Origin of the sequence: Polynucleobacter sp. UK-Kesae-W10 (assembly GCF_018881575.1) — a bacterium.
In the GTDB taxonomy this organism is placed as follows: Bacteria; Pseudomonadota; Gammaproteobacteria; order Burkholderiales; family Burkholderiaceae; genus Polynucleobacter.
The window spans coordinates 275565-331680 of the sequence record NZ_JACVQB010000001.1; the positions used below are offsets into that span (position 1 = coordinate 275565).

Sequence of the window (56116 nt, forward strand, 5' to 3'; positions counted from 1 at the left end):
CAGCTGGAATCCTACGCTAAATTTTTACAGGCTGATAAGCCGGCAATGTCTCGTCTTACTGAGGGACTTCAAGCCGCCTTTACATCAGCATTCCCAATTGTGTCTAACAACGGCTATGCACGTATGGAATACGTGTCTTACCAGTTATCACAGCCACCATTTGACGTTAAAGAATGTCAACAGCGTGGTTACACCTACCACTCTGCCTTACGCGCAAAAGTTCGCTTGATTATTTATGATCGCGAAGCGCCTACTAAGGTTAAAGAGGTAAAAGAGAGCGAAGTCTACATGGGTGAAATTCCACTCATGACAGAAAATGGCTCTTTTGTGATCAATGGTACTGAGCGCGTGATCGTTTCTCAGTTGCACCGTTCCCCAGGCGTGTTCTTTGAGCACGATAAGGGCAAGACACACAGCTCAGGTAAGTTGCTGTTCTCAGCACGCATCATTCCTTACCGTGGTTCATGGCTCGATTTCGAGTTTGATCCAAAAGATATTCTCTATTTCCGCGTTGACCGTCGTCGTAAGATGCCTGTCACCATTTTGCTCAAAGCAATTGGTTTAAACAACGAACAGATTCTTGCTAATTTCTTTAACTTTGACCATTTCTCATTGACTGCCAATGGCGGTTCAATGGAATTTGTGCCAGAGCGTTTGCGTGGCCAGTTGGCTAGCTTTGATGTGCTTGATAAGAATGGTGTTGTGGTCATTCAAAAAGACAAGCGTATCAATGCTAAGCACATTCGCGAACTCGAAGCTGCTAAGACAAAGACAATCGCTGTACCAGATGATTACTTGGTTGGTCGCGTAGTTGCACGCAATATTGTGGATCCAGATTCTGGTGAAATCTTGGCTTACGCTAATGATGAAATCACTGAAGAGTTGTTGGCGACATTGCGCGATGCAGGTATCAAGCAATTGGAAACCATCTACACCAATGATTTGGATTCTGGTGCGTATATTTCTCAGACATTGCGTACTGACGAAACTGCTGATCAAACAGCAGCGCGTATCGCTATCTACCGCATGATGCGTCCTGGTGAGCCTCCAACAGAAGATGCTGTTGAAGCTTTGTTCCAGCGCTTGTTCTACAGCGAAGATACTTACGATTTATCCCGTGTTGGCCGTATGAAGGTCAATAGCCGTTTGAACCGTCCAGAAATGGAAGGTCCAATGGTTCTATCGAACGAAGATATCCTCGATACCATTAAGTCCCTCGTAGATTTGCGTAATGGCAAAGGCGAAGTAGACGATATCGATCACTTAGGTAATCGTCGTGTACGTTGCGTTGGTGAATTGGCTGAAAACCAATTCCGTGCTGGTTTGTCGCGTGTTGAGCGTGCAGTGAAAGAACGTCTCGGCCAAGCCGAAACTGAAAACCTCATGCCGCATGACTTGATTAACAGCAAGCCAATCTCTTCTGCTATTCGTGAGTTCTTCGGTTCTTCACAGTTGTCCCAGTTTATGGATCAGACCAACCCACTTTCAGAGATCACGCACAAGCGTCGTATTTCTGCATTGGGACCTGGTGGTTTGACACGTGAGCGCGCAGGCTTCGAAGTGCGCGACGTGCATCCAACCCACTACGGACGTGTTTGCCCAATCGAAACTCCAGAAGGACCAAACATTGGTTTGATCAACTCACTCGCGTTATTTGCGCGCTTGAATGAGCATGGCTTCCTCGAGACTCCATACCGTAAAGTTTCTAATAGCAAGGTAAGTGATGAAGTTGTTTACCTCTCTGCGATTGAAGAAGCCAAGTATGTGATTGCTCAGGCAAATGCGACGATCGACAAGAGCGGTAAGTTGGCCGACGAATTGGTTTCTGCTCGTCAAGCCGGTGAGACCATGATGGTTAGCCCAGAGCGTATCGATTTCATCGACGTTGCTCCTAGCCAGATCGTTTCTGCTGCTGCTTCACTCGTTCCATTCTTAGAGCACGATGATGCAAACCGTGCTTTGATGGGTGCGAACATGCAGCGTCAAGCAGTTCCTTGCTTGCGTCCAGATAAGCCATTGGTTGGTACGGGTCTAGAGCGTATTGTTGCGGTTGACTCCGGCACTGTTGTATTGGCAAGCCGCGGCGGTATCGTGGATTACGTTGATGCAAACCGTGTGGTGATTCGTGTAAACGATGATGAAACTGCAGCTGGTGAAGTTGGTGTGGATATTTATAACCTCATCAAGTACACCCGCTCAAACCAAAACACCAATATCAACCAACGTCCAATCGTTAAGGTTGGCGATCGTGTAGCCCGCGGCGACGTTGTTGCTGACGGTGCATCTACCGATTTGGGTGAATTGGCTTTAGGTCAAAACATGACTGTGGCATTTATGCCATGGAACGGTTACAACTTCGAAGACTCCATTTTGATCTCTGAGAAAGTTGTTGCTGACGACCGCTACACCTCTATTCATATTGAAGAGTTGTCAGTGGTTGCACGTGACACTAAGCTTGGTTCAGAAGAAATTACTCGCGATATCTCCAATTTGGCAGAGTCACAACTCTCCCGCTTGGATGAGAGCGGTATTGTGTACATCGGTGCTGAAGTTGAAGCAGGCGACGTATTGGTAGGCAAGGTAACTCCAAAGGGCGAGACTACTCTCACTCCTGAAGAGAAGCTCTTGCGTGCGATCTTCGGCGAAAAAGCATCTGATGTTAAAGATACTTCTTTGCGCGTTCCTTCAGGCATGGTTGGTACCGTTATTGATGTTCAAGTCTTCACCCGTGAAGGTATTGAGCGCGATGCCCGTGCACAGTCCATTATTCAAGAAGAATTACAACGCTATCGTTTGGACTTAAACGACCAGTTGCGTATTGTTGAGGGCGATGCCTTCATGCGTTTAGAAAAACTGTTAGTTGGCAAAGTTGCCAACGGCGGCCCCAAGAAATTGGCTAAAGGCACCAAGATTGACAAGGATTACCTTGCTGATTTGGATAAATACCATTGGTTTGATATTCGTCCAGCTGATGATGATGTTGCTTCACAAGTTGAAGCGATCAAATCTTCAATCGAAGCCAAACGTAAACAGTTTGATGAGGCGTTTGAAGAGAAGCGCACCAAGCTTACCCAGGGCGATGATTTGCAGCCTGGTGTAACGAAAATGGTTAAGGTTTACCTAGCGGTTAAGCGTCGCTTACAGCCTGGTGACAAGATGGCTGGTCGTCACGGTAATAAGGGTGTGGTTTCTAAAATTGCCCCTGCGGAAGATATGCCATTTATGGCTGACGGACGCCCTGTAGACATCGTCTTGAATCCATTAGGTGTTCCTTCCCGTATGAACGTTGGTCAGATCTTGGAAACTCACTTAGGTTGGGCGGCTCAAGGTATTGGTAAGCGTATCGATGAAATGGTTCGTCAACAAGCTAAGCAAGCCGAACTGCGTAAGTTCTTCAAGCAGCTTTACAACGAAACAGGCCGTCAAGAAGACATCGACAATTTCACTGATGAGCAGATCACGGTATTGGCAGAGAATTTGCGCCAAGGCTTGCCATTTGCAACACCAGTGTTTGACGGTGCTACTGAGGCTGAAATCGGTCGCATGCTCGAGTTGGCATACCCGCAAGATGTTGCTGCGTCATTGCAGATGACCCCTTCACGTCAACAAATGGTTTTATTTGACGGCCGTACTGGTGATCAGTTCGAGCGTCCAGTAACTGTTGGCGTAATGCACGTCTTGAAACTCCACCACTTGGTTGATGACAAGATGCATGCTCGTTCGACTGGACCTTACTCTTTAGTAACGCAACAGCCATTGGGCGGTAAAGCTCAGTTCGGTGGTCAGCGCTTTGGTGAGATGGAAGTCTGGGCCCTCGAAGCATACGGTGCTTCATATGTCTTGCAGGAAATGCTGACAGTGAAGTCCGATGACGTCGCAGGCCGTACCAAGGTTTACGAAAACATCGTCAAGGGCGAGCACACGATTGATGCTGGTATGCCCGAATCCTTCAACGTATTGGTAAAAGAAATCCGTTCGTTGGGTATTGACATTGACATGGAGCGCAACTGATATGAAAGCATTGCTCGATTTATTTAAGCAAACGCAGGGTGATGAGCAGTTTGATGTCATCAAGATTGGCCTCGCATCTCCTGAGAAAATTCGCTCATGGTCTTTTGGTGAAGTACGCAAACCAGAAACCATCAACTACCGGACTTTTAAGCCCGAGCGTGATGGTTTGTTCTGCGCCAAGATTTTTGGACCAACCAAAGACTACGAGTGCTTATGCGGCAAGTACAAGCGCTTAAAGTTCCGTGGCGTAATTTGTGAGAAGTGCGGTGTTGAAGTTACTCTCGCTAAAGTACGTCGTGAGCGCATGGGCCATATTGAGTTGGCAGCCCCTGTAGCGCATATCTGGTTCTTGAAGTCCCTCCCATCCCGTTTGGGTATGGTTCTCGATATGACATTGCGTGATATCGAGCGCGTTCTTTACTTTGAAGCATATGTAGTCGTTGATCCCGGCATGACTCCTGAAGGCGCAATGAAGCGCGGTCAGATCATGTCTGAAGATGAATACATCGCTAAGACTGAAGAGTACGGTGACGGTGCATTTACTGCCATCATGGGCGCGGAAGGTATTCGTGATCTCTTGCGTTCAATTGATATTGATCGTGAAGTAGAGACGATTCGCGCTGAATTGAAGGCCACTGGTAGCGATGCCAAGATCAAGAAATACGCTAAGCGCTTAAAAGTGCTTGAGGCTTTCCAGACTTCGGGTATTAAGCCTGACTGGATGATCATGGAAGTATTGCCAGTATTGCCACCAGAGTTGCGCCCATTGGTGCCATTGGATGGCGGTCGCTTTGCAACCTCCGATTTGAACGACCTCTATCGTCGTGTAATCAACCGTAACAACCGCTTGAAGCGTTTGTTAGAGTTGCGCGCACCAGAGATCATCGTTCGTAACGAAAAACGCATGCTGCAAGAAGCGGTTGACTCATTACTCGACAACGGTCGTCGCGGTAAGGCTATGACAGGCGCTAACAAGCGTCCTCTCAAGTCCTTGGCTGAGATGATTAAAGGTAAGAGCGGTCGTTTCCGTCAAAACTTGTTGGGTAAACGCGTTGACTACTCTGGTCGTTCAGTCATCGTGGTTGGTCCTACATTGAAATTGCATCAGTGCGGCTTACCAAAATTGATGGCTTTGGAGTTGTTCAAGCCATTCATTTTCAACAAGCTTGAGACTTTAGGAATCGCAACCACGATTAAGGCTGCGAAGAAAGAAGTTGAAAGCCAGACTCCAATCGTTTGGGACATTCTCGAAGAAGTGATTCGTGAACATCCAATCATGTTGAACCGTGCGCCTACATTGCACCGTCTCGGTATTCAGGCTTTCGAGCCAATGCTGATTGAAGGCAAGGCAATCCAATTGCACCCATTAGTTTGCGCGGCATTTAACGCGGACTTTGACGGTGACCAAATGGCGGTTCACGTTCCTTTGTCGCTCGAAGCGCAAATGGAAGCACGTACCTTGATGTTAGCTTCGAACAACGTATTGTTCCCAGCTAACGGCGAGCCATCCATCGTTCCTTCACAGGACGTGGTGTTGGGTCTGTACTACGCTACCCGTGACAAGATCAACGGCAAAGGCGAGGGCATGGTCTTCGCTAACATTACTGAAGTATTGCGTGCATTCGAAGCAGGTCAAGTTGAATTGGCTTCTCGCGTTGCTGTACGTATTACTGAGTATGAGATCGTGGATAAGAAAGCAGAAGGCGATGCGCGTTTTGCTGAGAAGACCAAGATCTATCAAACATCCGTTGGCCGTGCAATCTTGTCTGAGATTTTGCCAAAAGGCATGTCTTTCGAGGAAATCAACAAGCCTTTGAAGAAAAAAGAAATCTCACGCTTGATTAACACTTCATTCCGTAAGTGCGGTTTGCGTGAAACAGTGATTTTTGCTGACCGTCTCTTGCAGTCTGGTTTCCGTTTGGCGACTAACGCTGGTATCTCTGTTGCGATCGACGATATGTTGATCCCAACCTCTAAAGAGCGCATCATCACTGAAGCCTCTTCTAAGGTGAAAGAGTATGACAAGCAGTTCATGTCAGGCCTTGTAACTAATCAAGAACGTTATAACAACGTGGTTGATATTTGGGGTGCCGCAGGCGACCAAGTTGGCAAGGCGATGATGGATGAGTTGTCACACGTTGACGTACTCGACCGTAACGGTAAGACTGTGCGTCAGGAATCCTTTAACTCCATCTACATGATGGCGGATTCTGGTGCCCGTGGATCTGCAGCGCAGATTCGTCAGTTGGCTGGTATGCGTGGTTTGATGGCTAAGCCTGATGGCTCCATCATTGAAACCCCAATTACTGCGAACTTCCGTGAAGGTTTGAACGTATTGCAGTACTTCATTTCAACCCACGGTGCTCGTAAAGGTCTGGCTGATACAGCGTTAAAGACAGCTAACTCTGGTTATTTGACACGTCGTTTATGTGACGTTACTCAAGACCTCGTGGTGATCGAAGAGGATTGCGGCGCAACTTCTGGCGTAACAATGAAGGCCTTGGTTGAGGGCGGCGAAATTATCGAAGCATTGCGCGATCGTATTTTGGGTCGTGTATGTATTGGTGACATTGTTCATCCTGATACACAAGAAGTCATCGTTCCTAACGACACATTGCTCGACGAAGATCATGTTGATCAAATCGTTGCATTGGGTATCGACGAAGTTAAAGTTCGCACAGTATTGTCTTGCTTAACTCGCTTTGGCTTGTGCGCTAAGTGCTACGGACGTGACCTTGGTCGCGGTGGTTTGGTAAACGTTGGTGAAGCGGTGGGTGTTATCGCTGCTCAGTCCATCGGTGAGCCAGGCACACAGTTGACCATGCGTACCTTCCACATTGGTGGTGCAGCGTCACGTGCTTTGGTTGCAAGCAATATTGAAGCTAAATCAAATGGTGCTTTGAAGTTCTCCGGCACGATGCGTGTTGTGAAGAACGCGAAGGGTGAGCAGATCGTGATTTCACGTTCTGGCGAAGCCTTGATCGTTGACGAGAATGGTCGTGAGCGCGAGCGTCATAAAGTGCCTTACGGTGCAACTCTCTTGTTGAAAGAAGATGCAGCGGTTAAAGCTGGTGCAAGCTTGGCAACATGGGATCCATTAACACGCCCGATTATTTCTGAGTACGCTGGTATCGCTCGCTTTGACAACGTTGAAGAAGGTGTAACCGTTGCTAAGCAGGTTGACGAGGTAACTGGTCTTTCCACTCTGGTGGTTATTGACGGTAAGCGCCGTTCTGCAGCAAGCAAAGGCGTTCGCCCTGTCATCAATTTGATTGATGACAAAGGCAATGACGTCATGATCGCTGGTACTGATCACCCAGTAAACATTGGCCTCCAAGTGGGCGCTTTGATTACTGTTAAAGATGGTCAGAAAGTCGAAGTTGGTGAAGTATTGGCACGTATTCCAATCGAATCACAGAAGACTCGCGACATTACTGGTGGTTTGCCACGCGTTGCAGAATTGTTCGAAGCCCGTTCACCAAAAGATGCAGCTGTTTTGGCGAAAGTTACTGGAACAGTTTCCTTCGGTAAAGAAACCAAAGGTAAACAACGTTTGGTGATTACCGATATGGACGGTGAAGCCAATGAATTCTTGATTCCTAAAGAGAAGCAAGTTCTCGTTCATGACGGTCAAGTTGTGAACAAGGGCGAGATGATTGTGGAAGGCCCTGCTGATCCACACGACATCTTGACTCTCAAAGGTATCGAAGAGTTGGCAATCTACATCGTTGACGAAGTTCAAGACGTTTATCGTCTCCAGGGTGTGAAGATCAATGACAAGCACATTGAAGTAATCGTGCGTCAGATGTTGCGTCGCGTTCAGGTAACTGATCCAGGCGATACATCCTTCATCACCGGTGAACAAGTTGAGCGTTCTAAGTTGTATGACGCAAACGATGCCGTGATCGCCCAAGGTAAGCACCCAGCTCAGTTCGATAACGTGTTGCTCGGTATTACAAAGGCATCCTTGTCGACCGACAGCTTCATCTCAGCGGCTTCTTTCCAAGAAACCACGCGTGTATTGACCGAAGCCGCAATTATGGGCAAGACCGATACACTCCGTGGCCTCAAGGAAAACGTCATTATTGGTCGTTTGATCCCTGCTGGTACCGGCTTGTCATATCGCCGTGCACGCAAGGTCAGAGAGCAATTCGAGCGTGATCGCGCTCAAATGATTGCCGCCGAAGAGGAAGCATTGGCTAACGCCCCCGTAGAAATCGAGGCTGAAGTCGTTGCTCCTGCTGGGGAGGCTGATCCGAGCTAATTTGGTAATTCTGGCCAGAAATGGCCAGTTTTTCCCTTCGAGGTTGACGGGAAGGGCTGGCCAAGCTAGAATGCTGAGTTCTACTGATTCAGAAGAGGGTCTTTTTGACCTAGAAATTCTCTAAGTCATTGATTTTCTTGAAGAAAGCAACAAAGAAGTACTAACCGAGCTATTTTATGCCAACAATTAATCAATTATTACGCAAGCCAAGAACAAGGCTTACCGTTAAAAGCAAGAGCCCTGCGCTGCAAAACAGCCCGCAGCGCCGTGGTGTTTGTACACGTGTGTACACCACTACTCCTAAAAAGCCTAACTCTGCGCTTCGTAAAGTAGCCAAAGTTCGCTTAACCAATGGCTTTGAAGTTATTTCATACATTGGCGGTGAAGGCCATAACCTCCAGGAACACTCAGTTGTGTTGATCCGTGGCGGTCGTGTAAAGGACTTGCCAGGTGTGCGTTATCACATCGTTCGCGGTTCTTTGGACTTGCAAGGTGTTAAAGATCGTAAGCAAGCCCGTTCTAAATACGGTGCTAAGCGCGCTAAGAAAGCTGCTTAATTATTTAATTAAGCAGCAGTAGTTTCGCAGTAAGCAATTTGCAGTAAGTCATTGTTTGTCAGACTTAAAAGACAAGTAAGTGGCTGTTCCGTTTAGAAAATTTATTTCTAAATAGTAGGACAGCCGGAGCGGGTGATTCATGTGAATCGCCCCTAACTGAACTGAAGGAGTAGTTATGCCACGTCGTCGTGAAGTTCCCAAACGGGAAATTTTGCCGGATCCAAAATTCGGTAATGTAGAAGTCGCTAAATTCATGAACGTCCTCATGTTGGACGGCAAGAAATCGGTTGCAGAGCGTATCGTTTACGGTGCCTTTGATCACATCGAGAAAAAAGCAAATAAAGAACCACTTGAGATTTTTTCAACAGCCATGGGCAACGTTAAGCCAATGGTTGAGGTAAAGAGCCGTCGTGTTGGTGGTGCTAACTATCAAGTTCCTGTTGAAGTTCGTCCATCACGCCGTTCCGCTTTAGCAATGCGCTGGTTGCGTGAAGCCGCTAAGAAGCGTGGCGAAAAATCTATGGCCCAACGTTTGGCCAACGAATTATTAGAAGCTGCTGAAGGTCGTGGCGGCGCAATGAAGAAGCGTGAAGAAGTTCACCGTATGGCAGAAGCTAACAAAGCTTTCTCACATTTCCGCTTCTAATCAAATAGTAAAGAAAAGGCACCAACAGTGGCACGTAAAACCCCTATCGACAAATACCGCAATATCGGTATTTCTGCGCACATTGACGCAGGTAAAACAACAACTACAGAACGCGTTTTGTTCTATACCGGTGTTAATCATAAGATCGGTGAAGTACATGATGGCGCTGCAACCATGGACTGGATGGAGCAAGAGCAAGAGCGTGGTATCACGATTACTTCTGCTGCTACCACGACTTTCTGGAAGGGCATGGCTGGTAATTTCCCAGAACACCGTATCAATATTATTGATACCCCAGGACACGTAGACTTCACTATTGAAGTTGAGCGTTCAATGCGTGTTTTGGACGGTGCTTGCATGGTTTACTGTGCGGTAGGTGGTGTGCAGCCACAATCTGAAACTGTTTGGCGTCAGGCTAACAAGTACCAAGTTCCACGTTTAGCATTCGTTAACAAAATGGACCGTACGGGCGCGAATTTCTTCAAGGTCTATGACCAAATGAAGACTCGTCTTAAAGCCAACCCAATCTTGATCCAGATTCCAATCGGCGCTGAAGAAAACTTCAAAGGCGTTGTGGACTTGGTAAAAATGAAAGCTATCTACTGGGATGAGGCTTCACAAGGTACTAAATTTACCTACGAAGATATCCCTGCTGAGTTACAAGCTTCTGCAGAAGAGTGGCGCGAGAAGATGCTCGAAGCTGCTGCAGAGAGCTCAGAAGAGTTGATGGAAAAATATCTCGGCGGCGAAGGCTTGACCGAAGAAGAAATCAAAGCAGCATTGCGTCAACGTACTATTGCCAATGAAATCGTTCCTATGTTGTGCGGAACTGCCTTCAAAAACAAAGGCGTTCAGGCGATGTTGGATGCAGTAGTTGAGTTGTTGCCTTCCCCATTGGACGTTCCACCAGTTCCATGCGAAGAAGAAGACGGCACACCTACAACACGTAAAGCTGCTGATGATGAGAAATTCTCAGCATTGGCATTTAAGATCATGACTGACCCGTTTGTTGGCCAGCTTATCTTCTTCCGTGTTTACTCAGGCGTAATGAAATCAGGCGACACAATCTACAACCCAATCAAGGGCAAGAAAGAACGTGTTGGTCGTTTGTTGCAGATGCACGCAAACGAACGTGAAGAAATCAAAGAAGTATTTGCTGGCGATATCGCAGCTGCGGTTGGTCTAAAAGATGCAACTACAGGCGAAACATTGTGTGATCCAGATAGCATCGTTATTTTGGAGCGCATGGTATTCCCAGAGCCAGTGATCTCTCAAGCTGTTGAGCCAAAGACAAAAGCTGACCAAGAAAAAATGGGTCTTGCTTTGAATCGTTTGGCACAAGAAGATCCTTCTTTCCGTGTAAAAACTGATGAAGAATCAGGCCAAACAATTATTTCCGGTATGGGCGAGCTCCACTTGGAAATTTTGGTCGACCGTATGAAGCGTGAATTCGGTGTTGAAGCAACTGTTGGTAAGCCACAAGTTGCCTACCGTGAAACCATTCGTAAGGTTTGTGAAGAGATCGAAGGTAAATTCGTTAAGCAGTCTGGCGGTCGTGGTCAATACGGACACGTGGTGTTGAAGTTAGAGCCACAAGCCCCAGGTAAAGGTTTTGAATTCGTTGACGCTATTAAGGGCGGTGTGGTTCCACGTGAATACATCCCTGCAGTTGAAAAAGGCATCATCGAAACATTGAACTCCGGTATTTTGGCTGGCTATCCAGTTGTAGATATCAAAGCAACCCTGTTCTTCGGTTCATACCATGACGTTGACTCCAACGAAAACGCATTTAAGATGGCGGGCTCGATGGCGTTCAAAGATGGTATGCGCAAAGCATCTCCAGTGTTGCTAGAACCAATGATGGCTGTTGAAGTAGAAACACCAGAAGATTTCATGGGTAACGTAATGGGTGACCTCTCATCACGTCGCGGTATTTTGCAAGGTATGGATGACATTCCAGGCGGCGGTAAGATCGTTCGCGCTGAAGTGCCATTGGCAGAGATGTTTGGTTACTCAACCGGCTTGCGCTCGTTGACCCAAGGTCGCGCTACCTACACCATGGAATTTAAGCATTATTCCGAAGCACCTAAGAACGTTGCTGAAGCAGTTATGGCTGCTAAAGCGAAGTAATTTATCCACATTAATTTTGAATATTGACTAGCTAAAGAAGGCAGACAAAAATGGCAAAAGAAAAGTTCGAGCGGACAAAACCGCACGTAAACGTAGGCACCATCGGTCACGTTGACCACGGTAAAACCACATTGACAGCAGCAATTGCAACCGTGCTCTCAAAGGCATTCGGTGGCGAAGCGAAAGCATACGATCAGATCGATGCTGCTCCAGAAGAAAAAGCACGTGGTATTACGATTAATACAGCACACGTTGAGTACGAGACAGCAAACCGTCACTACGCTCACGTTGACTGCCCAGGACATGCTGACTACGTTAAAAACATGATTACTGGTGCTGCTCAGATGGACGGCGCAATTTTAGTTTGCTCTGCTGCTGACGGCCCAATGCCACAAACTCGTGAGCACATCCTCTTGGCACGCCAAGTTGGTGTTCCTTACATCGTGGTTTTCTTGAACAAGTGCGACATGGTTGATGACGCTGAATTGCTCGAGTTAGTTGAAATGGAAGTTCGTGAACTTCTGTCTAAATATGACTTCCCAGGCGATGACACACCAATCGTTCAAGGTTCTGCTAAGTTAGCCCTTGAAGGCGACGAAGGCCCATTGGGTAAAGAAGCCATCATGAAATTGGCTGAAGCACTCGATACTTACATCCCAACTCCAGAGCGTGCTGTTGACGGCGCGTTCTTGATGCCAGTAGAAGACGTGTTCTCTATCTCCGGTCGCGGTACTGTTGTGACTGGTCGTATCGAGCGCGGTATCGTTAAAGTCGGTGAAGAGATTGAAATCGTTGGTATCAAACCAACTCTCAAAACCACTTGTACTGGTGTTGAAATGTTCCGCAAATTGCTCGACCAAGGTCAAGCAGGCGATAACGTTGGTATCTTGTTACGCGGTACAAAACGTGAAGAAGTTGAGCGCGGCCAAGTATTGGCTAAGCCAGGTTCAATCACCCCACATACTCACTTTACAGCCGAGGTTTACATCTTGGGTAAAGACGAAGGTGGCCGTCATACTCCATTCTTTAACAACTATCGTCCACAGTTCTACTTCCGTACAACGGACGTGACTGGTTCAATCGAGTTGCCAAAAGACAAAGAAATGGTAATGCCTGGTGATAACGTGACGATTACCGTAAAACTCATCGCTCCAATCGCGATGGAAGAAGGTTTACGTTTTGCGATCCGTGAAGGTGGCCGTACTGTTGGCGCCGGCGTGGTTGCAAAGATTTTGGCTTAAGTAGTAGAAGTAAAAATATTTAGCGGTTTGCTAACCGGTGACATCAGTGCTGCTGATGTCACCGTGCTCTTTAGATATATAACGTGGCAGCACCACAACGCTCTTTGGAATTAATATGCAAAACCAAAAAATTCGTATTCGCCTTAAAGCATTTGACTATCGCTTGATTGACCAGTCTGCAGCTGAAATCGTTGATACAGCTAAGCGCACTGGTGCAGTTGTGAAGGGTCCAGTACCTTTGCCAACTCGTATTGAGCGTTTTGATATCTTGCGTTCACCACACGTGAACAAGACTTCCCGTGACCAGCTAGAGATCCGTACCCACCTCCGTTTGATGGATATCGTTGATCCTACAGAGAAAACTGTGGATGCTTTGATGAAATTAGACCTCCCAGCAGGTGTGGACGTCGAAATTAAGTTGCAGTAATTTGTTGTTTCCAGTCTTTTTGCTTGTCAAGACTGGGTTTTCGGGATAGAATCTAAGGCTTCGCTCAATTATTTGGGCGGATTTTTAGGCTTTATCAGCATTAAAAACGTTGTAAGTTATTGATTTAGAAGTACTTTTACTTGTAAATCACTTAAATTAATTTTGCCGACCAATCGAAGTCGGCGTGGAGCATGAATATGAGCTTAGGCTTAATCGGCCGCAAGGTCGGCATGACCCGTCTATTTACGGACGAAGGGGAAGCGATTCCTGTCACCGTAATCGACGTGAGCGATAACAGAGTCGCTCAAATCAAGACCCAGGCAACTGATGGCTATGACGCTATCCAGTTGGCACATGGCACACGTAGAGCAACTCGCGTTACCAAATCAATGGCTGGTCACTTTGCTAAGGCAGGTGTCATGGCTGGTAATGCACTCAACGAATTCCAACTAGACGCAGCAAAAATTGCAGAAATGACACCAGGACAAGTAATTCCTGCTGAAGCTGCATTTACTGCTGGTCAAAAAGTGGATGTGCAAGGCGTAACAATCGGTAAGGGTTACGCAGGTACCATCAAGCGTTATCACTTCGCTTCTGGTCGCGCATCACACGGTAACTCACGTTCACATAACGTACCAGGTTCTATCGGTATGGCGCAAGATCCAGGTCGTGTTTTCCCTGGTAAGCGTATGACCGGTCACTTGGGCGACGTTACACGTACCGTACAAAATTTAGTCATCGCACGCATTGATGCAGAACGCAATCTCATCATGGTTAAAGGCGCTATTCCAGGTGCCCCAGGCGGTAAAGTTATTGTTACTCCAGCGGTGAAGACACCGTTGAAGAAGAAATAAGGAGAGCGAATATGGAACTTAAGCTTCTCCAGGACAACGGTACTTTAGGTGCGGGCGTACAAGCTTCACCAGAAGTATTCGAACGTGAATATAACGAAGCATTGGTACACCAAGTTGTAGTGGCTTACCAAGCAAATGCACGTAGCGGTAACCGTGCACAAAAAGACCGTGAGCAAGTTAAGCACACAACCAAGAAACCTTGGCGTCAAAAAGGTACTGGTCGTGCACGTGCTGGTATGAGCTCTTCCCCGCTGTGGCGCGGAGGTGGTCGTATATTCCCAAATTCTCCAGAAGAGAATTTCAGCCAAAAAGTAAACAAGAAAATGTACCGCGCTGGTATGAGATCTATTTTGTCTCAGTTAGCTCGCGAAGGTCGTTTGAATGTTGTTGATCAATTCAATCTTGATGCTCCAAAGACTAAAGTTTTAGCTGACAAAGTTAAAGCCATGGGCTTGGATTCAGTCTTGATCATTGTTGATCAGGTTAGCGAGAATTTGTTCTTGGCATCACGTAACTTACATAAAGTTGCTGTATGTGAGCCACAGCACGCTGATCCATTAGCTTTGGTTCAATACAAAAAAGTATTGGTAAGCAAAGCAGCGATCGCAAAAATTGAGGAGTTGCTGAAATGAGCCAAGTCCGTAAAAACGATCACAACCTGATGAAGGTTCTGCTTGGTCCTGTTATCTCTGAAAAAGCCACTATGGTTGCAGAGAAAAACGAACAAGTTGTTTTCCAAGTAGCTCGCGATGCTAATAAGCTCGATGTAAAACAAGCAGTTGAATTGCTCTTCAAGGTGCAAGTTGACTCAGTTCAAATCGTGAATCAAAAGGGTAAGCCTAAGCGCTATGGCCGTTTTGAGGGTCGTCGCGACCACACTAAGAAGGCCTACGTGAATTTGAAACCAGGTCAAGAAATTAACTTTGAAGCGGAGGCGAATTAATCATGCCTTTGATGAAGACAAAACCGACCTCACCAGGTCGTCGCTCAATGGTCAAGGTGGTCAATCCTGACCTCCATAAAGGCAAGCCTTTTGCGCCATTGTTAGAGCCACAGTTTCAAAAAGCGGGCCGTAACAACAACGGCCACATCACTACCCGTCATAAAGGTGGTGGTCATAAGCATCACTATCGTGTTGTTGACTTTAAGCGCAACGACAAAGATGGTATTCCAGCAAAAGTTGAGCGCTTGGAATACGATCCAAACCGCAGTGCAAATATTGCATTGATCGTGTTTGCTGATGGTGAGCGTCGCTATATTCCTGCTGCTAAAGGCATGACCGTTGGTCAAGCCATCATGAACGGCTCTGAAGCGCCGATCAAGTCTGGTAATAACTTGCCTATTCGCAATATTCCAGTTGGTAGCACGATTCACTGTGTTGAAATTCTGCCAGGTAAGGGCGCTCAAGTAGCCCGTTCTGCTGGTGGTTCAGCAGTATTGCTAGCTCGTGAAGGCGTATACGCTCAAGTGCGTTTGCGCTCCGGTGAAGTTCGCCGTGTTCTGATTGAGTGCCGCGCCACTATTGGTGAAGTTGGTAACGAAGAGCACAGCTTGCGTCAAATTGGTAAAGCAGGTGCAAATCGCTGGCGTGGTATTCGCCCAACCGTTCGCGGTGTGGCAATGAACCCAGTAGATCACCCACACGGTGGTGGTGAAGGTAGAACTGGCGAAGGCCGTGTACCCGTATCTCCATGGGGCACTCCAACCAAAGGTTATCGCACACGTCGCAATAAGCGTACAACTTCGATGATCGTTCAACGTCGTCAAAAACGTTAAGCGATAAGGATAAATAGATATGACACGTTCAGCTAAAAAAGGCCCATTCTGCGACGCCAGCTTAGTAAAAAAAGTTGAAGTTGCACAAGCCAACAAAGACAAAAAGCCGATCAAAACTTGGTCACGCCGTTCAACAATCCTCCCAGACTTTATTGGTCTGACGATTGCTGTACATAACGGTCGTCAACACGTTCCGGTTTATGTATCAGAAAACATGGTGGGTCATAAGTTAGGCGAATTTGCCTTGACCCGTACTTTCAAAGGTCACGCTGCTGACAAGAAAGTAACGAAGAAGTAAGGGGATGATGATGGAAGTTAAAGCTATTCACAAGGGTGCCCGCATTTCTGCGCAAAAGACACGTTTGGTCGCTGACCAAATCCGTGGTTTGCCAATTGCTCGCGCATTAAACATTTTGAACTTCAGCCCCAAAAAAGCTGCCTTCATTGTGAAAAAAGTAGTTGAATCAGCGATTGCAAATGCTGAACACAATAAAGGTGCTGACATTGATGAGCTCAAGGTATCAGCGGTAATCGTTGATAAAGGTACTTCCTTAAAGCGCTTCACTGCACGCGCTAAGGGTCGTGGCAATCAAATCGAAAAACAAACTTGTCACATTAGCGTGACCTTGAGTAACTAAGGAAAGATATGGGCCAAAAGATTAACCCCACCGGATTCCGACTCGCGGTAACGAAGAATTGGACATCACGTTGGTACGCAAACAATACTGACTTCGCAAAGATGCTGAAAGAGGACGTAGATGTCCGCAGCTACTTGAAGAAGAAGTTGAAGAATGCATCCGTTAGCAAAGTTGTGATCGAGCGTCCTGCTAAGAACGCACGCATCACGATCTATAGCTCACGTCCAGGTGTTGTAATCGGTAAAAAAGGCGAAGATATTGAAGTGCTCCGCCGCGAATTGCAAAAGCGTATGGGCGTTCCAGTTCATGTGAACATCGAAGAAATTCGTAAGCCTGAAGTTGACGCGCAATTAATCGCTGACTCTATTACTCAACAGTTGGAGAAGCGCATCATGTTCCGTCGTGCAATGAAGCGTGCAATGCAAAGCGCAATGCGTCTTGGCGCACAAGGCATCAAGATCATGTCTTCTGGTCGTTTGAATGGCGCTGAAATTGCTCGTCGCGAATGGTATCGCGAAGGTCGCGTTCCACTTCATACATTGAAGGCTGATATCGATTACGCAACTTCAGAAGCAGAAACAACATACGGCATCATCGGTGTAAAAGTTTGGGTTTACAAAGGTGACACATTGGGTCGCGGTGCTGAAGCTCAAGTAGCTGCTCCATCTGCCGAACCAGCTGCCGAAGAAAAGAAAACTCGTCGCGCCCCAAGTAAAACAGCTGCTCGTAAGCCAGCTGCCGGTGCTGACAAGCCATTAGTTGCTGCTAAGCCAGCAGTAAAGCGTGTGCGTAAGGTTGAAACACCAGCCGCAGATACGCAGAAGTCAGGAGAGTAAGCATGCTACAACCAAAGCGTCGCAAGTATCGTAAGGAACAAAAAGGCCGTAACACTGGCGTGGCAACACGCGGTAGTTCAGTTGCCTTTGGTGACTTTGGATTGAAGGCCGTTGGTCGTGGTCGTTTGACTGCTCGTCAAATCGAGTCAGCACGTCGCGCAATGACCCGTCACATTAAACGTGGTGGCCGTATTTGGATTCGCATTTTCCCAGATAAGCCAATTTCACAAAAACCAGCTGAAGTACGTATGGGTAACGGTAAAGGTAACCCAGAGTACTACGTAGCTGAAATTCAACCAGGCAAAGTGCTCTACGAGATGGACGGTGTTGATGAGCAGTTGGCGCGCGAGGCATTCAAGCTTGCAGCAGCTAAATTGCCTTTACAGACCACTTTCGTGATTCGCCACTTAGGTTGATCGGGATAGAGATTATGAAAAATACAGAATTAGCTTCAAAAGATCTGGCTGCTTTGAATGCAGAGTTAACCGAGTTGCTCAAGACTGGTTTTAAGCTCCGCATGCAAAAAGGCACTCAGCAACTCACTAATACCAGCCAATTGGGTAAAAATAAGCGCGACATCGCTCGTGTGAAGACTTTTATTGCCCAAAAGACTGCACAGAAATAAGGAAAAAGGGATATGACAGAATTATCTAAACCCTTGCGCCGTACCCTCGTGGGACGCGTTGTTAGCGACAAAATGCAAAAAACTGTGACCGTGTTGGTTGAGCGTCAAGTTAAGCATCCAGTGATTGGTAAGTACGTTGGCCAGTCCAAAAAGTACCACGCTCATGACGAAGCTGGCACATACAAGATGGGTGATACCGTTGAAATTGCTGAATCTAAGCCAATTTCACGCACTAAATCTTGGGTTGTGACCCGTTTGGTTGAGGCTTCAAAGGGTATTTAAGGTATTTTTAGGGGATTTTGGTGAAGTTTCTTCCCAAATCCCTGTTTTACGTAGTAGAATAGAAGGCTTCTCTGGTTTTATTGGAGAAGCAGTGTTTTTCATTAATTCCGGGTTTTAGCTCTCGTTAAAGCCCATAGACGGAACCAAGACTGTTTGCCTTTGGCCAATAAGTTGGGGATTAGAAATGATACAAACCGAAAGTAGATTGCAGGTCGCCGATAACACAGGCGCCAGTGAAGTTTTGTGCATCAAGGTATTGGGCGGCTCTAAGCGTCGTTACGCCAGTATCGGTGATGTCATCAAAGTCAGCGTTAAGTCAGCTGCTCCACGTGGCCGTGTAAAAAAAGGTGATATTTATAACGCTGTTGTAGTCAGAACAGCTAAGGGTGTTCGCCGTCCAGACGGTTCATTGATTAAGTTCGATGCAAACGCTGCGGTATTGCTCAACGCTAAGTTAGAGCCAATTGGCACACGTATCTTTGGACCAGTAACACGCGAATTGCGTACTGAAAAGTTCATGAAGATCGTTTCTCTTGCCCCCGAAGTAATTTAAGAGGCTGATATGAAAAAGATTCGTAAAGGTGATTCCGTAGTTCTATTGACTGGCCGCGATAAAGGCAAGCAAGGAACTGTAACGGCCGTTCTCGATAACAAATTGCTTATCGAAGGCGTAAATATTTATAAAAAGAGCGTTAAACCCAATCCAGCTGCTGGCGTTACTGGCGGCATGATTGATAAGACGATGCCTGTTCACATTTCTAATGTGGCTGTGGTTGACGGTAACGGCAAACCATCACGTGTTGGTATCAAACTCGTGGACGGTAAAAAGCAACGTTTCCTCAAAACCACTGGCGCGACATTGAGCGCATAAGGGGCACGGAGAAATTATGAGCACACGTTTTCAAGAACACTATCAAGCTAAAGTTGTTGCTGATTTGATCGCCAAATTTGGCTACAAGTCAGTAATGGAAGTTCCACGTATCACCAAAGTTACCCTGAACATGGGCTTGGGCGATGCGGTGAACGACAAGAAAATTATCGAAAATGCAGTTGGCGATTTGACTAAAGTTGCAGGCCAAAAGCCAGTAGTAACTAAAGCCAAGAAAGCGATTGCAGGTTTCAAAATTCGTCAAGGTTACCCAATCGGTGCCATGGTGACATTGCGTGGTCAACGCATGTACGAATTCTTGGATCGTTTCGTTACTGTTGCATTGCCACGCGTACGTGACTTCCGCGGTATCTCCGGGAAAGCATTTGACGGCCGTGGTAACTACAACATTGGCGTTAAAGAACAGATCATTTTCCCTGAAATCGAATACGACAAAATTGATGCCCTCCGTGGTCTCAACATCAGTATTACGACGACTGCTAAAACCGACGAAGAAGCAAAAGCTTTGTTGGCAGCATTCAAATTCCCTTTCCGCAATTAAGAGGCTAACGTGGCAAAACTATCCCTAATTGAGCGCGAGAATAAGCGCGCAAAAACTGTAGAGAAGTACGCTGCCAAGCGTGCTGAACTCAAAGCGATCATTGCTGATCAATCACGCAGCGATGAAGAGCGCTATGAAGCTCGCTTGAAGCTACAGGCACTTCCACGTAACGCAAGCCCGATTCGTCAAAGAAATCGTTGTTCATTAACCGGTCGCCCACGTGGCACATTCCGTAAATTCGGTTTGGCTCGTAGCAAGATTCGTGAAATCGCCTTCCGTGGCGAAATCCCCGGTTTAACCAAGGCCAGCTGGTAAGCGGCGAAAGAATTAGGAGAACTCATGAGTATCAGCGATCCAATCGCCGACATGTTGACCCGGATCCGCAATGCGCAAGCAGTGCAGAAACCACTAGTCACTATGCCGTCGTCAAAAGTAAAAGTAGCCATCGCAAAAGTGTTGCAAGATGAAGGCTATATTGAAAGTTTCGAAATCAAAGGTGAGGCAGCTAAGCCAGTGCTCCACATTGATCTCAAATACTATGCAGGCCGTCCTGTTATCGAGCGTATCGACCGTGTATCTACACCAAGTCTGCGTATCTATAAAGGCCGTCATGACATTCCAGAAGTAATGAATGGCTTGGGCATTGCAATTATTTCAACCCCTCAAGGCGTAATGACAGACCGTAAAGCACGTGCAACAGGCGTGGGCGGCGAAGTTATTTGCTACGTAGCTTAAGGAGCGAAATATGTCCCGCGTAGGTAAATCACCAATTCCAGTTCCTAAGGGCGCTGAGATCAGCATCAACGGTGCAAACATTACTGTTAAAGGTCCATTGGGCACTTTGACACATAACTTGCATCCTTCTGTTGGTTTGAAACAAGAAGATGGCGTATTGACAGTTGTTTTAAACAACGACTCACCAGAAGCTGGTGCTCAGTCAGGTACAGCCCGTGCATTGGTTAACAACATGGTTGTTGGCGTAACTACTGGCTTTGAGCGCAAGCTCAGCTTGGTAGGCGTTGGTTACCGTGCTGCTGCTCAAGGCGAAACATTGAAGTTACAACTAGGTTTCTCACACGACATTATTTACAACCTGCCAAAGGGCGTAAAGGCAGAGACTCCTACTCAAACTGAAATCATCATTAAAGGCTCCAACAAGCAGCAAGTTGGCCAGGTCGCAGCTGAAGTTCGCGCATATCGTTCACCAGAGCCATACAAAGGCAAGGGTGTTCGCTACGTGGATGAGGTTGTGCATCTGAAAGAAACTAAGAAGAAGTAAGCGAGATTAGAAAATGAATAAAGACGAATCCAGACAAAGACGTGCTCGGCAGACTCGTATTCGCATTGCTGAAGCTCAAGCAAATCGCTTAACAGTTATCCGTAGCAACTCACACATTTCTGCACAGGTATACAGCCCATGCGGAACCAAAGTTGTAGCAGCTGCTTCAACAATGGAAAAAGATTTGCGCCAAGCGATCAAAAACGGCGGCAATGCAGATGCTGCTGCACAAATTGGCAAATTAGTTGCTGAGCGTGCAGTGAAAGCAGGTGTTGTTGATGTTGCTTTTGATCGTTCCGGTCATCGTTACCACGGCCGTATTAAGGCCTTAGCTGAAGCTGCGCGTGAAGCCGGCCTGAAGTTCTAATAGGGTTTAGGAAAAAACATGGCAAAAATGCAAACTAAGATGCAAAACGAAGAGCGTGATGATGGTCTTCGCGAGAAGATGATCGCTGTTAATCGTGTAACTAAAGTGGTTAAGGGTGGTCGTATTCTCGGCTTCGCTGCACTCACAGTAGTTGGCGATGGCGATGGCCGCATCGGCATGGGTAAAGGTAAATCCAAAGAAGTTCCAGTTGCTGTTCAAAAAGCAATGGACGAAGCTCGTCGCAAGATGATCAAAGTTTCCTTGCGTAAAGGCACTTTGCAACACACTGTTACTGGTCAGCATGGCGCTTCACGCGTTTTGATCTCACCAGCTAAAGACGGTACTGGAATTATTGCTGGTGGACCAATGCGCGCGATTTTCGACGTGATGGGTGTAACGAACGTTGTTGCTAAGTCCCTCGGTTCTACAAACCCGTACAACTTGGTTCGTGCAACGATTGATGGTTTGAGCAAGATGAGTACTCCTGCTGAAATTGCTGCTAAGCGCGGTAAGTCAGTTGAAGAGATTCTCGGCTAAGACCAAAAGATTAGGAATCTACAAATGACAACATCAAACTCCAAAGTCAAACTGCAATTAGTTCGCAGCTTGATCGGTACACGCGAAAGCCATCGTGCAACTGTACGTGGCTTAGGCCTTGGTCGTATCAATTCTGTTTCTGAATTGGAAGACACACCAGCTGTTCGCGGCATGATTAATAAAGTTTCTTATCTAGTTAAAGTCATTGGCTAATAACTAGCAAGTAAATAGGCGAAGAATATGCAACTCAACACAATTAAACCTGCAGAAGGCTCCAAGAAAAACCGTCGTCGCGTTGGTCGCGGCATTGGTTCTGGACTTGGTAAAACTGCTGGCCGTGGTCACAAAGGTCAAAAGTCCCGTTCTGGTGGATTCCACAAAGTTGGATTCGAAGGCGGTCAGATGCCGATGTATCGTCGTTTACCAAAACGTGGTTTCGTGTCATTGACACGTCGCCATGTTGGTCAAATCACTTTGAATGACTTAGCAAAAATCAACTTGCCAGAAGTGGACTTACTGGTATTGAAGGCTCACGGCTTTGCTGGCGAGCAAATCAATGCAGTGAAGGTTATCAAAACTGGCGAACTCAAGATTGCTGTAACCCTCAAGGGAATCACAGCTACTGCCGGCGCAAAAGCAGCTATTGAAGCAGCTGGCGGCAAATTGGTTGAGTTGGCCTAATAGGTTTATTCGGTAAATATGGCATTAGCACCTACCAATAGCGCAAGCACTGCAACAGCAGGAGGCAAGTTCGGCGATCTTCGTCGTCGCTTGGTATTCCTGGTGTTGGCTTTGCTCGTCTATCGCTTGGGTGCTCACATCCCCGTTCCTGGCATTGATCCAGATCAGTTGGCTCAATTGTTTGCGGGTCAAAAAGATGGCATCTTGGGCATGTTTAACTTGTTCTCAGGTGGCGCGTTGTCTCGCTTTACCGTATTTGCTTTGGGAATCATGCCTTACATTTCTGCATCGATCATCATGCAGTTAATGACCATTGTTGTGCCTTCCCTGGAGTCCTTGAAAAAGGAAGGCCAAGCAGGCCAGCGCAAGATTACGCAATACACACGCTACGGCACAGTGTTCTTGGCTACTTTTCAGGCATTGGGTATTTCTGTTGCACTTCAAGCGCAACCAGGTTTGGTCATTAATCCAGGCTTGATGTTTGAGTTAAACACAGTCGTCACTCTAGTAACTGGCACGATGTTCTTGATGTGGTTGGGCGAGCAAATTACTGAGCGTGGTCTTGGTAACGGCATCTCCATCATTATTTTCGGCGGTATTGTTTCTGGTTTGCCAAATGCCTTGGCGAGCTTGTTAGAGCTGGTACGTACAGGCTCCATGAATATCATCTCTGCGCTCTTGATCGTTGTGATCGTTGTAGCAGTAACTTATTTTGTTGTATTTGTAGAGCGTGGTCAGCGCCGTATTTTGGTGAACTACGCTAAGCGTCAAGTTGGTAACAAGATTTATGGCGGTCAATCTTCATACTTCCCATTGAAGTTGAATATGGCTGGCGTTATCCCTCCAATTTTTGCTTCCTCGATTATTTTGTTCCCCGCAACGATTGCTGGCTGGTTTACATCAGGCGAGTCCACCAATATGTTCACCAGAATCATTAAGGACTTGGCTGCAACTTTGGCTCCAGGTCAGCCTGTGTACACCATTTTGTACGCAGCAGCGATTATTTTCTTCTGCTTCTTTTATACCGCATTGGTATTTAATAGCCGCGAGACTGCTGAGAACTTGAAGAAGAGTGGCGCATTTATTCCCGGTATTCGTCCGGGCGACCAAACGGCACGCTATATCGATAAGATCCTGGTGCGTTTAACTTTGGCTGGTGCAATTTATATGGTTCTGGTTTGCTTGTTGCCAGAATTCTTGGTGTTGAAGTACAACGTACCGTTTTATTTCGGTGGTACTTCATTGTTGATTATTGTTGTTGTTGCAATGGATTTCATGGCTCAAGTTCAGTCATTTGTTATGCAGCAGCAGTACGGCTCTTTGATGAAAAAAGCCAACTTTAAGATGGGCGCTTAACTGAATGTCTAAAGACGATGTAATTCAGATGGCGGGAGAAGTGGTAGAGAATTTGCCAAACGCGATGTTTCGCGTGAAGCTAGAAAACGGACATGTGGTTCTAGGGCACATTTCTGGAAAGATGCGGATGCACTACATCCGAATTTTGCCGGGAGATAAGGTGACTGTGGAGATGACTCCATACGATCTGACGCGCGCCAGAATCATTTTCCGTGCGAAGTAAAGATTAAGTAGTACCTATTTTTAAGAGGTGAGTTATGAAAGTTTTAGCATCCGTTAAGTGTATTTGCAGAAATTGCAAGATCATTAAGCGCAAACGCGTTGTGCGCGTGATCTGTTCTTCAGACGCACGTCATAAGCAGCGTCAAGGCTGATCTGGTTAATTAAGAGGAAATCTCATGGCACGTATCGCTGGGGTAAACATCCCAAATCATCAACATACTGTTATCGGTTTAACAGCAATTTTTGGCATTGGCACAACTCGTGCTCGCAAAATTTGCCAGACCACAGGTGTTGCAATCGACAAAAAAGTTAAAGATCTTACTGACGCTGACTTGGAAAAGTTGCGTGATGAAGTAGGTAAGTTCATCACCGAGGGTGACCTTCGCCGTGAAGTAACTATGAGCATCAAGCGTTTGATGGACTTAGGTTGCTACCGTGGCGTGCGTCATCGTAAGGGCTTGCCTGTACGTGGTCAACGTACTAAGACAAACGCGCGTACCCGTAAGGGCCCACGCAAGTCTGGCATCGCACTGAAGAAATAATCAAGAAAGTTTATTGACATGGCAAAACAACAATCCGCTTCCGCCGCTTCACAGCGCGCTCGTAAGAAGGTTAAAAAGAACGTTGCTGACGGTATTGCACACGTTCACGCTTCTTTTAACAACACCATCATTACGATCACTGATCGTCAAGGAAATGCGCTTTCATGGGCAACTTCTGGCGGCCAGGGCTTCAAAGGCTCACGTAAATCAACACCTTTTGCTGCTCAGGTAGCTGCAGAAGTTGCTGGTAAGACAGCCATTGAATGCGGTATCAAGAACTTGGAAGTTCAGATCAAAGGCCCAGGCCCAGGTCGTGAATCAGCAGTTCGTGCATTGAACTCATTGGGCATCAAGATCACTGAGATTCAAGACGTAACTCCAGTTCCTCACAATGGTTGCCGTCCTCCTAAGCGTCGTCGTATCTAAGCTAGGAAGTTGGCAGTACAAGTTTTAGTAGTTTTTATTAAAGCCCACTGTTCGCCTGATTTAAAGGGCGAACTCACCGCCGGTCGTAAGACTGCGGCAAAGAAAGGAAAGCATCGTGGCACGTTACTTAGGGCCTAAGGCCAAATTAGCACGTCGGGAAGGTACCGACTTATTTTTAAAGAGCGCACGTCGCGCCCTGTCAGACAAGTGCAAGTTAGATACTAAGCCTGGTCAACATGGTCGTACATCTGGCTCAAGAACATCCGATTACGGTAATCAATTGCGTGAAAAGCAAAAGGTTAAGCGTATCTATGGCGTATTAGAGCGTCAATTCCGTCGTTACTTCGCAGAAGCTGAGCGTCGCAAGGGTAATACTGGTGAAACATTGCTCCAGTTGCTTGAGTCACGTTTGGACAACGTGGTGTATCGCATGGGCTTTGGTTCAACTCGCGCTGAAGCACGTCAATTGGTTTCCCATTGCGCAATTTTGCTCAACGGCAATCCAGTAAATATCCCATCTATTCAGGTTAAGCCTGGTGATGTTGTTGCTATTCGTGAAAAAGCGAAGAAGCAAGCGCGTATTACAGAATCACTCAATTTGGTTCAGCAAATGTCTGCAGTTACCTGGGTTTCAGTGGATGCAGCCAAGCTGGAAGGAACATTTAAGCAAGTGCCTGACCGCGAAGATATTAGCGGTGAAATTAATGAAAGTTTGATCGTCGAATTGTATTCACGCTAATTAGGCACTCTCAAGGAAAAAATATGCAAACAAATTTGCTCAAGCCAAAAATTATTTCTGTTGAAGCGCTTACCGCCAACCAAGCTAAGGTTGTTATGGAGCCGTTCGAGCGTGGCTATGGCCACACACTCGGAAACGCATTACGTCGCGTACTCTTGTCCTCGATGGTTGGTTATGCGCCAACTGAAGTAGCAATTGCAGGTGTAGTACATGAGTATTCCACTTTGGATGGCGTGCAAGAGGATGTTGTAAACCTCTTGTTGAACCTCAAAGGTATCGTATTTAAATTGCAGTCTCGTGATGAAGTCACTATTAATTTGCGTAAAGAAGGCCCAGGCGTTGTTACTGCAAAAGATATCGACTTGCCACACGATGTTGAAATCATTAATCCTGATCACGTGATTGCTCACTTGTCTGCTGGTGGCAAGTTGGATATGCAAATCAAGGTTGAAAAAGGCCGTGGCTATGTTCCAGGTAACGTTCGTCAATACAACGATGAAACTACCAAGATCATTGGACGTATCGTATTAGATGCCTCTTTTAGCCCGGTTAGCCGTGTTAGCTATGCAGTTGAGTCTGCTCGTGTTGAGCAACGTACTGACCTCGATCGTCTCGTAATGACCATCGAAACAAACGGTGTGTTGTCTCCTGAAGAAGCAATTCGTCAAGCAGCTAGCATTTTGGTTGATCAATTGGTTGTATTCGCAGCTCTCGAGAGCAGCGAAGTTTCTGGTGATCTTGCACCAAGCCGCTCTTCAATGGTTGATCCAATGTTGATGCGTCCAGTAGATGACCTCGAGCTCACAGTTCGCTCTGCAAACTGCTTGAAGGCTGAGAACATTTACTACATCGGTGACTTGATTCAACGTACAGAGAATGAATTGTTGAAGACGCCTAATTTGGGTCGTAAGTCTTTGAATGAAATCAAAGACGTATTGGCTGCTCGTGGCTTAAGTCTTGGCATGAAACTCGAAAGCTGGCCTCCAGCTAACCTCGAGAAATAATTAGAAAGGAAGCATCATGCGTCACGGAAACGGCTTACGCAAATTAAACAGAACATCTTCACATCGCTTGGCGATGTTGCGCAACATGTCAAATTCTCTTTTGGAGCACGAAGTGATTAAAACCACTTTGCCAAAAGCAAAAGAATTGCGCATGGTTGTTGAGCCTTTGATTACCTTGGGTAAAAAAGACAACTTGGCAAACCGTCGCTTGGCATTTAACCGCACTCGCGATCGCGATATCGTGACCAAACTCTTTACAGAGCTCGGCCCACGCTACGCAACCCGTCCAGGTGGCTACCTTCGTATTTTGAAGTTTGGTTTCCGTCATGGCGATAATGCCCCAATGGCATTGGTTGAGTTGGTTGATCGTCCAGAAGTTGAAGAAACAACAGCTGTAGCTGAAGAGGCTTAAGTCTCCCAGTTGCATTGAAAAGCCAGGCTTCGGTCTGGCTTTTTTCATTGATAGGTTTATAAATACGGTATGCCTCAAATCCCCTCAGCCAATCCCAATCAGCTTTTGGTGGTCGTTACAAGCCTCCCAAATCTAGAGGCAGCCAAGGTATTGGCGCACACCCTACTTGAGGAAAAGATGGCCGCTTGCGTCCAATTGATGGATGGCATTCAATCGGTATATCGCTGGGAGGGTAAGATTTGCGAGGAGCATGAGGTTCTGTTATCTGCGAAAACGCTCGTTAGCAAATGGCTAGAAATTACGAGCTTTATTCAGCAGCAACATCCATATGATCTCCCGGAGATTCTGGCTTTTTCGCCAGAGCAATACTCACGACAATACGGCGAATGGGTGCAAGCTGAGGTAAATTCGAAGCCATGAAATCACACTTTTTTCTGAGCAAAATTTTTGCGCTATTGCTCTTGCTCTCCGCACAAGTGTTTGCTGCTCCGGATTTTTTGCCTCCAGAAAAAGCCTTTCGGGTTGAAGCCACTTGGTTGGAAAGCTCAAATCAAGTAGAGCTGGAATTTTTGCCTGCTAAGGGCTACTACATTTACCAAGAATCACTCAAATTTGATGCGGGTTCACAGTCTGGAAAGCTATATAACATAAGGCCTTCATTGCCTTTGGGAATAGAAAAGTTTGATGAAACTTTCCAGAAAAAACTACAAATTTATAAGCAACCTTTTTTAGTTTTATTAGATATCAAATCTTCTTCGCATCAACCCGTTCACCTGGAGGCCACTCTCCAAGGTTGTGCCGAGGCAGGCATTTGTTATCCACCCATGACCTTGAAGTTTTTGCTCACTGCACCAGGCGTTAAAGTGGCGCCCATACCGGAAGTGTTTGATGGCTCGCAGGCCTTAGAGAACTCTCAAGCGAATGTGAGCTTGACCGATTTATGGCGAGAGCGCGATGACGTCAATGCAATTGGCAGATTTCTAGAGAGCACCTCAACAAGTTATTTATTTTTAGCATTTTTTATCTTGGGCCTAGCCTTAGCTTTTACGCCCTGCGTATTGCCAATGCTGCCCATCCTGTCGAGTGTTATTTTTGGAACTCAGGGCGGCAAGGCAATTTCAAAAGGTCGCGCAAGCGTTCTTGCGCTGGCCTATGTCCTAGGCATGGCAATGGTTTATGCCCTAGCCGGTATCTTGATGGCAGCCCTTGGTGGAAGTGTTCAAAGGGTGTTGCAAAGTCCATTTGCTCTGGCCAGTTTTGCGCTCTTGCTTTTAGCCTTATCAGGCAGTCTATTTGGGCTCTATGACTTGCGCTTGCCCCAAGCCTGGCATCAGCATGTCGATCGTTTGGCAGGCCGCCAAAAGGGCGGTAGCCTCATTGGCGCGCTTGCGTTAGGGGGTATTTCCACCTTGGTTGCCAGCCCCTGTATCACAGCCCCATTAGCGGGTGTTTTAGCCTTTATTGCTCAAACGGGTTCCATGAGCCTTGGAGCGGGTCTATTGTTTGTGATGGCTCTGGGTATGGGCTTGCCGCTGCTGTTTATTGCTGTTGAGGCACGCATTCTGATTCCGTCTACTGGTATTTGGATGGTCTATTTGCAGCGGACCTTGGGTGTTTTATTGGTAGCTACCGCTGCCTGGATTGCATCACCCCTATTGAAATCCAGTGAACCCATGGAGTCTGTAAAAACAATCAATGGCCAAGTCATCCATCAGATTGGTGAGGTGAGTTTTGCAGTTATTCACTCTCCAGCAGAGTTAGATGCGCAGTTAGCTAAAGCTCAGGAAGAGCGAAAATTCGTGCTCCTAGATTTCTACGCTGACTGGTGTATTAGCTGCAAAGAAATGGAAGTAAATACCTTTGCAAATGCAGAAGTGAGCAAGGAGTTAAAGCAGTTTGCTCTATTGCAGGCTGATGTCACTGCGAACAGTCCTGCTAACCAAGCTCTCTTAAAACGTTTTGGTTTATTTGGCCCCCCAGGCATTTTGATCTTTAATCAACATTCTGAAGAACAACAAGATCAGCGGGTTATTGGCTATATGCCGCCTCAGCGCTTCATTGAAAAGCTACAGAAAATAGTTAGCAATTAAAGCAATGGCAAAAATTTCTGGGATTTTTGTTGCTTCGCTCGCAGGCGAAGCAATGCGACATAAAAATGACGTCAAGATTATTCCAGGCGTTGGGATTGAGGGAGATCGTTATGCGCTGGGCCTGGGAGCCTACTCCAAAATATTGCCAGCAAAATCAAGAGACATATCACTAATTACGAGAGATGGTATTGATGTCGCAAATCAGGTATTGAAGCGATTGGGTTTAGACTATTTCTTTGATTTTGAGACTAGAAGAAATATTGTTATTGAGGGCTTAAGCGCGCCAGATTTGAATAGCCTAGTCGGTAAAGAATTCTATTTGGGTAAGCACAAGCTCAGAGGGACTGAGTTATGCGCCCCCTGTGAGCGTCCCTCAAAGTTAACCAAGAAAAAAAGCTTTCTCGAGGCATTCGAAGATAGAGGTGGAATTAGAGCTCAAATCTTAGAGGCAGGCCATATTCAAATTGGCGACCCGCTTAAGGAAGATTTATCTGCTTGATTGAATTAAGCGCGCCGCTTCAAGAGCAAAATAAGTCAGTACGCCATCAGCACCAGCACGTTTAAACGCTAGTAGCGACTCCATCATCACGGCATCGTGATCTAGCCAGCCATTTTGTGCAGCAGCTTTGAGCATGGCGTATTCGCCGCTGACTTGGTAAGCGTAAGTGGGGTAATTAAATTCTTCGCGTACACGGCGCACAATGTCCAAATAGGGCATGCCCGGTTTGACCATCACCATATCGGCACCTTCACTGATATCGAGAGCAACCTCCCGCAAAGCCTCGTTGCCATTGGCACAATCCATTTGATAGGTTTTTTTATCAGCCTTACCAAGATTCTTCGCAGACCCCACTGCATCTCTAAACGGGCCATAAAAAGCAGACGCATATTTAGCGGAGTACGCCATGATGCGTGTATGAATTAAATTCTTTTGCTCAAGTGCTTCGCGAATCTTTCCGATGCGACCATCCATCATGTCTGATGGCGCAACAATGTCTACACCAGCCTCAGCTTGCGCAATCGCTTGCTTCACGAGGATCGCCGTTGTCTCATCATTCAGAATGCGGCCTTGCTCATCAAGCACGCCATCCTGACCATGACTGGTGTACGGATCGAGTGCAACATCGGTCATGATGCCTAAATTCGGAAAGCGTTTTTTTAGTTCGCGAACCGCAGTTGGAATTAATCCGTTTGGATTAAATGCTTCTTTGCCATCGGGGGTTTTTAATGCCGCATTAATCACGGGAAAGAGTGCTAGTACTGGAATGCCCAGATCCACACACTCTTGCGCAACTGGAAATAGTAAATCCAAAGAAACGCGATTCACGCCAGGCATTGAGGCAACTGCCTCAGATTTGCCTTGACCCTCAAGCAGGAAAACGGGATAGATCAAATCATTTGCCGAAACAGTATTTTCTTGCATGAGACGACGTGACCAATCATCACGACGCATGCGACGAGGGCGATGCCCTGGAAAATTGAATAAAGAATTAGTTGGTGATTTCATCTTCATGGGTTTCTGCTTCAAATAGCCATTTAATAATTAAATTATCTGCCTCTTCAAGGCCTATCCGTTTAGTGCTTGAAAATAATTGTGCCGTAAGCTGCTTGGATTCGCCCGTACCATCAGGTAATGCGGGATCGTATTGCTGCAGTTGTTTGCGCACGGCCTCTAAGGCATGCTTGCACTCGCTTTTGTTCAACTTGTCGCATTTGCTCAACAAAATATGGATGGGCTTGCCGGTTGGGACAAACCATTGAATCATTTGCTCGTCTAGGTCAGTGATGCCGCGTCTGGCATCAACAATCAGGACCATGCCTACCAACTGCTCGCGTTCTTGCAAATAGTCGCTTAGAAGGCTATTCCAGTGATATTTGGTCTCATGATTGACTGCGGCATAGCCATAACCGGGTAAGTCCACCAAATAGGCTAAAAGGTCATCTTTGGCAAAAAGGCCAAAATAATTGATATGTTGGGTTCTACCAGGCGTTTTACTGGCAAAAGCGAGCCTTTTTTGATTGCAAAGGACGTTTATAGCGCTCGATTTGCCTGCATTTGAGCGACCGGCAAAGGCCACCTCACGCAGGGGGGTGGCAGGCAGGCAATGGGTGTCATTGACTGTGGTGGCGAATCGGGCTTGAAAGAGTTTAGACATGTCCAGAAGCTATTGTAAAATCACGCAAAATCATGAAATATCTCATGGTGTTGGGTAAAAAGGTTGTAAATGTAGGGCCCAAACACTTTTAGGAATTTTTGCCAAGGTAAACATAATGCGTCAAACCTCCCAAATCTCCAAATCCACTAGCTTGCGTGCTGGTTGTGCTGCCCTGTCCATTTTCGCTCTGATCGGTCTTTCTGGTTTAGTCAGCGCGGCTGATATGCCTGCAGCTGCTCCAGCGGCTGCCGCAAAAGCTGAAGTGCCAGGTAAACCAAAAGTTGATGCAGCAGCTGGTGAAGCCTTGTATTCCAATGGCGATGCTACACGCGGCGTAACCGCCTGTATTACTTGCCACGGCCCGAAAGGCCAAAGCGCTGTGGGCACATGGCCAAAACTTTCTGCACAGCATGCCGCATACACTACTAAGCAATTGAAAAACTTTAAAGAAGGCACTCGTGCGAACGCGGTGATGATGGGTATGGCCGCTACTTTGACTGAGCAAGACATGCAGAATATTGCAGCCTTCTTGGTGAAGCAGCCGGCTTCTCAAGGTGTTGCACAAAACAAAGACACGATTGAATTAGGTCAAAGCATTTACCGTGGTGGCATTGCTGCAAAAGGCGTTCCTGCCTGTGCTGCATGCCATAGCCCAAATGGTGCTGGTATTCCTGCGCAGTATCCTCGTTTAGGTGGTCAGTGGGCTGATTACTCTTATGCACAGCTAGTGGCATTTAGTAATGGCAGCCGTAAGAATGGTCCAATGATGACAACAATTGCTTCAAAACTATCAGATCAAGAAATGAAAGCAGTTGCAGATTACATGGCTGGTTTGCATTAATTCTGCTGCATCCATTAAATAAAAACCCCGCTCATGTAGCGGGGTTTTTATTTGCCTCATTGTTAGCGTAAAAAGTGCCTAAGCATTTTTCAACTTATTTTGGCAAAACAGATTCGCTCGCAAATAAATCAGTGGTGTTCTCGCGTGCACGAATCACATACGCATTTTTTCCATCAACCATAATTTCTGCAGGTTTTGGGCGCGTGTTGTAATTAGACGCCATCACAAAACCATAAGCACCTGCGGAGAGAATGGCGAGTAGGTCACCCTCTTCCACTGCAAGTTGACGATCTCTTCCCAGCCAGTCACCGGATTCGCAAACGGGGCCAACGACGTCGTAGGTCATGCTTTTGGCTTGCTTGGTTTGTGCAGGCACTATGCCGTGATGGGCTTCATATAGTGCAGGACGCATGAGTTCAGTCATTGCGGCATCGACGATGCAGAAGTTCTTCTCAGCGCCAGGCTTGAGGTATTCGACCGTGGTCAGGAGGACGCCGGCATTGCCAACCAAGGATCTCCCAGGCTCTAATACGATGTCGAGGTGTCCAAAACCTCGTTCAGCGACACGGTCCAGAAGGGTGTTGGTGAACTCGGTAATATCAGGTGGTGTCTCATCGCTATAGGAAATTCCGAGACCACCACCAAGATCTAAATGGTGAATAACGATGCCTTCTTTTTTCAATTGCGCCACAAGATCTAATACTTTATCTAGAGCATCCAAATAGGGTGCTGTCGTGGTTATCTGTGAGCCAATATGGCAATCGATACCAACCACATCAATTTGAGGGAGCTGCGAAGCCTCGCGATAGGTTTTTAAAACCTCGTGGTAGGCAATTCCAAATTTATTTCCTTTTAAGCCGGTGGAAATATAAGGATGCGTTTGGGCATCAACATCGGGATTCACGCGCAAAGAAATGGGTGCGCGTAATTTCAACTCGTTAGCAACTCGATTGATCTGGTGGAGTTCAGCAATAGACTCTACATTGATGCATTTCACGCCCGCTCGCAGTGCGGCTGCAATTTCAGCGGCAGATTTTCCAACGCCTGCAAATACTAGGCTTTGAGGATCTGCGCCAATAGCGAGGGCGCGGGCCAACTCGCCACCGCTCACTAGATCAAACCCCGCGCCGAGTTTTTTGAAGCAATCAATGACCGCTAAATTGCTATTGGCTTTCATGGCGTAATGCACTCGCGCCCGACGTTTGCCGCTAGGGGAAGTGCAAGCTTTGTCATAGGCTTGATAGGCTTGGGTTAATGCTTTTTTGCTATACACGTAGAGTGGTGTACCAAACTCTTTCGCTAAATCTGTCAAAGCGATCTCTTCGGCATACCAATTGCCGTTACGTTCACTAAAGCCAGCTAATTGTGGGAGTGGAATCGATTTGCTTGTCATTACTTGGCCGATGAAGAAGTGTTGGTACTCGCGGGTGCTACAGGTGGGTAAAGCTTGCCTTTAGGCTCTGGCTCAGATGGCGCTGGAGGGACAGGTGGCACATTTGGCATATACAGAGGACCTCTAATCCCGCATCCAACAAGGGATATTAAAAGGCTAATGCTGAAGGCTCTATGAAGAATCGCTATCATGAATGTCTCTAAAACGAATGATTGAATATAGCATGCAGGGCTCTGATATGAATCCAAATAATTCAGGCATTGAAACGATTGATGACAAGCAGTTTTTCCAGCTTGGCAGCAATGTATTGCACTCGATTGAGGTGGCGCTGGAGGCTGCCGACGATGAGCTAGATCTGGATCTGGACGTAGAACGTCAGGGTGGTAATGTGATCAATATCCGCTTTCGGGATAAAAGCGTCATTGTGGTCAATACTCAGCCTCCCTTACATGAGATTTGGGTGGCGGCAAAGTCGGGTGGATATCACTATCGCTGGGCCGGTACTGTGGCCCAACCGCTTTGGCTTGATACTAAAACGGGTAAGGAGCTTTTGAGCGATCTTTCAGAATTTGCCAGCGCTCAGGCTGGGCAGCCTGTCAAAATTGAGCTAATGAAAGCTTAAGACTAAAGATGGGTTTAAGCTGCACCCGTCGCCGCTAAGGTTTCGATAACCTGCACATCAGCTACGCTCTGAATTTTGGCCTGACCAATTTTTTCTAAAACGACGTAGCGAATTTGACCGCCCTCAGTTTTTTTATCCACTTGCATGAGTTCCATATAGCGCTGTGCGCCAAATTTCGGCGGAACGGTTGGTAAGCGCATAGACTCAATAATCTTACTAAGACGCTGGGCGTCGGCTTTGCTGATGTAATTTAATCGGCAAGATAAATCTGCGCCTAACACCATGCCACATCCAACGGCCTCACCATGGAGCCATTCTCCGTAACCCATACCTGCCTCAATGGCATGGCCAAAGGTATGTCCAAAGTTGAGGGTTGCACGAATGCCACCTTCTTTTTCATCGGCGGAAACCACAGCAGATTTAATCTCACACGAGCGCAATACCGCATGTCCCATTGCTTCTGTATCGCAAGCTAATAAAGCACTTGCGTTTGCCTCAATCCAATCTAAAAAAGGTGCGTCTGCAATAGCGCCGTGCTTCACTACTTCCGCTAGTCCAGCAGATAACTCACGCTGAGGTAGAGTTTTTAAAGTGTTGAGATCGGCAATCACAGCAACGGGCTGATGAAAAGCGCCAATCATATTTTTCCCTAATGGATGATTGATGCCTGTTTTGCCACCAACCGAAGAGTCAACTTGCGCTAATAGTGTGGTGGGCACTTGAATAAAGCGGATGCCACGCATAAAGCTTGCAGCTGCAAATCCAGTCATGTCCCCAATCACGCCGCCACCAAGGGCGACCAACATGGTTTGGCGATCAGCCCCAAACTTTAATAAGTCATCAAAGATCAGCTGTAGATTTTTCCAATCCTTGTAGGACTCACCATCTGGCAAGACAATGGTTCTCACGGGTTTGCCAAACTGTTCGAGAGTGTTGGTTAGTCGCTGTGCATACAAAGGGGCCACAGTGGTATTGGTCACGATATAAATCGAGGTTGATTTTTCGCAAGCCTGAAATAGCTCGGATTGGTCAATTAAGTCAGTGCCAATATAGATGGGGTAGCTGCGATTACCAAGATCAACTTCAAGTGTTTTCATCGTAAGGCCAATATATTTAAGCGGATAGTTCAAGCTGCATGATTAAAGTATTGACCAACTGATTCACGCTGGGCTTGCCAGTTTCAATCACATGGTCAGCAATTTCGCGATACAGCGGATCGCGAATGGCATACAAATTTTCTAAGATCTTTTTAGCATCGCCATTGCGCAGTAAGGGACGACCTTCGCCACCTTTGGTGCGATGCCAGAGCTCAGTGGGGTTTGCATGAAGATAAATAACTGTGCCTTGAGAACTTAATGCTTGGCGATTTTCGGGTAAGAGTACTGCGCCACCCCCGGTGGCTAAAACGATATTTTGCTCACTAGTGACTTCTCGAATAGCCTGGGCTTCACGCTTGCGAAATCCTTCTTCGCCTTCCATCTCAAAAATGACGGGAATTTTGACGCCGCAACGTTCTTCAATGACATGGTCGGCGTCGAGAAAACGACGCCCCAATTTTTTTGCAAGCACTTTACCGACGGTCGACTTTCCGGCACCCATGAGGCCGATTAGAAAGATATTGTTTGTCGAAGAGTTCACCCTTCGATTTTATTAGGGTTTATCGAGTACGGTAGGGGTTAAGAAGACTAAGAGTTCAGTTTTATCCTTTAACCGCGATTTATGGCGAAATAAGTACCCAATTAGGGGGATGTCGCCCAATAAAGGCACTTTGACTTCATCCTCTCTTTCGGTGGTTTGGAAGATTCCCCCAATAATGGCTGTGCCGCCGTTTTCTACAGTGACTTCAGAGCTCAGGCTTTTGGTGTCAATAGCATAGCCTTGCTCGGTTTTCATGCCAATAGTGTCTTTATTGATGCCCACGAGCATGGATACTTTTCCGTCGGGGTGAATCTTGGGTAAGACCTCTAGGCGCAGATTGGCTTTTCGAAACTGTAATTTGCTGCCACTTTGCGAGGTGGTTTGATAAGGCAGCTCAGTACCTTGCTCAATCGTTGCCTTCACTTGGTCGCCTGTCATGATGCGCGGATTTGAAAGAATCTTGCCTTGCCCCTCTGATTCGAGCGCAGAAAGTTCTATTTGCAGTAATCGATTGGCACTTTTGGAAACCAGGGTGGCAGCAACTGTGGCTGGATTAAAGCCGCTTAAGCCTGATCCCGCCAAGTCTTGGTTGCTGACCATTTTTTTGCCCGGATTGTCACCCAAGCTTTGCGCTTGGTAGTTTAGTTTGGCGCCTAGCTCTCGAGCGAATCGCTCATCCGCTTCCACAATGCGGGCCTCAATCAGAATTTGTCTAGGGCTATTGACGTGGTCACCACCGAATGGAAGGGCGGCATCTTCGCGACGATATTTTTGAAATGTTTGAATTTCTTGGTGTGGCCCAATCCAAAAAATGTCGCCGTTTCTAATGAGACGTAAACCTCTGCTAGCCAAGATCGAGTGCAGGGCGGTTTGCCATGGCGTGTTCTGAAGATCAACAGTCATTGTTCCTTTGATGGATTCGCTCAATAAAAAATTGACTCCTCCTAATTTGCCCAGAATCGTCAACAGTTCGCTGATTTCGATATCGGTAAATTGGAGGCTGATGCGAGTATCTGATGAGGTGGTTTGATGGTGTGAGCTATTGGCGGGAGCAGCGATGCAAATCGCCAATAGGAGACACCAGAAGATTGCAGTTTTAGATATAGCGCTCATTCAATATTGGAAGTTTTGAGGGTGACAGTTTTGCCTTGAGCATTAGTAAAGAGGGCAGCGTTTTTATCGAGACTGCTAAGCCGCCAATCACCCAGTACGATGGCGCCTTTCTCAAAGGACAGACTTCTTTTGCCGGCCCGAAAAAAGGCCTGCTGTATTCCACCCATTTGGGTGCTCCCGATATAGCGCCAGTTCAGCAATTCAGATTCAAAAGGAGTCATCTGTGGTTTTGGGGTGACCGTTTTAGGCCTATTTTTACCTAATAAGTGAATACTTACTTCTATTGAATCTATTGATTCGTATAAGTCTGCTTCAATATCAAGTACCTCATCCTGAAGCGCGGTCAAATCTTGAGTCAGTCTTTTGACCTGCTGTTGTAGGGCATCTTGTTCGGATGTTTGTTGAGCTTGATCCGGCTGATAAGCGGTAAAAAAGGCATACCCCAAACCTAGTGCCACGATTCCCAAACCCGCGAGCGGGAGCAATTTTTGGGGGAAAACCCAGTCAGGCCATTGACCCAAACTACCCTCAGTTTTGGGAGGGGCTGGCTGGGCGGGAGGACGCCTTGGGGGTGATGATGGTTTACGAATTCCATGAGGATCAGGAATCGCAGGGTCATCGCCAAGCTCACTCAATATTTCATCAAAAGACTGCGGGGAGATTTGGCGAGATGGCATGCGCCCATTCTGAGAATAATGAGGTCATAAATCCATCGGCCCCTCTTGAATTGATTGTGAGAAAAGGGCGTTAGCAAACTGAAAATCAAGGTTTTTGGAGCTTTCGGTGAAATTGTCTAAGCACCCTATAATTTGGACATATGGCGCTTCCTCCAAAAGACAAGCCGACGTTCAATCAGCGTCCAATTCGTCAGCCCGATAGACGTCCACGTCAATCTCGAGTGGACCCAGGCTCGCCTGGGAAGTCTTCAGGAAGTCCTTTGGTCAAAGCCTTACTCATTATTGGAGTGGCGGCAGCCTTAGTTGTGACGCTATTGTTGGGTTATGCCTTCTTAATTGCTAAGCCTAACCTGCCAAAAATTTCTGCTTTAACTGATTACAACCCCAAAACACCTTTACGCATTTACACGGCAGACAAAGTCTTAATTGGCGAGTTTGGTGAAGAGCGTCGTAAAGTTATTCCCTTGAATGACATCCCCTTAGTCATGCGCAATGCAGTAATTGCCACAGAGGATGATCGCTTTTATTCACATGGTGGCGTGGATTACATTGGCGTCCTTAGGGCCGGGCTTGCCAATCTCCGGGGGCACTTGGCTCAAGGTGCGTCGACCATCACGATGCAAGTGGCAAGGAACTTCTTTTTGAGCAATGAAAAAACGTTCAGCCGAAAAATATATGAAATATTGCTTGCATGGGAAATTGAGTCTGAACTAACAAAAGACAAGATTCTCGAAATCTATATGAACCAGATTTTCTTGGGTCAACGCGCTTTTGGATTTGCGAGCGCATCACAGATTTACTTTGGTATTGAACTCAAAGATATTTCAGTGGCACAAGCAGCGATGTTGGCTGGCTTGCCCAAGGCCCCTTCGGCTTACAACCCTGTCACCAACTTCAGGCGCGCCAAGATTCGTCAGGAATACATCTTGCAGCGCATGCGCGATCTTGGTTATATCAATGCTGAAGAGTATCAAAAGGCCATGGCAGAAGAATTGCATATTCGAGGCCTGGGCAATGAATTTGCAGTGCGTGCAGATTTTCCAGCTGAGATGGTGAGACAGTTGTTATTTAGTCAATATGGAGAGGCCATCTACTCTCAAGGCATTGACGTTTACACCACCATCCTGAAAGCAGACCAAGATGCGGCATACAAAGCCGTTCGTCGCGGCATTTTTGAATACGACTTACGCCATGCTTACAGGGGCCCAGAAGGTTTTATTGATTTGCCCGACGATCCTGTTAAACGTCAGCGCGCCATTGATGAAGCGTTATTGGCATATCCGCAATTGGATGATTTGCAGTCTGGCGTAGTGCTCGACGTCAAACCAAAAGAGATGCAGGTCATGATCTCGACTGGTGACACTATTACCATCAAAGGTGAGGGCATGAAACTGGCTGCCGCATCACTGACCGATAGCACTCAACCAAAAAAACGTCTACGACCTGGCGCGGTAGTGAGGTTGTTGTCTGATGGCGGCATTTGGAAATTGGCTCAGTTACCTCAAGTAGAAGCCGCATTTGTTTCGATGAATGCGGAAACGGGCGCGATTCTTTCTTTAGTGGGCGGTTTTGATTTCCGTCGCAATCAATTCAATCACGTGACTCAAGCCCTGCGTCAGCCAGGTTCATCATTTAAGCCCTTCATCTACGCAGCTGCTATTGAAAAAGGTTTTACGCCTAGCACCATGGTCAACGATGCACCTTTGTCTATTGGCAGTATGGAAACGGGTAGCCAGGCATGGGAGCCTAAAAACTATGATGGCAAATATGACGGCATGATGCGTTTGCGTAATGCCTTGGCTAAATCGAAGAACTTAGTTTCAGTCCGAATTATTCGTGCCATTGGCCCGTCCTATGCGCAGGAATATATTCAGCGTTTTGGTTTTGAGCCTGAGAAGCATCCCCCATATTTGACAATGGCTTTGGGGGCTGGTTCTGTTACTCCTCTACAGATGGCCTCTGCATATAGCGTGTTTGCTAATGGTGGTTATCGTGTCGATCCATTTTTGATTGACAAGATGGTGGATTCAAAAGGGGCAGTCTTGTTTGAGGCTAAGCCAGCGAGCGTTGGTAATGGCGCCCCTCGAGTGTTGGATGCACGTACTGCATTTGTGATGGATAGCATGCTGCAAGAGGTGACAAAAACTGGTACCGCGGCAAGTGCACGCAGCAAGTTGGGGCGTTCTGATATTGCAGGTAAAACCGGCACAACAAATGAATCGCACGATGCTTGGTTTGCTGGTTACAACCCTAAAGTCGTGGCAATTGCCTGGATTGGTTTTGATAAGCCGGCTAGCTTGGGCGATCGTGAAACCGGTGGCGGCTTAGCCTTGCCGATGTGGATCTCCTATATGTCAACGGCTCTCAAAGACATACCGCAGCAGTCTCGCGAAGTCCCAGAGGGCGTCACCCAAGCTGACGGTGATTGGTTCATTCCTGAGTTCTCTCGCAATGGCGGGGTTCGCGAACTGCAGTAGTTCGTTATCAGAATGGCTCGCCAAGCTCGCACTGTTATACCTGGCCAAGCAATGCATGTGTTGGTTCGTGGTAATAACCGTGAAACCCTTTTCTTTAGTAACGAAGACCGTCGTACCTACTTAGAGTGGTTACGTGAGGCTGCAAGACAATTTGGCTGCGCAGTGCACGCATTTGCCTTGATGCCCAATCATGTACATTTATTAATGACACCCCAAAATGAAGACTCTCTTGCGAAGACGATGCAATCTTTGGGGCGTCGTTATGCGCAATATTTCAATCAACAACATCACCGCTCCGGAACTATTTGGGAGGGAAGATATCGCTCATCTTTAATTGATCCAGATTATTTTCTGCGTTGCCAGCGATACATCGAACTCAATCCAGTCAGGGCAGGCTATGAGTCCAGCCCACAAGATTCTGGTTGGACCAGCTTTGCTACCCATATTGGAGGGAACGCCGAGCCTTGGTTGGTGGATCACCAGCATTTTTGGAAATTAGGTAATACGCCTTTTGAGCGACAAATGGGTTGGGCGAGTTTTGTCAAAGAGGGTGCCCCACATTGGGAGGACCGACAGATTACTGAGGCACTCATTCGTTCTAAGCCTTGGGTAAGCGATATTTACGCCAAAAAGTTGTTTAAAGAGACTCCCGAATTAGCCCAAATTCGCCATCGTGGACGCCCCAGGAAAATAAATCAAGTAAATTCAAGTACTTAGGGCAATCATCATTCCGTGGCTCTGAATTAGAAGTCTTGAATCTATCGACTCTGTCCCCATATATAAAATTCATATTGGTGCGACATCAAAATAAATGGGACAGACTCATTTTATTTCTATTGCATCGATATGGGTATTCACCTATATTGGATCCTCCAAAAGTTATTAGGCCTTTGTTGCCCCTCGGAAATACTATGACTACACAATTGAATTCTGATCTTCGCCCAATCGCTCAAGGTCTATATGACCCACAAAATGAGCATGACGCCTGTGGCGTAGGATTTGTCGCACATATCAAGGGTAAGAAATCTCACGAGATCGTTTCTCAGGGTTTGAAGATTCTGGAAAACTTAGACCACCGGGGCGCGGTGGGTGCTGATCCTTTAATGGGTGACGGTGCCGGTATCTTGATTCAGATTCCAGATACTTTGTATCGCGAAGAAATGGCTAAACAAGGCGTTACTTTGCCTCCATATGGTGAATATGGTGTGGGTATGATTTTCTTGCCAAAAGAACACGCATCACGTTTGGCTTGCGAACAAGAGTTAGAGCGCACTGTACGTTTAGAAGGTCAAGTGGTGTTGGGTTGGAGAGATGTGCCAGTAGATGTGAAGTTACCGATGTCTCCAACCGTGCAAATGACCGAGCCGTTCATTCGTCAAATTTTTATTGGACGTGGTCGCGACATCATGACAACCGATGCGCTAGAGCGTAAGTTGTATGTCATTCGCAAAACCGCAAGTCATGCAATTCAAGATTTGCATTTGAAGCACGGCAAAGAATATTTTGTTGCTTCAATGTCAGCTAGAACCATTGTTTATAAGGGTTTGCTGTTAGCAAACCAAGTGGGCGCTTATTACCAGGACTTGCAAGATAAGCGCACAGTATCTGCACTTGCTTTGGTACACCAACGCTTCTCTACCAATACTTTCCCTGCTTGGGAGTTGGCGCATCCGTATCGCATGATTGCGCATAACGGTGAAATTAATACTGTTAAAGGGAACGTGAACTGGGTGAACGCACGTGAGGGCGCGATTAGCTCCCCAGTGCTAGGTGATGATTTGCAAAAACTCTGGCCTTTGATTTATCCAGGTCAATCAGACACCGCTTGCTTTGATAACTGCTTAGAGTTGTTAGTCATGTCTGGCTATCCATTAGCGCAAGCAATGATGATGATGATTCCTGAGGCATGGGAACAGCATGCATTGATGGATGACAACCGCCGCGCATTCTATGAATATCACGCTGCCATGATGGAGCCATGGGATGGTCCTGCAGCGATGGCATTTACCGATGGCCGTCAAATTGGCGCAACTTTGGATCGCAATGGTTTGCGTCCAGCACGCTATTACGTGACCGATGATGATCTTGTCATCATGGGCTCTGAGGCTGGTGTGCTCCCAATTCCTGAGAGCAAGATTGTTCAAAAGTGGCGCTTACAGCCAGGCAAGATGTTCATGATCGACATGGAGCAAGGTCGCATCATTGACGACGTTGAACTCAAGAATGCTGTTTCAAAAGCAAAGCCATATAAGAGTTGGATTGATGCTGTTCGTGTGAAGCTCGATGAAGTTGACGCTAGCAAAGCGGACTTGATTGACGAAAAAACTACGATCCGCCCAGCGGCTAAATTATTAGATCGTCAGCAGGCGTTTGGTTATACCCAAGAAGATATTAAGTTCCTCATGGCACCAATGGCCATGAATGGCGAGGAGGCGATTGGATCCATGGGCAACGACAGCCCATTAGCGGTGCTCTCCAATAAGAACAAGCCACTGTATAACTACTTCAAGCAATTATTCGCGCAAGTTACCAACCCTCCAATCGATCCGATTCGCGAGAACATGGTGATGTCTTTAGTTTCTTTCATTGGACCAAAGCCGAATTTATTGGATACCAATAACATCAATCCTCCAATGCGCTTGGAAGTTAGTCAGCCTATTTTGGATTTTGATGACATCACCAAGATTCGCCATATTGGTCATTACACCAATGGTAAGTTCCGCTCCTACGAATTAGATATTTGCTACCCAGCTGCATGGGGCAAAGCTGGTATCGAGGCTCGTTTGGCATCATTGTGTGCTGAAGCTGCAGATGCCGTCCGTTCTGGCTACAACATTTTGATCGTGAGCGATCGTCAGGTTGATGAGAAGCACGTAGCCATTCCTGCATTGTTAGCCACTTCTGCAATTCATCAGCACCTAGTGCAAAAAGGTTTACGCACTAGCGTTGGCCTCGTGGTGGAGACTGGAAGCGCCCGTGAGACACACCACTTCGCGCTCTTGGCTGGTTATGGTGCAGAAGCTGTTCATCCATATCTCGCTATGGAAACCTTGGCTGAAATGGCTAAAGGCTTATCTGGCGATCTTTCTGCTGAAAAAGCAGTGAAGAACTTTGTCAAAGCAATTGGTAAGGGCTTGCAAAAAGTGATGTCCAAAATGGGTATCTCTACATACATGTCCTACACCGGCTCTCAGATTTTTGAGGCGATTGGTTTAAATCACGACATCATTGATCAGTACTTCAAAGGTACCCCATCGAACGTAGGCGGTATCGGTGTATTCGAAGTGGCTGAGGAAGCATTGCGTATGCACAGTGCCGCCTTTGGCAATGATCCAGTGTTGACCAATATGCTTGATGCTGGCGGTGAGTATGCCTTCCGTATTCGTGGTGAGAACCATATGTGGACTCCAGATACGATTGCAAAGCTGCAGCATTCAACTCGTATTGGTGCTGAAAAGGGTTATCAGACTTACAAAGAGTACGCCAACATCATTAATGATCAAACCAAGCGCCAGATGACTTTGCGTGGTTTGTTTGAATTTAAGATTGATCCAAGTAAAGCGATTCCATTAGATGAAGTCGAGTCAGCTAAAGAGATCGTGAAGCGTTTTGCCACAGGTGCAATGTCTTTGGGTTCTATTTCTACAGAGGCGCACGCAACTTTGGCAATCGCAATGAACCGTATTGGCGGTAAGTCCAATACTGGTGAGGGTGGCGAAGATCCAAATCGCTACGTAAATGAGCTCAAAGGTATTCCAATCAAGAAGGGCGAGTCTTTAGCCAGCATCTTGGGTAGCGATGTTGTAGAAGCCAATATTCCATTGCAAGATGGCGACTCATTGCGCTCTAAGATTAAGCAGGTTGCCTCTGGTCGCTTTGGTGTCACCACTGAGTATTTGCGTTCTGCAGATCAGATTCAGATCAAGATGGCGCAAGGTGCTAAGCCTGGTGAGGGCGGTCAATTACCTGGTGGCAAAGTATCTGACTATATTGGTAAGTTACGTTTCTCAGTGCCGGGCGTTGGTTTGATTTCTCCTCCTCCGCACCATGATATTTACTCTATTGAAGATATCGCGCAATTGATTCATGACTTGAAAAACGTTAACCCAAAAGCAGACGTTTCTGTGAAGTTGGTATCTGAAGTTGGTGTTGGTACTGTTGCTGCGGGTGTTGCAAAAGCAAAAGCAGACCACGTTGTGATCGCTGGCCATGATGGCGGTACTGGCGCATCGCCGCTCTCATCCATTAAGCATGCTGGTTCCCCATGGGAGCTTGGCTTGGCTGAAACACAGCAAACTTTAGTTCTGAATGGTTTGCGTAGCCGTATTCGTGTTCAGGCTGACGGCCAAATGAAGACGGGTCGCGACGTTGTAATTGGTGCTTTGTTGGGTGCCGATGAATTTGGTTTTGCGACAGCTCCATTGGTTGTTGAGGGTTGCATCATGATGCGTAAGTGTCATTTGAATACCTGCCCAGTTGGTGTGGCGACTCAAGATCCTGAGCTGCGTAAGAAATTCTCTGGCAAGCCAGAGCACGTTGTGAACTTCTTCTTCTTTATTGCTGAGGAGGCTCGCGAGATCATGGCGCAGTTGGGTATTCGTAAGTTTGATGACTTGATTGGTCGTGTTGATCTCTTAGATACTCGCAAGGGTATTGAGAACTGGAAAGTGCATGGTTTAGATTTCAGCAAGATTTTCGCTGAGCCACAAGTGGCAGCCGAAGTGCCACGCTATCAAGTGCTGACTCAAGACCATGGTTTAGCAAGCGCACTCGACAATATTTTGATTGAGAAGAGTGAGCCTGCATTGGAACGTGGTGAGAAAGTTTCTTTCATCGTTCCGGTGAAGAACGTCAACCGCACAGTAGGCGCAATGCTTTCTGGTGAAGTTGCTCAGCGTTATGGTCATGCAGGCTTGCCGGATGACACCATTCATATCCAGTTGAATGGCACTGCTGGCCAAAGCTTTGCAGCCTTCTTAGCGCGCGGCATTACTTTGGATCTAGTTGGTGATGGCAATGACTACGTTGGCAAAGGCTTGTCCGGCGGTCGCGTCATCGTTCGCGCTCCCCATGAGTTCCGTGGCGATACAGCTAAGAACATTATTGTTGGCAATACCGTTCTCTACGGTGCAATTGCTGGCGAGGCATTCTTTAACGGCGTAGCGGGCGAGCGTTTTGCAGTCCGTAACTCTGGTGCTACTACTGTTGTAGAGGGTACTGGCGATCACGGTTGTGAATATATGACTGGTGGAACGGTCGTTGTATTGGGTGCTACAGGCCGTAACTTTGCTGCAGGTATGAGCGGTGGTATTGCTTATGTGTATGACGAAGATGGTTTGTTTGATAAGCGCTGCAATACCAGCATGGCGACTTTGGAAAAAGTATTGCCTTCTGCTGAGCAGATTGCCCAGATGCCTAAGTCTGAATGGCATGCCCCTGTCGATGTTAAAGACGGTGGCGAGCGCTTGACTGATGAGCAAATTTTGAAGGGCTTGATTGAGCGTCACTTCCGCCACACAGGCTCTGAGCGTGCCAAAGCTATCTTGGCTGATTGGGAAAACGCCCGCAGCCGCTTTGTGAAGGTGCTTCCAACCGAGTACAAGCGTGCCCTAGGTGAGTTGTGGGAAAAAGCTCAAAACAAAACCGTTGCTGCTTAATTAATCAACATAGATATTAAGAAAAGATACTAAGGATTCGATATGGGTAAGGTCACTGGATTTATGGAGTTTGAGCGCGTCGAGGAAAGCTACGAAGCGCCGGTTAAACGTCTCCATCACTACAAAGAATTTGTTGCCGCATTGAGTGATGAAGAGGCGAAAGTTCAAGGTGCGCGTTGTATGGATTGTGGTATTCCGTTTTGTAATAACGGCTGCCCAGTCAACAACATCATTCCTGACTTCAATGATTTAGTGTTTCATAGCGACTGGAAGAATGCATTAGACGTACTGCAATCTACTAATAACTTCCCAGAATTTACAGGCCGTATTTGTCCAGCTCCTTGTGAAGCTGCTTGTACTTTGGGAATCAACAGTACTGCCGTAGGCATTAAGTCGATTGAGCACGCCATTATCGATAAAGGCTGGGAAAACGGTTGGGTTAAACCACAGCTATCTAAAACAAAGACTGGCAAAAAGGTTGCAGTTGTTGGCGGCGGTCCTGCAGGCATGGCAGCTGCACAGCAATTGGCACGCGTTGGCCATGATGTCACGGTATTTGAAAAGAATGATCGCGTTGGCGGTTTGCTGCGCTACGGTATTCCTGACTTCAAAATGGAGAAGTGGCTCATTGATCGTCGCGTTGAGCAAATGCAAGCCGAGGGCGTGAAATTTGAAACTGGCGTATTTGTTGGTAAAGAAGCAATCGGTGCCGAAGTAAAGAATTACTCCAACAAAACAGTTTCTCCTGAGCAGTTGATGAAAGATTTTGATGCGGTAGTCATTACGGGCGGTGCAGAACAGCCACGTGATTTACCGGTCCCAGGACGTGAGTTGGCTGGTGTTCACTATGCATTGGAATTTTTAATTCCGCAAAACAAAGAAAATGCTGGCGACTTCAAAAATGAAATTCGCGCTACTGATAAGCATGTCGTGGTGATTGGTGGTGGTGATACTGGCTCTGATTGCGTAGGTACTTCAAACCGTCATGGCGCTACTAAGATTACTCAGTTTGAGTTGTTGCCTCAACCTCCTGAAGTTGAAAACAAGCCATTGGTATGGCCTTATTGGCCAACGAAGTTGCGCACCTCCTCCTCCCATGAAGAAGGTTGTGAGCGTGATTGGTCAGTTGCGACCAAGCGTTTTGAAGGTAAAAACGGCAAGTTAGAGAAGTTAATTGGTGTGCGTTTGGAGTGGAAAGATGGAAAGATGTCAGAAGTTCCAAACTCCGAATTCGAGATTAAGGCGGATTTAGTGCTTTTGGCGATGGGATTTGTATCCCCAGTGCAACAGGTATTGAATGCATTTGGTGTTGAAAAAGACGCTCGCGGCAATGCAAAAGCCACTGTGGATGGTCAAAACGCTTATCAAACCAATGTTCCCAAAGTATTTGCAGCTGGTGATATGCGCCGCGGACAATCTTTGGTAGTTTGGGCAATTCGTGAAGGCCGCCAATGTGCTCAGGCAGTAGACCAGTATTTAATGGGGTCATCTGTTTTACCCCGATAATATCGGGGATATGAATAGTTCTCAGCCTAACGCATTGGATGTCAGCAAAACCCCAGGAGAAGTTGTCGTTGCTATTAAGGACGTCGACTTTTCCTATGCGCCTGGCGAGCGACAAATTTTGTCGGGCCTCAATATGGAGTTTCGACGCGGTCAAGTAGTTGCTGTCATGGGTGGTTCTGGTTGTGGCAAAACAACCATCCTACGCCTTATTGGCGGTCAATTTGCCGCGCAATCCGGACAAGTTTTATTTGAGGGCCAAGATATTGGCAAAATGAATGGCGAGCAATTGATGGCAGCTCGTCGTCGTATGGGTATGCTGTTTCAGTTTGGCGCGCTCTTTACTGATCTGAGTGTTTTTGAAAACGTCGCATTTCCTTTGCGCGAACATACTGATTTGAGTGAAGAGCTGTTGCGCTCATTAGTGCTCATGAAATTGAATGCGGTAGGTCTGCGTGGGGCGCGTGATTTAATGCCCTCACAAATTTCAGGTGGGATGGCCAGGCGTGTTGCACTAGCAAGAGCTATTGCTTTAGATCCTCCGCTCATCATGTACGACGAGCCATTTGCTGGCCTTGATCCTATCTCGCTTGGGATTACGGCACGCCTGATTCGTGATCTGAACAATGCCCTGGGAGCCACGAGTTTATTGGTCACGCACGATGTTGAAGAAACATTTGAAATTGCGGACTATGTCTACTTTATTGCCAATGGTCACATCGGCGCGCAAGGAACTCCTGCAGAACTCAGTCGCTCAACAGATCCTTTTGTCAGACAGTTTTTGGATGCTGCTCCTGATGGCCCAGTGCCATTTCATTATCCAGGTCAAAGCTTGGCGGAAGATTTTGGAGTGAACATTTAATGACGGCCTTGCATAAACTGCTCGATCTATTTGGAGATCTCGGCTTTTTCATTCGCCGCAATTTAACTAGCCTTGGCTTAGCAGCAAGAATGTTTGCAGCAGTGATTTGGCGTTCAGCATTCTTATTGAAAAGACCGCGTCTTGTCGTCGATCAAATTTTATTTGTTGGTAATCACTCTTTTGTGATCATCGCAGTTTCTGGCTTGTTCGTAGGTTTTGTATTGGGATTGCAGGGTTACTACACCCTCAATCGATATGGCTCTGAGCAAGCCTTGGGTTTATTGGTCGCTTTATCGCTCACGCGCGAACTAGGCCCGGTGATTACTGCCTTGTTATTTGCAGGGAGAGCCGGTACTTCATTAACGGCTGAGATTGGCCTGATGAAGGCAGGCGAGCAGTTAAGCGCCATGGAAATGATGGCGGTAGATCCATTAGGTCGGGTGATTGCTCCGCGCTTATGGGCCGGCATTATTTCTATGCCGATTTTGGCAACGATTTTTACAGCTGTTGGCGTGCTTGGGGGCTATTTTGTTGGTGTTCCTTTAATTGGGGTGGATTCTGGTGCCTTTTGGTCTCAAATGCAGGGGGGCGTAGATCTCTTTTCCGATATTGGAAATGGCCTCATAAAAAGTTTGGTATTTGGTGTGGCAGTGACTTTTATTGCCCTATATCAAGGTTATGAAGCAAAGCCAACACCGGAAGGCGTCTCACAGGCGACTACACGGACAGTGGTGATCTCTTCTTTATCGGTTTTGGCATTGGACTTCTTGCTTACTGCAATGATGTTCTCAAATTAGAAAGAATAAACTGGGGCTCTTATGAGAAAAAGCGCAATTGATATCTGGGTGGGAATTTTTGTTGCCATTGGTTTAATGGCAGCCTTATTTCTCGCTTTAAAAGTGGGCAATATGAATGCTGTGTCATTTGCGCCGACTTATAAAATTTCTGCGCGGTTTGACAATATTGGCGGCTTAAAGCCACGTGCTCCTGTAAAGAGTGCAGGTGTAGTGGTCGGCCGTATTGCCAATATTTCGTTTGATGACAAAACTTATCAAGCTACTGTGGTGATGACGATTGAGGATGCTTATAAATTCCCAACAGATTCATCTGCCAAGATTTTGACCTCTGGTCTATTGGGCGAGCAATACATTGGCCTGGAGGCTGGTGGTTCAGACGATATGTTGGCTGAGGGTGGCAAGATCGCACAAACACAATCTGCAATTGTTTTAGAAAATCTGATTAGTCAGTTTTTATATAACAAGGCTGCAGATAGCGGACAAGAAAAGAGTGCGGCAAAATGATCTTTTGGCTGCAGCTAAAACGCGTTGCGTTACTGTGCTTAGCTGCTGCGATGGTGGGTTGTGCCTCGATCCCTGCTGGAGTGCAACCTTCTCCGGATGATCCATGGGAGCCATTTAACCGCTCTGTCTTTGAATTCAATGAAGGCCTAGATGCGTATTTACTAAAGCCAGTAGTTGCTGGCTATCGATTCATATTGCCTGAATTTGTACGTGATGGCATCTACAACTTCTTTAGTAACTACAACGACATTTACACCGCCTTGTATAACTTGCTACAAGGCAAACCAGGTTATGCATTTAATGATTTCATGCGCGTTGCTGTTAATACAACAATGGGTCTGGGTGGGCTATTGGATTTAGCAACACCTGGTGGTCTTGAAAAGCATAAGGAAGACTGGGGACAAACCTTTGGTGTGTGGGGCGTGCCCGCTGGACCTTATGTGGTTTTGCCTTTCTTTGGCCCTAGTAACGTGCGCGATACCTTCGGTACGATTGCGGATTTGGAGTCAGACTATCTCTTTAAATACGTTAAAGATGTTGGCCTGCGCAATAGCATTACAGGTTTGCGTGTCGTGAATGCTCGAAATACCTACTATGAAGCGGGAGATTTATTGGATGGTGCTGCTATCGATAAGTACAGCTTTATGCGCGATGCGTACATTCAGAGGCGCCAGTATCAAATCAATGAGGGCAGGGAAGATGAAGAGCCACTCATGCCTGCATATGAGAACCAGTACGAGTAAAGTTTTGAGGGGCTAAAATTAGCCCTAATTTTGATAGAGATAGTGAGATCACGAGTATGAAAATCCACAAGACCATTGCCAAATTATTGGCTGCAAGCTTGTTGCTAGCTTCCGGCGCGCTATTTGCTCAGACTCCTGATCAGGCAACCCCACCCGATGCCTTAATCAAGATGGTGGTGACTGATGTGATGGCATCCGTAAAAGCGGATCCAGAAATCCAAAAAGGAAATATTCCCAGAATTGTTGACTTGGTAGAAAAGAAAATTGTTCCTTATACCGATATGCGTCGCACTACCGAAATGGCGATGGGCCCTAATTGGAAAAAAGCAACACCAGAACAACAAGCGCAGTTAACTTCAGAATTTAAAAACTTACTGATTCGGACATACTCCGGTGCTTTAAGTCAGTTGCGTGACCAGACTGTGCAGTTCAAAACTTTGCGAGCTGCCCCAGACGACAAGGATGTCGTGGTGAAGACGGTTGTGCTGGGTCGTGGCGATCCCGTTCCACTGGACTACCGTTTGGAAAAGACGGACAAGGGCTGGAAGGTCTATGACATGAATATTATGGGCGTCTGGTTGGTTGAGGCATACCGCAATCAGTTTGCCAACCAAATTAGTCAGAACGGCATTGAGGGCCTGGTGAAGTTTTTACAAGATCGCAATAAGCAGTTAGCGACTGCTAAACCAGCAAACTAATTGCACTCGATCACGATGTCATTTCAGTTGCCCCACACCGTTACCCAAGCAAATGCTTTGCAGTTGCAAAAAGAGGGTTTGTTGAATATCGCTAGTCTCGGTACAGTCAATTGCGCTGCACTTCAAGATTTTGATTCCACAGTGTTAACGGTGTTGCTAGCGTGGCGAAAAAAATTACAAGCGGATGGACGTTTCTTGGTGGTAGAGCAGCCACCTGAAAAGCTCAAAGTATTGGCCAATGTTTATGGCGTTTCTGCCTTGCTAGGTTTTTAAAAGCATGCATTCAGCGATTTCAATTCAGCATATTTCTAAGCATTACGGAGCCCTTCAGGCTTTAGATGATGTTTCTTTATCCATTGAGCCGGGAGAATTCTTTGGCTTACTTGGTCCTAATGGTGCCGGTAAAACCACTTTGATCTCTATTCTGGCTGGTTTGGTCAGAGCAGATCAAGGGCATGCAGCGATTTTGGGTGCTGATGTTCAGAAGTCATTTCGTGATGCCCGTCGCATGTTAGGTGTAGTTCCGCAAGAGTTGGTCTTTGATCCCTTTTTTACCGTTCGGGAAACCTTGCGTTTCCAGTCGGGATATTTTGGTATTCGCAATAACGATGCTTGGATCGACGAGATCATGGCAAACCTAGATCTCACTGGTAAGGCAGATAGCAATATGCGCTCTTTGTCTGGCGGTATGAAGCGTCGCGTACTAGTTGCACAGGCTCTGGTTCATCGCCCACCTGTCATTATTTTGGATGAGCCTACTGCCGGTGTTGACGTGGAGCTACGTCAGTCTCTGTGGCAATTTATTAGTAGATTAAATCAAGATGGCCATACGATTGTTTTAACTACGCATTACTTGGAAGAGGCTGAGGCGCTATGTCAGCGCATTGCTATGCTTAAGCAGGGCAAGATTGTTGCTTTGGATACAACCGCGAATTTGTTGACCCGCTATGGCTCTGTGAAAAAAGATGGCGAAGGTAAAACGGATCTCGAAGATGTCTTTGTCAATATTATGTCTGGGGGTGCGTTATGAAAAACGCATTAAATAAGCCCACCCTTGAATATGGCAGCGGTTTTCCAACGCTCTTGTTCAAAGAGGTCAAGCGTTTTTATAAAGTAGCCTTTCAGACAGTGGCTGCACCAGTACTCACAGCCATTTTGTACTTGATGATTTTTGGTCACGTGCTTGAAGGTAAAGAAGTTTATGGCCGCCTGAGTTACACCGCCTTTTTAATTCCAGGTCTGGTGATGATGAGCGTTTTACAAAATGCCTTTGCCAATACCTCATCATCCTTGATTCAATCTAAGATCACTGGAAATTTAGTATTTGTATTGCTGGCACCTTTAAGCCATATCGAGTTTTATACGGCCTATATCCTTGCCGCTGTTTTTCGGGGCATCGTAGTGGGACTTGGGGTATTTTTAATCACCGCGTGGTTTGCAATGCCCTCGCTTGAGTATCCGCTCTGGATCTTGGCGTTTGCCTTTTTAGGAGCAGCGATTTTAGGAAGTCTAGGCTTAATCGCTGGAATTTGGGCTGATAAATATGATCAGTTAGCCGCCTTTCAAAACTTCATCATCATGCCGGCAACGATGTTATCTGGCGTTTTCTACTCCATTCATTCATTGCCACCCGCTTGGCAAGTGGTTTCCCATTTCAATCCGTTTTTTTACATGATTGACGGTTTTCGCTTTGGTTTTTTTGGGGTATCTGATGTATCCCCATGGCATAGTTTGGCCATTGTGCTTTGCTTTTTTATAGTGGTTTCCGCTATCGCTTTACGTTTATTACAAAAGGGCTATAAGCTCCGCCATTAATTCGTTGCACCATTGTTTTATTAGGAGAGATGTATGTTGCCAACCCCCGAGCAGATTGAGGGCTATATCAAACAAGGCATTCAGTGCACCCACATACAAGTAGAGGGTGATGGACAGCATTTTTTTGCAACGATTGTGAGCCCTCAGTTTGAGGGTAAGCGTTTAGTACAAAGGCATCAGTTGGTTTATGGTGCAATGGGGGATCGCATGAAGGCTGAAGTACATGCTTTATCTATTAAAGCGTTTACCCCCGAAGAGTTTGCGCAGAACCCTGCCGCTTAAATACATCATTCAATACAAGATTAAAAAGTTTTTACTGGAATTGGTTCATGGATAAATTACGAATGGTTGGCGGTACCCCGCTGAAGGGCGAGGTAGTCATCGCAGGCGCCAAGAATGCTGCATTACCCATTCTTTGCGCCTGCTTGCTGACAGACCAGCCGGTGATTTTGCGCAATCTTCCTGATTTGCAAGATGTGCGCACCATGCTCAAACTCTTACAAGAAATTGGCGTAGTGGTGAGCTTCCCAAATCCAGAGGATCGTGGTCATGTCGTGCTCAATGCGGCTGAAATTAAGAGCTCTGAAGCAACCTACGATATGGTCAAAACGATGCGTGCCTCGATTTTGGTACTTGGCCCATTACTGGCCAGAATGCATAGCGCCAAAGTTTCTTTACCAGGTGGCTGCGCCATTGGTGCCCGCCCCGTAGATCAGCACATTAAGGGCTTAAAGGCCATGAGTGCCACTATCAAGATTAAGAGCGGCTACATTCAGGCAGAAACAAAGACACCCTCTGGTCGACTGCAGGGCGCCTCTATTTTGACGGACATGATTACCGTTACGGGTACAGAAAATTTATTGATGGCTGCAACGCTAGCTTCAGGTACTACCATTCTGGAAAATGCTGCCCGCGAGCCTGAGGTTGGTGACTTGGCTGAGCTGCTGGTAAAAATGGGTGCCAAGATTACTGGTATTGGCAGTGATCGTTTGGTCATTGAAGGTGTAGAAAAATTACATGGTGCAGAGCATTCTGTCATTCCGGATCGTATTGAGGCGGGCACCTTCCTTTGTGCGGTTGCTGCTGCTGGTGGTGATGTGCTGGTAAAGCACTGCCGTCCAGATACTTTAGATGCCGTGATTGTGAAATTGAAGGAGGCTGGTTTGCAGATGGAGGTCGGTCCTGATTGGATCAAGGCCTCGATGCAAGGACGACCCAAGGCGGTGAGTTTCCGGACTTCGGAGTACCCAGCGTTTCCGACCGATATGCAGGCCCAATTGATGGCTGTCAATGCGGTAGCAAGTGGTAGCTCAACGATTACCGAAACTATTTTTGAAAATCGATTTATGCACGTTCAGGAGTTAAATCGCCTGGGTGCTGATATTGCAATTGAAGGCAATACTGCTATTGCCCAGGGCGTAGATAAGCTTTCAGGCGCAATTGTGATGGCGACAGACTTGCGGGCTTCGGCTAGCTTGGTGATTGCAGGTCTAGCAGCGCAGGGTGAAACCCAGGTTGACCGGATTTACCATTTGGATCGAGGTTATGACCGCATGGAGCAGAAGTTAACCCTATTGGGCGCCCAGATCGAGCGCGTCAAGTAAGCCTGATGGATAATTAGGGCATGAAATTGACTTTAGCCCTCTCTAAAGGGCGCATCTTCGAAGAAACTGCAGAGATCTTATCTAAGGTCGGTATTGTGCCGCTCGAGGATCCTGAGAAATCTCGTAAGCTCATTATTGAGACATCCAATCCTGATGTTCGATTAATCATCGTCCGCGCATCTGATGTACCAACCTATGTGCAGTTTGGTGGAGCAGATTTTGGGGTGGCTGGTTTAGATGTGTTGATGGAAAAAGGCACTGACGGTTTATATGTACCTTACGATTTGGATATTGCGAAGTGCCGCATGTCAGTGGCAGTTCGTGAAGGTTTTGATTACGCCGCAGCAGTCAAGCAAGGTTCCCGTCTAAAGGTGGCTACCAAGTATGTCAACTGTGCGCGTGAACACTTTGCGAATAAGGGTGTCCATATCGACACGATTCAATTGTATGGATCCATGGAGTTGGCCCCATTAGTCGGCTTGGCAGATGCGATTGTGGATTTGGTTTCAACCGGCAACACGCTAAAAGCCAATGGCTTGGTGGAGGTTGAGCCTATTGCTGATATCAGCGCACGTCTTGTTGTGAACCAAGCTTCTTACAAACGGAAGCGTGCTCAGTTGCAGCCGATTTTTGAGTTGCTGAACTAATCTATTGCATGCCTTCGCAGATCTACGTTAAACGTCTGAACTCAGCCGATGCAGGTTTCAAAGAAACACTGCTCTCAAGCCTTTCTTTGCCGATGGCAGACGATGAAGCGATTGATGCTGCGGTAGTAAAAATATTGAGCGCAGTGAAAGACCAAGGTGATGATGCTGTATTGGGATTCACCAAGCAATTCGATCGCTTAATCGTTTCTAAAGTGACCGAATTAGAAATTCCCCACCAAGAGCTAGAGCGGGCATACCAAGCGTTATCTGTTGAGCAAAAGACTGCTCTAGATATCGCCGCCAAACGAGTGCGCGCTTATCATGAGAGACAAAAGATTGAAGCAGGATGCCACTCTTGGGAGTATGAAGAGGCTGATGGCACGCGCTTGGGTCAAAAGGTAACAGCACTTGATCGCGTAGGCATTTATGTTCCTGGAGGTAAGGCTGCTTATCCATCGTCTGTATTGATGAATGCGATTCCAGCAAAGGTTGCTGGCGTTGCTGAGGTGATCATGGTGGTGCCCACTCCTGATGGCGCACGCAATCCTTTGGTGTTGGCTGCCGCCTATTTGGCGGGCGTTGATCGGGTCTTTACGATTGGTGGAGCACAAGCCGTAGGCGCCCTTGCTTATGGCACCAAGACTATTCCAGCGGTTGATAAGATCGTTGGTCCAGGCAATGCCTATGTCGCAGCTGCTAAGCGCAGAGTATTCGGTACGGTCGGTATTGACATGATTGCTGGACCTTCCGAAATTTTGGTTCTCTGTGATGGCTCCAGTAATCCGGATTGGGTTGCGATGGATTTATTTTCTCAAGCCGAGCATGATGAACAGGCGCAATCGATATTGCTCTGCCCTGATGCGGCATTTATTGAAAAAGTACAAGCCAGTATCAATCGTTTGCTTCCAGAGATGCCAAGAGCCAAAGTGATTGAGGCTTCTTTGACCAATCGCGCACTCTTAATCCAAGTGAAAGATATGGCTCAGGCGTGCGAGAT

At 46.8% G+C, this 56116-nt stretch carries 63 protein-coding genes and 1 pseudogene (2 of these 64 only partly in view); 56 read left to right on the plus strand and 8 right to left on the minus strand.

Annotated elements, in window-relative coordinates:
• The 38 genes from rpoB to ICN24_RS01700 all read left to right on the plus strand — a co-directional run.
• Positions 1 to 4011 carry the 3' portion of a DNA-directed RNA polymerase subunit beta gene (gene rpoB / locus ICN24_RS01515; protein ID WP_216220897.1) on the plus strand. 90 nt of this gene lie to the left of the window's left edge, so the window shows 4011 of its 4101 coding nt (coding positions 91-4101); the start codon falls outside the window, past its left edge; its stop codon occupies positions 4009 to 4011.
• 1 nt (position 4012) lies between these two features.
• The gene (rpoC, locus tag ICN24_RS01520; RefSeq protein ID WP_216220898.1) at positions 4013 to 8275 is read left to right on the plus strand and encodes a DNA-directed RNA polymerase subunit beta'; all 4263 of its coding nucleotides are present in this window, start codon (positions 4013 to 4015) and stop codon (positions 8273 to 8275) included.
• 176 nt (positions 8276 to 8451) lie between these two features.
• The gene (gene rpsL / locus ICN24_RS01525; RefSeq protein ID WP_068947691.1) at positions 8452 to 8832 is read left to right on the plus strand and encodes a 30S ribosomal protein S12; all 381 of its coding nucleotides are present in this window, start codon (positions 8452 to 8454) and stop codon (positions 8830 to 8832) included.
• Positions 8833 to 9007: 175 nt separating this feature from the next.
• Entirely contained in the window at positions 9008 to 9478 is a 471-nt protein-coding gene (gene rpsG, locus ICN24_RS01530; RefSeq protein WP_068320103.1) for a 30S ribosomal protein S7, read from the plus strand.
• 27 nt (positions 9479 to 9505) lie between these two features.
• Positions 9506 to 11608, plus strand: a complete 2103-nt coding sequence (gene fusA / locus ICN24_RS01535; protein ID WP_216220899.1) for an elongation factor G — start codon at positions 9506 to 9508, stop codon at positions 11606 to 11608.
• A 50-nt stretch (positions 11609 to 11658) separates the two neighbouring features.
• The gene (tuf, locus tag ICN24_RS01540) at positions 11659 to 12849 is read left to right on the plus strand and encodes an elongation factor Tu (RefSeq protein ID WP_076024535.1); all 1191 of its coding nucleotides are present in this window, start codon (positions 11659 to 11661) and stop codon (positions 12847 to 12849) included.
• A 115-nt stretch (positions 12850 to 12964) separates the two neighbouring features.
• Complete coding sequence (rpsJ, locus tag ICN24_RS01545; RefSeq protein ID WP_011901899.1) at positions 12965 to 13276, plus strand: 30S ribosomal protein S10; 312 nt, start codon at positions 12965 to 12967, stop codon at positions 13274 to 13276.
• Between the two features lie 197 nt (positions 13277 to 13473).
• Entirely contained in the window at positions 13474 to 14130 is a 657-nt protein-coding gene (gene rplC, locus ICN24_RS01550; RefSeq protein ID WP_216220900.1) for a 50S ribosomal protein L3, read from the plus strand.
• An 11-nt stretch (positions 14131 to 14141) separates the two neighbouring features.
• The gene (gene rplD / locus ICN24_RS01555) at positions 14142 to 14762 is read left to right on the plus strand and encodes a 50S ribosomal protein L4 (RefSeq protein WP_215293447.1); all 621 of its coding nucleotides are present in this window, start codon (positions 14142 to 14144) and stop codon (positions 14760 to 14762) included.
• Entirely contained in the window at positions 14759 to 15073 is a 315-nt protein-coding gene (rplW, locus tag ICN24_RS01560; RefSeq protein WP_071464440.1) for a 50S ribosomal protein L23, read from the plus strand. Before rplD ends, rplW begins: the two co-directional genes overlap by 4 nt.
• 2 nt (positions 15074 to 15075) lie before the next feature.
• Positions 15076 to 15906, plus strand: a complete 831-nt coding sequence (gene rplB, locus ICN24_RS01565; protein ID WP_068947694.1) for a 50S ribosomal protein L2 — start codon at positions 15076 to 15078, stop codon at positions 15904 to 15906.
• A gap of 19 nt (positions 15907 to 15925) precedes the next feature.
• On the plus strand, positions 15926 to 16204 hold the full coding sequence (rpsS, locus tag ICN24_RS01570) for a 30S ribosomal protein S19 (protein ID WP_011901904.1): 279 nt from the start codon (positions 15926 to 15928) through the stop codon (positions 16202 to 16204).
• Positions 16205 to 16211: 7 nt separating this feature from the next.
• Positions 16212 to 16544 (plus strand): 50S ribosomal protein L22, encoded by a 333-nt coding sequence (gene rplV, locus ICN24_RS01575; RefSeq protein WP_197712017.1) that lies wholly within the window; start codon positions 16212 to 16214, stop codon positions 16542 to 16544.
• A gap of 8 nt (positions 16545 to 16552) precedes the next feature.
• Positions 16553 to 17380: a 30S ribosomal protein S3 gene (gene rpsC, locus ICN24_RS01580; protein ID WP_068947696.1), complete on the plus strand. Its 828-nt coding sequence runs from the start codon at positions 16553 to 16555 to the stop codon at positions 17378 to 17380.
• Between the two features lie 2 nt (positions 17381 to 17382).
• On the plus strand, positions 17383 to 17796 hold the full coding sequence (rplP, locus tag ICN24_RS01585) for a 50S ribosomal protein L16 (RefSeq protein WP_011901907.1): 414 nt from the start codon (positions 17383 to 17385) through the stop codon (positions 17794 to 17796).
• 14 nt (positions 17797 to 17810) lie between these two features.
• Positions 17811 to 18005, plus strand: a complete 195-nt coding sequence (rpmC, locus tag ICN24_RS01590) for a 50S ribosomal protein L29 (RefSeq protein ID WP_114637472.1) — start codon at positions 17811 to 17813, stop codon at positions 18003 to 18005.
• Positions 18006 to 18017: 12 nt separating this feature from the next.
• Positions 18018 to 18287, plus strand: a complete 270-nt coding sequence (gene rpsQ / locus ICN24_RS01595) for a 30S ribosomal protein S17 (protein WP_011901909.1) — start codon at positions 18018 to 18020, stop codon at positions 18285 to 18287.
• A gap of 184 nt (positions 18288 to 18471) precedes the next feature.
• Complete coding sequence (gene rplN / locus ICN24_RS01600) at positions 18472 to 18840, plus strand: 50S ribosomal protein L14 (RefSeq protein WP_011901910.1); 369 nt, start codon at positions 18472 to 18474, stop codon at positions 18838 to 18840.
• A gap of 9 nt (positions 18841 to 18849) precedes the next feature.
• On the plus strand, positions 18850 to 19158 hold the full coding sequence (gene rplX / locus ICN24_RS01605; RefSeq protein ID WP_216220901.1) for a 50S ribosomal protein L24: 309 nt from the start codon (positions 18850 to 18852) through the stop codon (positions 19156 to 19158).
• Positions 19159 to 19174: 16 nt separating this feature from the next.
• A complete protein-coding gene (rplE, locus tag ICN24_RS01610; protein WP_015420243.1) occupies positions 19175 to 19717 on the plus strand; it encodes a 50S ribosomal protein L5 in 543 nt (180 codons plus the stop codon).
• A gap of 9 nt (positions 19718 to 19726) precedes the next feature.
• On the plus strand, positions 19727 to 20032 hold the full coding sequence (rpsN, locus tag ICN24_RS01615) for a 30S ribosomal protein S14 (RefSeq protein ID WP_071464445.1): 306 nt from the start codon (positions 19727 to 19729) through the stop codon (positions 20030 to 20032).
• Positions 20033 to 20056: 24 nt separating this feature from the next.
• Positions 20057 to 20452, plus strand: a complete 396-nt coding sequence (rpsH, locus tag ICN24_RS01620; RefSeq protein ID WP_068947700.1) for a 30S ribosomal protein S8 — start codon at positions 20057 to 20059, stop codon at positions 20450 to 20452.
• A 10-nt stretch (positions 20453 to 20462) separates the two neighbouring features.
• Positions 20463 to 20996, plus strand: coding sequence for a 50S ribosomal protein L6 (gene rplF, locus ICN24_RS01625; RefSeq protein ID WP_216220903.1), 534 nt, complete (start codon positions 20463 to 20465; stop codon positions 20994 to 20996).
• A gap of 13 nt (positions 20997 to 21009) precedes the next feature.
• Positions 21010 to 21363, plus strand: a complete 354-nt coding sequence (gene rplR, locus ICN24_RS01630; protein ID WP_215316684.1) for a 50S ribosomal protein L18 — start codon at positions 21010 to 21012, stop codon at positions 21361 to 21363.
• An 18-nt stretch (positions 21364 to 21381) separates the two neighbouring features.
• Positions 21382 to 21900 (plus strand): 30S ribosomal protein S5, encoded by a 519-nt coding sequence (rpsE, locus tag ICN24_RS01635; protein ID WP_068947703.1) that lies wholly within the window; start codon positions 21382 to 21384, stop codon positions 21898 to 21900.
• Between the two features lie 24 nt (positions 21901 to 21924).
• A complete protein-coding gene (rpmD, locus tag ICN24_RS01640; RefSeq protein ID WP_015420249.1) occupies positions 21925 to 22113 on the plus strand; it encodes a 50S ribosomal protein L30 in 189 nt (62 codons plus the stop codon).
• A gap of 27 nt (positions 22114 to 22140) precedes the next feature.
• Entirely contained in the window at positions 22141 to 22581 is a 441-nt protein-coding gene (gene rplO, locus ICN24_RS01645; protein WP_068320126.1) for a 50S ribosomal protein L15, read from the plus strand.
• 18 nt (positions 22582 to 22599) lie between these two features.
• The gene (gene secY / locus ICN24_RS01650) at positions 22600 to 23937 is read left to right on the plus strand and encodes a preprotein translocase subunit SecY (RefSeq protein WP_216220904.1); all 1338 of its coding nucleotides are present in this window, start codon (positions 22600 to 22602) and stop codon (positions 23935 to 23937) included.
• A gap of 4 nt (positions 23938 to 23941) precedes the next feature.
• On the plus strand, positions 23942 to 24160 hold the full coding sequence (gene infA, locus ICN24_RS01655; RefSeq protein WP_068320132.1) for a translation initiation factor IF-1: 219 nt from the start codon (positions 23942 to 23944) through the stop codon (positions 24158 to 24160).
• 34 nt (positions 24161 to 24194) lie between these two features.
• Positions 24195 to 24311 (plus strand): 50S ribosomal protein L36, encoded by a 117-nt coding sequence (gene rpmJ / locus ICN24_RS01660; protein WP_012357167.1) that lies wholly within the window; start codon positions 24195 to 24197, stop codon positions 24309 to 24311.
• A 24-nt stretch (positions 24312 to 24335) separates the two neighbouring features.
• The gene (gene rpsM / locus ICN24_RS01665) at positions 24336 to 24701 is read left to right on the plus strand and encodes a 30S ribosomal protein S13 (protein ID WP_068947707.1); all 366 of its coding nucleotides are present in this window, start codon (positions 24336 to 24338) and stop codon (positions 24699 to 24701) included.
• A gap of 18 nt (positions 24702 to 24719) precedes the next feature.
• A complete protein-coding gene (gene rpsK, locus ICN24_RS01670; RefSeq protein WP_015420254.1) occupies positions 24720 to 25127 on the plus strand; it encodes a 30S ribosomal protein S11 in 408 nt (135 codons plus the stop codon).
• A gap of 115 nt (positions 25128 to 25242) precedes the next feature.
• Positions 25243 to 25866, plus strand: a complete 624-nt coding sequence (gene rpsD / locus ICN24_RS01675; RefSeq protein ID WP_216220906.1) for a 30S ribosomal protein S4 — start codon at positions 25243 to 25245, stop codon at positions 25864 to 25866.
• Positions 25867 to 25889: 23 nt separating this feature from the next.
• Positions 25890 to 26870, plus strand: a complete 981-nt coding sequence (gene rpoA / locus ICN24_RS01680; protein WP_071464451.1) for a DNA-directed RNA polymerase subunit alpha — start codon at positions 25890 to 25892, stop codon at positions 26868 to 26870.
• 16 nt (positions 26871 to 26886) lie between these two features.
• Positions 26887 to 27282: a 50S ribosomal protein L17 gene (rplQ, locus tag ICN24_RS01685; protein ID WP_068947710.1), complete on the plus strand. Its 396-nt coding sequence runs from the start codon at positions 26887 to 26889 to the stop codon at positions 27280 to 27282.
• A gap of 69 nt (positions 27283 to 27351) precedes the next feature.
• A complete protein-coding gene (gene cutA / locus ICN24_RS01690) occupies positions 27352 to 27702 on the plus strand; it encodes a divalent-cation tolerance protein CutA (RefSeq protein WP_216220907.1) in 351 nt (116 codons plus the stop codon).
• The gene (gene dsbD / locus ICN24_RS01695; RefSeq protein ID WP_216220909.1) at positions 27699 to 29372 is read left to right on the plus strand and encodes a protein-disulfide reductase DsbD; all 1674 of its coding nucleotides are present in this window, start codon (positions 27699 to 27701) and stop codon (positions 29370 to 29372) included. Before cutA ends, dsbD begins: the two co-directional genes overlap by 4 nt.
• A 4-nt stretch (positions 29373 to 29376) precedes the next feature.
• Positions 29377 to 29871 carry an MOSC domain-containing protein gene (locus tag ICN24_RS01700; RefSeq protein WP_216220911.1) on the plus strand — a complete coding sequence of 165 codons (495 nt, stop codon included), beginning with the start codon at positions 29377 to 29379 and terminating at the stop codon, positions 29869 to 29871.
• Here ICN24_RS01700 and hemB read toward each other — a convergent pair.
• Both hemB and yihA read right to left on the minus strand, forming a co-directional pair.
• Positions 29860 to 30885, minus strand: coding sequence for a porphobilinogen synthase (gene hemB, locus ICN24_RS01705; RefSeq protein ID WP_216220912.1), 1026 nt, complete (start codon positions 30883 to 30885; stop codon positions 29860 to 29862). The genes ICN24_RS01700 and hemB overlap by 12 nt on opposite strands.
• Positions 30863 to 31528 (minus strand): ribosome biogenesis GTP-binding protein YihA/YsxC, encoded by a 666-nt coding sequence (gene yihA / locus ICN24_RS01710; RefSeq protein WP_216220914.1) that lies wholly within the window; start codon positions 31526 to 31528, stop codon positions 30863 to 30865. The genes hemB and yihA overlap by 23 nt, the downstream gene beginning before the upstream one ends.
• Before the next feature lie 115 nt (positions 31529 to 31643).
• Between yihA and ICN24_RS01715 the strand changes: the two genes are divergently transcribed.
• Complete coding sequence (locus ICN24_RS01715; protein ID WP_216220916.1) at positions 31644 to 32369, plus strand: cytochrome c; 726 nt, start codon at positions 31644 to 31646, stop codon at positions 32367 to 32369.
• 94 nt (positions 32370 to 32463) lie between these two features.
• Here the strand turns inward: ICN24_RS01715 and lysA are convergent, their stop codons facing one another.
• Positions 32464 to 33762, minus strand: coding sequence for a diaminopimelate decarboxylase (lysA, locus tag ICN24_RS01720; protein ID WP_216220918.1), 1299 nt, complete (start codon positions 33760 to 33762; stop codon positions 32464 to 32466).
• Positions 33762 to 33953: a lipoprotein gene (locus ICN24_RS10405; RefSeq protein ID WP_216220919.1), complete on the minus strand. Its 192-nt coding sequence runs from the start codon at positions 33951 to 33953 to the stop codon at positions 33762 to 33764. The genes lysA and ICN24_RS10405 overlap by 1 nt, the downstream gene beginning before the upstream one ends.
• A 17-nt stretch (positions 33954 to 33970) precedes the next feature.
• Between ICN24_RS10405 and cyaY the strand changes: the two genes are divergently transcribed.
• Positions 33971 to 34384, plus strand: coding sequence for an iron donor protein CyaY (gene cyaY / locus ICN24_RS01730; protein ID WP_255532525.1), 414 nt, complete (start codon positions 33971 to 33973; stop codon positions 34382 to 34384).
• Between the two features lie 14 nt (positions 34385 to 34398).
• On the opposite strand, the gene aroB is transcribed toward cyaY, so the two are convergent.
• From aroB to ICN24_RS01750, 4 genes are read right to left on the minus strand one after another with little or no spacing between them, the layout of a single operon-like run.
• Positions 34399 to 35481, minus strand: coding sequence for a 3-dehydroquinate synthase (gene aroB, locus ICN24_RS01735; protein ID WP_216220921.1), 1083 nt, complete (start codon positions 35479 to 35481; stop codon positions 34399 to 34401).
• A 16-nt stretch (positions 35482 to 35497) separates the two neighbouring features.
• Positions 35498 to 36022: a shikimate kinase gene (locus ICN24_RS01740; RefSeq protein ID WP_370623088.1), complete on the minus strand. Its 525-nt coding sequence runs from the start codon at positions 36020 to 36022 to the stop codon at positions 35498 to 35500.
• Between the two features lie 12 nt (positions 36023 to 36034).
• Complete coding sequence (locus ICN24_RS01745) at positions 36035 to 37135, minus strand: secretin and TonB N-terminal domain-containing protein (protein WP_216220923.1); 1101 nt, start codon at positions 37133 to 37135, stop codon at positions 36035 to 36037.
• Complete coding sequence (locus tag ICN24_RS01750) at positions 37132 to 37812, minus strand: hypothetical protein (protein ID WP_216220924.1); 681 nt, start codon at positions 37810 to 37812, stop codon at positions 37132 to 37134. Before ICN24_RS01750 ends, ICN24_RS01745 begins: the two co-directional genes overlap by 4 nt.
• A gap of 140 nt (positions 37813 to 37952) precedes the next feature.
• On the opposite strand from ICN24_RS01750, the gene ICN24_RS01755 reads away from it, so the two are divergent.
• The 16 genes and pseudogenes from ICN24_RS01755 to hisD form a co-directional block, all read left to right on the plus strand.
• The gene (locus ICN24_RS01755; protein ID WP_216220925.1) at positions 37953 to 40289 is read left to right on the plus strand and encodes a penicillin-binding protein 1A; all 2337 of its coding nucleotides are present in this window, start codon (positions 37953 to 37955) and stop codon (positions 40287 to 40289) included.
• A 12-nt stretch (positions 40290 to 40301) separates the two neighbouring features.
• Entirely contained in the window at positions 40302 to 41006 is a 705-nt protein-coding gene (locus ICN24_RS01760) for a transposase (RefSeq protein WP_216220926.1), read from the plus strand.
• Positions 41007 to 41200: 194 nt separating this feature from the next.
• Positions 41201 to 45946: a glutamate synthase-related protein gene (locus tag ICN24_RS01765; protein ID WP_216220927.1), complete on the plus strand. Its 4746-nt coding sequence runs from the start codon at positions 41201 to 41203 to the stop codon at positions 45944 to 45946.
• Positions 45947 to 45988: 42 nt separating this feature from the next.
• Entirely contained in the window at positions 45989 to 47452 is a 1464-nt protein-coding gene (locus ICN24_RS01770) for a glutamate synthase subunit beta (protein ID WP_216220928.1), read from the plus strand.
• Positions 47453 to 47462: 10 nt separating this feature from the next.
• Positions 47463 to 48311 carry an ABC transporter ATP-binding protein gene (locus ICN24_RS01775; protein WP_216220929.1) on the plus strand — a complete coding sequence of 283 codons (849 nt, stop codon included), beginning with the start codon at positions 47463 to 47465 and terminating at the stop codon, positions 48309 to 48311.
• Positions 48311 to 49108 carry a lipid asymmetry maintenance ABC transporter permease subunit MlaE gene (gene mlaE / locus ICN24_RS01780; protein ID WP_255532527.1) on the plus strand — a complete coding sequence of 266 codons (798 nt, stop codon included), beginning with the start codon at positions 48311 to 48313 and terminating at the stop codon, positions 49106 to 49108. The genes ICN24_RS01775 and mlaE overlap by 1 nt, the downstream gene beginning before the upstream one ends.
• Before the next feature lie 21 nt (positions 49109 to 49129).
• The gene (gene mlaD / locus ICN24_RS01785; protein WP_216220930.1) at positions 49130 to 49612 is read left to right on the plus strand and encodes an outer membrane lipid asymmetry maintenance protein MlaD; all 483 of its coding nucleotides are present in this window, start codon (positions 49130 to 49132) and stop codon (positions 49610 to 49612) included.
• Positions 49609 to 50355 (plus strand): VacJ family lipoprotein, encoded by a 747-nt coding sequence (locus ICN24_RS01790; protein ID WP_216220931.1) that lies wholly within the window; start codon positions 49609 to 49611, stop codon positions 50353 to 50355. Before mlaD ends, ICN24_RS01790 begins: the two co-directional genes overlap by 4 nt.
• A gap of 56 nt (positions 50356 to 50411) precedes the next feature.
• Positions 50412 to 51053: a phospholipid-binding protein MlaC gene (locus ICN24_RS01795; RefSeq protein WP_216220933.1), complete on the plus strand. Its 642-nt coding sequence runs from the start codon at positions 50412 to 50414 to the stop codon at positions 51051 to 51053.
• A 15-nt stretch (positions 51054 to 51068) separates the two neighbouring features.
• Entirely contained in the window at positions 51069 to 51326 is a 258-nt protein-coding gene (locus ICN24_RS01800) for a lipid asymmetry maintenance protein MlaB (protein WP_216220934.1), read from the plus strand.
• Between the two features lie 4 nt (positions 51327 to 51330).
• Positions 51331 to 52014 (plus strand): annotated as a pseudogene (locus ICN24_RS01805) (ABC transporter ATP-binding protein); the annotation flags it as partial.
• Positions 52015 to 52079: 65 nt separating this feature from the next.
• Positions 52080 to 52868 carry an ABC transporter permease gene (locus ICN24_RS01810; RefSeq protein WP_216220938.1) on the plus strand — a complete coding sequence of 263 codons (789 nt, stop codon included), beginning with the start codon at positions 52080 to 52082 and terminating at the stop codon, positions 52866 to 52868.
• A 33-nt stretch (positions 52869 to 52901) separates the two neighbouring features.
• A complete protein-coding gene (locus ICN24_RS01815; protein ID WP_216220940.1) occupies positions 52902 to 53150 on the plus strand; it encodes a BolA family protein in 249 nt (82 codons plus the stop codon).
• A 47-nt stretch (positions 53151 to 53197) separates the two neighbouring features.
• On the plus strand, positions 53198 to 54472 hold the full coding sequence (murA, locus tag ICN24_RS01820; protein WP_216220941.1) for a UDP-N-acetylglucosamine 1-carboxyvinyltransferase: 1275 nt from the start codon (positions 53198 to 53200) through the stop codon (positions 54470 to 54472).
• A 20-nt stretch (positions 54473 to 54492) separates the two neighbouring features.
• Positions 54493 to 55119 (plus strand): ATP phosphoribosyltransferase, encoded by a 627-nt coding sequence (gene hisG / locus ICN24_RS01825; RefSeq protein ID WP_216220942.1) that lies wholly within the window; start codon positions 54493 to 54495, stop codon positions 55117 to 55119.
• Between the two features lie 8 nt (positions 55120 to 55127).
• Positions 55128 to 56116, plus strand: partial view of a histidinol dehydrogenase gene (hisD, locus tag ICN24_RS01830; RefSeq protein ID WP_216220943.1) — the 5' portion only. It continues 334 nt past the right edge of the window; the window shows 989 of its 1323 coding nt (coding positions 1-989); its start codon is at positions 55128 to 55130; its stop codon lies off the right edge, out of view.

Coding starts and splice junctions, on each gene's coding strand:
- rpoC (WP_216220898.1), top strand. CDS start 4,013: ATGAAAGCATTGCTCGATTTATTTAAGCAAACGCAGGGTGATGAGCAG.
- rpsL (WP_068947691.1), top strand. CDS start 8,452: ATGCCAACAATTAATCAATTATTACGCAAGCCAAGAACAAGGCTTACC.
- rpsG (WP_068320103.1), top strand. CDS start 9,008: ATGCCACGTCGTCGTGAAGTTCCCAAACGGGAAATTTTGCCGGATCCA.
- tuf (WP_076024535.1), top strand. CDS start 11,659: ATGGCAAAAGAAAAGTTCGAGCGGACAAAACCGCACGTAAACGTAGGC.
- rpsJ (WP_011901899.1), top strand. CDS start 12,965: ATGCAAAACCAAAAAATTCGTATTCGCCTTAAAGCATTTGACTATCGC.
- rplC (WP_216220900.1), top strand. CDS start 13,474: ATGAGCTTAGGCTTAATCGGCCGCAAGGTCGGCATGACCCGTCTATTT.
- rplD (WP_215293447.1), top strand. CDS start 14,142: ATGGAACTTAAGCTTCTCCAGGACAACGGTACTTTAGGTGCGGGCGTA.
- rplW (WP_071464440.1), top strand. CDS start 14,759: ATGAGCCAAGTCCGTAAAAACGATCACAACCTGATGAAGGTTCTGCTT.
- rplB (WP_068947694.1), top strand. CDS start 15,076: ATGCCTTTGATGAAGACAAAACCGACCTCACCAGGTCGTCGCTCAATG.
- rpsS (WP_011901904.1), top strand. CDS start 15,926: ATGACACGTTCAGCTAAAAAAGGCCCATTCTGCGACGCCAGCTTAGTA.
- rplV (WP_197712017.1), top strand. CDS start 16,212: ATGATGGAAGTTAAAGCTATTCACAAGGGTGCCCGCATTTCTGCGCAA.
- rpsC (WP_068947696.1), top strand. CDS start 16,553: ATGGGCCAAAAGATTAACCCCACCGGATTCCGACTCGCGGTAACGAAG.
- rplP (WP_011901907.1), top strand. CDS start 17,383: ATGCTACAACCAAAGCGTCGCAAGTATCGTAAGGAACAAAAAGGCCGT.
- rpmC (WP_114637472.1), top strand. CDS start 17,811: ATGAAAAATACAGAATTAGCTTCAAAAGATCTGGCTGCTTTGAATGCA.
- rpsQ (WP_011901909.1), top strand. CDS start 18,018: ATGACAGAATTATCTAAACCCTTGCGCCGTACCCTCGTGGGACGCGTT.
- rplN (WP_011901910.1), top strand. CDS start 18,472: ATGATACAAACCGAAAGTAGATTGCAGGTCGCCGATAACACAGGCGCC.
- rplX (WP_216220901.1), top strand. CDS start 18,850: ATGAAAAAGATTCGTAAAGGTGATTCCGTAGTTCTATTGACTGGCCGC.
- rplE (WP_015420243.1), top strand. CDS start 19,175: ATGAGCACACGTTTTCAAGAACACTATCAAGCTAAAGTTGTTGCTGAT.
- rpsH (WP_068947700.1), top strand. CDS start 20,057: ATGAGTATCAGCGATCCAATCGCCGACATGTTGACCCGGATCCGCAAT.
- rplF (WP_216220903.1), top strand. CDS start 20,463: ATGTCCCGCGTAGGTAAATCACCAATTCCAGTTCCTAAGGGCGCTGAG.
- rplR (WP_215316684.1), top strand. CDS start 21,010: ATGAATAAAGACGAATCCAGACAAAGACGTGCTCGGCAGACTCGTATT.
- rpsE (WP_068947703.1), top strand. CDS start 21,382: ATGGCAAAAATGCAAACTAAGATGCAAAACGAAGAGCGTGATGATGGT.
- rpmD (WP_015420249.1), top strand. CDS start 21,925: ATGACAACATCAAACTCCAAAGTCAAACTGCAATTAGTTCGCAGCTTG.
- rplO (WP_068320126.1), top strand. CDS start 22,141: ATGCAACTCAACACAATTAAACCTGCAGAAGGCTCCAAGAAAAACCGT.
- secY (WP_216220904.1), top strand. CDS start 22,600: ATGGCATTAGCACCTACCAATAGCGCAAGCACTGCAACAGCAGGAGGC.
- infA (WP_068320132.1), top strand. CDS start 23,942: ATGTCTAAAGACGATGTAATTCAGATGGCGGGAGAAGTGGTAGAGAAT.
- rpmJ (WP_012357167.1), top strand. CDS start 24,195: ATGAAAGTTTTAGCATCCGTTAAGTGTATTTGCAGAAATTGCAAGATC.
- rpsM (WP_068947707.1), top strand. CDS start 24,336: ATGGCACGTATCGCTGGGGTAAACATCCCAAATCATCAACATACTGTT.
- rpsK (WP_015420254.1), top strand. CDS start 24,720: ATGGCAAAACAACAATCCGCTTCCGCCGCTTCACAGCGCGCTCGTAAG.
- rpoA (WP_071464451.1), top strand. CDS start 25,890: ATGCAAACAAATTTGCTCAAGCCAAAAATTATTTCTGTTGAAGCGCTT.
- rplQ (WP_068947710.1), top strand. CDS start 26,887: ATGCGTCACGGAAACGGCTTACGCAAATTAAACAGAACATCTTCACAT.
- cutA (WP_216220907.1), top strand. CDS start 27,352: ATGCCTCAAATCCCCTCAGCCAATCCCAATCAGCTTTTGGTGGTCGTT.
- dsbD (WP_216220909.1), top strand. CDS start 27,699: ATGAAATCACACTTTTTTCTGAGCAAAATTTTTGCGCTATTGCTCTTG.
- ICN24_RS01700 (WP_216220911.1), top strand. CDS start 29,377: ATGGCAAAAATTTCTGGGATTTTTGTTGCTTCGCTCGCAGGCGAAGCA.
- hemB (WP_216220912.1), bottom strand. CDS start 30,885: ATGAAGATGAAATCACCAACTAATTCTTTATTCAATTTTCCAGGGCAT.
- yihA (WP_216220914.1), bottom strand. CDS start 31,528: ATGTCTAAACTCTTTCAAGCCCGATTCGCCACCACAGTCAATGACACC.
- ICN24_RS01715 (WP_216220916.1), top strand. CDS start 31,644: ATGCGTCAAACCTCCCAAATCTCCAAATCCACTAGCTTGCGTGCTGGT.
- lysA (WP_216220918.1), bottom strand. CDS start 33,762: ATGACAAGCAAATCGATTCCACTCCCACAATTAGCTGGCTTTAGTGAA.
- ICN24_RS10405 (WP_216220919.1), bottom strand. CDS start 33,953: ATGATAGCGATTCTTCATAGAGCCTTCAGCATTAGCCTTTTAATATCC.
- cyaY (WP_255532525.1), top strand. CDS start 33,971: ATGATTGAATATAGCATGCAGGGCTCTGATATGAATCCAAATAATTCA.
- aroB (WP_216220921.1), bottom strand. CDS start 35,481: ATGAAAACACTTGAAGTTGATCTTGGTAATCGCAGCTACCCCATCTAT.
- ICN24_RS01745 (WP_216220923.1), bottom strand. CDS start 37,135: ATGAGCGCTATATCTAAAACTGCAATCTTCTGGTGTCTCCTATTGGCG.
- ICN24_RS01750 (WP_216220924.1), bottom strand. CDS start 37,812: ATGCCATCTCGCCAAATCTCCCCGCAGTCTTTTGATGAAATATTGAGT.
- ICN24_RS01755 (WP_216220925.1), top strand. CDS start 37,953: ATGGCGCTTCCTCCAAAAGACAAGCCGACGTTCAATCAGCGTCCAATT.
- ICN24_RS01760 (WP_216220926.1), top strand. CDS start 40,302: ATGGCTCGCCAAGCTCGCACTGTTATACCTGGCCAAGCAATGCATGTG.
- ICN24_RS01765 (WP_216220927.1), top strand. CDS start 41,201: ATGACTACACAATTGAATTCTGATCTTCGCCCAATCGCTCAAGGTCTA.
- ICN24_RS01770 (WP_216220928.1), top strand. CDS start 45,989: ATGGGTAAGGTCACTGGATTTATGGAGTTTGAGCGCGTCGAGGAAAGC.
- ICN24_RS01775 (WP_216220929.1), top strand. CDS start 47,463: ATGAATAGTTCTCAGCCTAACGCATTGGATGTCAGCAAAACCCCAGGA.
- mlaE (WP_255532527.1), top strand. CDS start 48,311: ATGACGGCCTTGCATAAACTGCTCGATCTATTTGGAGATCTCGGCTTT.
- mlaD (WP_216220930.1), top strand. CDS start 49,130: ATGAGAAAAAGCGCAATTGATATCTGGGTGGGAATTTTTGTTGCCATT.
- ICN24_RS01790 (WP_216220931.1), top strand. CDS start 49,609: ATGATCTTTTGGCTGCAGCTAAAACGCGTTGCGTTACTGTGCTTAGCT.
- ICN24_RS01795 (WP_216220933.1), top strand. CDS start 50,412: ATGAAAATCCACAAGACCATTGCCAAATTATTGGCTGCAAGCTTGTTG.
- ICN24_RS01800 (WP_216220934.1), top strand. CDS start 51,069: ATGTCATTTCAGTTGCCCCACACCGTTACCCAAGCAAATGCTTTGCAG.
- ICN24_RS01810 (WP_216220938.1), top strand. CDS start 52,080: ATGAAAAACGCATTAAATAAGCCCACCCTTGAATATGGCAGCGGTTTT.
- ICN24_RS01815 (WP_216220940.1), top strand. CDS start 52,902: ATGTTGCCAACCCCCGAGCAGATTGAGGGCTATATCAAACAAGGCATT.
- murA (WP_216220941.1), top strand. CDS start 53,198: ATGGATAAATTACGAATGGTTGGCGGTACCCCGCTGAAGGGCGAGGTA.
- hisG (WP_216220942.1), top strand. CDS start 54,493: ATGAAATTGACTTTAGCCCTCTCTAAAGGGCGCATCTTCGAAGAAACT.